Origin of the sequence: Streptosporangium sp. NPDC051023 (genome assembly GCF_040689595.1) — a bacterium.
GTDB lineage: Bacteria > Actinomycetota > Actinomycetes > Streptosporangiales > Streptosporangiaceae > Streptosporangium.
Window position 1 is genome coordinate 1 of the sequence record NZ_JBFBCE010000077.1, and the last position, 45,113, is coordinate 45,113.

Genomic DNA, 45,113 nt, shown 5'->3' on the forward strand with positions numbered 1-45,113 from the left:
GCGGATGCAGTACCGGCCGACGCTGCTGAACGGCTTCGTCGCCGAGACCGGCCTGACCTTCGAACTGTCGTAACCCCAGCTTTTCAAGATCAGTAACGGCTGTTCCGCCGCTCCTCAACCCGTACTCCGGCCCGCTCAATATCGAGGTGCGGCGAGCCCGCGATTTGGGCGAAGATGGCGCACCTGCTACAGGAGCCGACACCCCCGGAAGAGGAGTGTGCCATGAGCGCCACCGGATCCGCAGACCCGGAGGTCCGGGTGACCACAGGAAGGCTGCGCGGGCGGCTGCAGGATGGCGTGACCGTCTTTTACGGTGTGCCATTCGCACGCCCGCCGGTGGGCGCCCTGCGACTGGCCGCACCGGTACCGTCCGAGCCGTGGGACGGGGTACGCGAGGCTGGCGCGTTCGGTCCGCCACCGCCGCAGTCCAGAGTGCTGGGCGCGTCCAGTGCGGACGGCACGGACGGCAACTGGTTGACCGTCAATGTCTGGTCCCCCGACCTGGGTGCCGCCCGGCTGCCGGTGATGGTGTGGATCCATGGCGGGGGTTACATGTACGGGTGGTCCGGTGACCCGATCTTCGACGGCCGCATGCTCGCCCGGGACGGCGTCATCGTGGTCACCTTCAACTACCGGGTCTCCGCCGAGGGCTTCGGACACTTCCAGGGGGCATCGGCCAACCGCGGGTTACTGGACCAGGTAGCCGCCCTCCGTTGGGTGCACGACAACATCGCGGCTTTCGGCGGAGATCCAGACCGGGTCACCGTTTTCGGGGAGTCCGCCGGAGCCGGGAGCATCGCGGCGCTGATGGCGATGCCCAGAGCCGCCGGTCTGTTCCGCAGGGCGATTGCGCAGAGCGTGCCAGGCCTGTTCTTCTCCGCTGAACTGGCCGCCGACATCGCCGCCGCCCTAGCCGGTGAGCTGGGCCTGGCCCCGCTCGCGGGCGAACTCGCCCGCCTGTCTCCGGAGCGGCTGATCGACGCCGGGGACGCGGTGGCGAACAAGATGGGCGACTGCCCGCAGTGGGGCCAGGCCGCGTACGTCCAGACGCCGTTCGCGCCGGTCGTGGACGGCGAGGTGCTGCCCGCGGTGCCATGGCGGTCACTGGCGGACGGGGCCGCGCGCGATGTGGAACTGATCGTGGGGCACACCCGCGACGAGTATCGGCTGTTCATGGCCATCAGGGGCGACACCGGCCAGATCACCGCCGAGCAGGCGGCCGCCGCGCTGCGGGAGCTCGCCCCAGACCCGGAGGCCTACCGGGCCGCCTACCCCGGGGCCAACGAAGAGCGGCTGTACGAGCTGGTGCACTCCGACTGGATGTTCCGGATGCCTTCCGTCCGGCTGGCCGAGACCCACCAAAGGCACGGCCGGGCCCACCTGTACGAGCTGACCTGGCCGGCCCCCGGCATGGGCGGCGATGCCCTCGGCGCCTGCCACGGGCTCGGCCTGCCGCTGACGTTCGGCAACCTGACCGTTGGAGCGGCAGGACTGCTGCTCGGACAGGAGCCACCAGCAGCCGCGGCCGAGCTGTCGGCCCGGGTCCGCGCGGCATGGATCGCCTTCGCCACGACCGGGAATCCGGGCTGGCCGGCATATGAGCCGCAAAACAGGCATACCTGGGTCATCGACATCGAGCCGGACATAACGGCATATCCAGAGGAGACCTCCCGTGAGTTGTGGGCCGGACACGCCTTCGCCCCCCTCACGTTGCGGGCGCGACCGTAACCGGTCCAGCCCGCCACCACCAGTCGGAAGGAGAGTGATCGAGATAACGGGGTGTCGCTAAGACTCGTGCAACCAGATAAACGCGATTGCATTAGCCCAGGTCAGCGCACTGAACTAGCGGGACAGAATGGGTTCCAGCACGGACTTGAGGCTGGCCTGGACCCACCCGGTCGGTGACCATGGGAATCCCGAGCTTGTGGAGCTTCCCGCTCGCTTTCGGGATCATCACCTGCCGCACTTCGAGGCGGTCCCTTACCTCTGTTATGGATAAATAGCGTCTCGTGGCGCACATGTGTACGGGTCCTGCACACCTTCAACGCCGGCTGGAACCACCCCAACCCCTCACGCGACGAACTCTGACCTCGACCTCTTGGCCCCGCATTGACGGAGGTGTACCCGCTCCGCCATCGCGTAACGAGATCCCGTCACCCAGGACCGTTCTGCGGCCCCTCTCCGGAGGGGCCGCTAGCCGAGTCGCCAGCGGCCAGAGGATTCACTCGCGTCCATGACGCACCCAGGCCGGAGTGTGTCGATGGCCACGCCTGCCCTGAGCCACCGCCCGTCGATCCGGCCACGATAATCGCTGACGCGGCGGCGTTTCAGCGCTGAATCGCCCAGCCCGGCGCCCAGGTCCCGGCGGCGTCGTGGCTGGCCACCGTGGCGGCGAGGTGGGCGTGGAGGATGGCCAGCGCTGGGTGGGGGTTGTCGCGGCGCCACAGAAGTGAGTGCGGGTAAACGGGCGTCGGGTCGGTCACCGGGATACGGCGCAGGCCGTGGTCAGCGGGCCAGACCAGGCGGGTCTGCTCGCCCATGAAAGTGGCCAAGGCCGGGGTGTCGGCGATGGTGTCGAGGAGCGCGTCGGAGCCGAAGTTGGGGCCCGTCGCCTCAATGGTGAGGCCGAACTCGGCGACGAGATCGTCGTAGTAGGCGGCCCACTCGGTACCGGGGACGATGCCGGGCATCCAGATCCGGTGCCCGGCGAGCTGAGCGACGGTCACCGACCGGGCACCGGCCAGCGTGTGAGCGGGCCCGGTGAGGAGTTGGAGCGGCTCGTCGAGCACCCGAACGGACTCGATGTCCTCGGGAAGGGGCCGGCCAGGCACGGCGACGGCGCGGAAGGACGCGTCGATCGCACCGGACCGAATGGCTGACAGGGCCGTCTCAACGTCGAACAGCATCACCACATCGAGCTCGATCTCGGGGTGCACACGGTGGAAGCCGCGCATCAGGCCCGAGGCCGCGGTGCGTGAGGCAATCACGTCGACGCGCAGCGGACGACTGCCGGGGAGCACAGACGCGACCGCGCGCTCGGCGACGCGCAGCAGCTCGCGCGCGTGGGGCAGGAACGCCTGCCCGTCGATGGTGAGCCGGGCCCCGCGCGCAGTGCGGGTGAACAGCCGCACTGCGAGGTTCTTCTCCAGCCCGGCGATGCGCTTGGAGACGGCCTGCTGGGTGATCGACAGATCTGCGGCGGCGTCCTGGAACTGGCCGGTGTCTACGACGGCGACGAACGTGCGCACAGCATCGAGATCCACACCAGCCGACCTTAGTGCACAACTCACAGTTGTGTACCTTCGGTCAGCCGGTTGTTTGACTTGCCTATTAGCTGCGCGCTTTGATCTCTCAAATCAACGGGTGGTTGTTTCCTAGAGATAGCGGGGTGCGCGTTGGGAAGGTCGCTGGGGCGGCAGTTCAGATGGTTCTGGGCCGCATATGCGGTCAGCACGTTCGGCACATGGCTCGCGTTCGACGCGTTCGCCCTGATCGCGATTCTCGCTCTGGACGCAGGACCTACCGAGGTGTCGGTTCTGGCCGCCGCGGGGCTCGCTGTCGGGGCGGTGGTCGCGGTGCCGCTCGGGCCGTGGGTGGAGTTCCGGCGCAAACGGCCGGTGATGATCGCGATGGACCTGATCCGGTTCGCGGCGCTGATGAGCGTTCCCTCCGCCTACGTGCTCGGCTGGCTGAGCTTCGCTCAACTCCTGGTTGTGGCGGTCGTTGTCGGCGCGGCCGACATCGCCTTCACCGCTGCGAGCGGAGCATGTCTGAAGGCGCTCGTCCGGTCCGAGGATCTGCTCGTTGCGAACGGGCGGTTCGAGGCCACGACCTGGACCGCCACCGCGCTCGGGCCGCCGCTCGGTACCGCCGCGATCGGGCTGGTGGGCCCGGTGATGAGCGTGGCGGCTAACGCGGTCAGCTTCCTCCTCTCGGCCGCGGGGATTCGCGCCATCGGCGGGCAGGAGCCACGTCCCACGCGAACTGCCACATCGTCCCGGCCTGGAGCCGGCGACCTGCTGGAGGGATGGCGGTACATCCTCGCCAGCCCGACGCTGCGCCCATTGTTCTTCAACACTGTCCTGGTCAACGGCCTGATCATGGCAGCCTTGCCATTGCTCGCCGTCCTCATGCTCGGCGACCTCGGGTTCGCACCCTGGCAATACGGCCTCGCCTTCGGCCTCCCCTGCATCGGCGGCCTCATCGGCTCGCGACTGGCCCGCCCACTCCTCACACGGTTCGGACAGCACAAGGTCATGCTCGCCGCCGGGACGCTACGTGCGTGCTGGCCACTCGGATTGGCCTTCATCAGCCCCGGCCCCACCGGGCTCTTCCTCGTCATCGCCGTCGAACTCGGGCTGATCACCTGCATGAGCGTGTTCAACCCGGTATTCGCTACCTACCGGCTCGAACAGCTCCCGTCGGACCGGGTCGCCCGCACGCTGTCTGCCTGGTCGATCACCAGTAAAGCCACCATCGCGGCCATGACCGGCGTGTGGGGCCTGTTGGCCGGCCTCACCAGTCCCCGCACCGCGATCGCGATCGCCGGTCTCCTCCTCCTGACGACCTCGCTCCTCCTCCCTCGACACGACCGCACGCCCCAGCTCAAGAACGTCGACCAGGTACTATCGGAAAGGCAAACAATCGTATGAGCACCGCCCCCGCGCTCGATCCCGCACACACCGCCCTGCTCGTCATGGACTATCAGCCCGCGATCCTCGCGCTGCTACCTGAAAGCGACAGTGAAGCTCTGCTGGGACGTATGGAAAAGGTAATCGCCAACGTTCGCGCCAGGGGCGGTACCGTCGCCTATGTTCGGGTCGGCTTCACCGAGGCCGATTGGGCGGCAATCCCGCCCACCAACAGGTCTTTCGCACCGATCGCCCAGCACCGTCTCATGCACCACGCAGACCTTGACACCGCTATCCACGAACGTCTCGCTCCCCGGGACGGGGACATCATCGTGCGTAAGATCCGTTACGGAGGCCTATCCACCACTGACCTCGATCAGCGGCTGCGCGAACACGGCATCACCACTCTGATCATCGCGGGCATCAGTACCAGCGGCGTCGTCCTGTCCACCGTCCTCGACGCGGCCGACCGCGACTACCGGCTCTACGTCCTGGCCGACGGCATCGCCGACCCCAACCCCGAAGCGCACGAGGTCCTGCTCCATCAGGTCTTTCCCTCACGGGCTCACATTCTCGAAACCGCCGAGTTGCACACCCTCCTGCGGGCTGACTGACGCCAGCCGCGCCCGCTCGACGTGGCACGGCCCGCGACTCCCGAGGATTTCCCAGCCCCAAAACAGCGGGGCCGTACGCGCTGACCTGCTGTGATTCAGCGCGCACGGCGACGGGCGGCGTACACGGTGGTTGAGGTCACACGTCCTTGTTAGATGGGCGTACCGCTTTGGCTATTCCATGCCGGACCTAGCCTCCGTCGGGGTTGGAGTTTCGAAGGGAGACACGCGATGTGCCGCGCTATTGCGCCGTCGACGAGCGGTCGCAACACCGGCGATGACGGCGATTACCGTCACGGCCAATGACAGCTGCGTAGAGTGACGGGTTGACGGTGCCAGGGCAAGACCCACAAGGATGGCTGCCAGAGCGATGAGCACCAGCCAGGTCATGTAGGGGAACCCCCACATCCGCACGGGCAGTTCCGCCTCCCGTCCTTCTCTCTGCGCTCGCGTGCGTCCACGCAGTTGCGTGATCGCAATGGCGAAATAGACCACCAGCGCCAGTGCTCCGGTCGAGTCCAGCAAGAACGTGAACAAGATCTCGGATGGCAGGAAGAAGTTCGCTGCCACCGTGGCGAATCCTCCGACAGACGCCGCCAGCACGGCGGCCACTGGCACACCGCGGCGGTTGAGCCTGGTGAACGGCCTCGGGGCCTCGCCTCGACGCGCCAGAGCGAACACCATGCGCGAGGCGCTGTAGATGCCGGAGTTGAGGCAGGACAGCAGGGCGGTGAAGACGACAGCATCCATGATTTGCGGCGCCAGTGGGACACCCAAGTGATCCAGGACTGCGACGAACGGGCTGCGCGTGACCTCAGCGGAGTCGGAGGGAAGCAGCGTCACGATCAGCGCCATTGATCCGATGTAGAAGATCAGAATCCGCACCACCACGGTGCGCATGGCGAGGGCGACCGCTTGCCGCGGCGCCACGGCCTCGCCGACGGCGACCGTCACGACCTCGGTACCGAAGAATGAGAAAACCACCGCCAGCATGGCCAGCATCACGGCGCCGATGCCGTGGGGGAAGAACCCGCCGTTGCCGGTGAGATTGGCCAGTCCTGGAGCGTCATGGCCGGGGATCCATCCCAGCACCGCTGCCGTCCCGATGATGAGAAACAGCGTGATCGCCAGGACTTTTACCGATGCGAACCAGAACTCCATCCGGCCGAAGGCCCGTACCGTAGCGAGGTTTACGGCGGTGAAGACGATCACGAACGTCAGAGCGGCGGCCCATTCCGGCACCCCTGGTAGGGTGCGGTGTGCGATCGCCGCAGCCGCCACGGCTTCGAATCCCACCATGACAGCCCACATGTAGGCGTAGAGCCAGCCGATGGCGAGCCCGGCCCACGCGCCGATTTCTCGTGTGGCGTACGTCGAGAACGAACCGGAGTCCGGTGAGGCTACGGCCAGCTCGGCCAGCATGCGCATCATGAGGACGACCAGGCCACCAACGGCGAGGTAGCCGACGATGATTCCGGGCCCTGCGGAGTTGATGGCGCTGCCGCTACCGACGAACAATCCTGCGCCGATGACTCCGCCGATTGCGATCATGCCCATCTGCCGTTGGCTAAGGCTTGCGCGCAGGCTGTTGGCGGGATCTGTGGGGGATGCGGGTGTGTGGTTGTGTGAGGCATTCATGGTTGCCCTTCTGCGCACCTCAATGTCCGAGGTGCGGCTGGACCGTTGACTCCCCGGGTCTTGCATGGGTGATAGGGCACATGTATACATCATGTTCATGAGAAGTCGACAGTCCCCGAAAGATTCAGCGTCAGCGCAAGACGTGACCTACAACTGGATCAAAGAGCACATCGGCGGGATACCGCGAGACGAAGGGACGTTCCTGACCGAGGGAGCCATCGCCGAGGCCGCAGGCACATCACGCACACCGGCCCGAGAGGCGCTGCTCCGCCTTGAGGCAGAGGGGCTATTGCAGATCGTGCCGAAGAAGGGCGCTTTCGTTCCACCGATCTCCGACGCCGACATGCAGGCGGCGATGCAGGCACGTGAACTGGTTGAATCCTGGTGTATTCGTCAGGTGAGCCCGGCAAGTCCGGAACTCCTCGCTGTCCTGGAGCGCCTCCTGGACGCTCAGCGCCAACTTCTGGACGACCCGGGCGCGTTCATCGACTGCGACCGTGCCTTCCACCGCACGATCGTGCGTCATGCCGGAAATCCCCTGCTACAGGAGTTCTATGAGTCCCTGCGCGACCGGCAGGTACGCATGGGGCTCAGGGCCGTTGGTGCAAGCAAGGACCGTGCCGAGATGGTGATCGCCGAACACGGGGCCATTGTGGACGCGCTCCGGTCCGGGAATCCCCGGAACGCTGCCGATGCGTTGACTGACCACCTGTCCAGTACCCTCCGCGCGCTTGGTGCGGTGAGCAGCGCGGTCGACCTCTCGGAGTCGCCATGGTCGACCTAGCGCTGGTACGGGTGGCCAGCCCTGCCAACGAGCCTGCCGAGGCACGAAGGAATCGAGTGGGCAGGGCTGGCCACCCGGCCGCGGCGCGGACCTGGAAGCAGTTCTGCCGCGAACTATCCTCCGTCCTGGGGCAGCAGTTGGGGCATCGATTCGAAGGTGAGTCTGGTCCGCCTGATGTGCAGGGCGACCAGCGCTGATACGTCTTCGGGTGAGGACCGGCGGATCGCATCCAGGATCAACTGATGTTCAAGGTGAGACACTTCCAGCCGCTGCTCTCCTGGAAGCCAGGAGTAGACGTTGCGGTACTGCTGGCTGGTCTCCCACAGAGATTCGATCATCCGGACAAGCCTCGGCATGTCGCAGGCTTGGTAGATCAGATGGTGAAACTCTAGGTCAAGCTCATGAAAGCGTGCGTCGCCCGTGCGCATGGCAGTGAGGTCCTCGAGAACATGGGCGATCTTGGCGATGGCTTGCTCGTCCAATCGGGATACCGCTATTCCGGCTGCAAACGGTTCGAGTCGCTCACGCAGGAGGTAGACCTCTCGTAGATCGGCCAGGTTGAGCTCCGCCACGCGTGCGCCGGCGTTGGGCCGGATGATGACTCGCCCCTCGCTGGAAAGTTCCCGCAACGCTTCACGGACGGGAATGCGACTTGTGCCATGCCGCTTCGCGATGACGTCCTGACGAATGGGATCGCCTGGGCGCAGAACTCCGTTGCGGATGTCCGCTCTCAGTTCGGCGGCGATCGTGTCGACGACAGTGAGACTGTCGGTGGCGGCCGAAGGGTTGTTCCTGCGCATGGTGGGCCCCGATCTCCATCGTCTCATGAGCTCGGAATCACGATAGCGATCTCGTCGAGCCGCACAGCATCTCTGAACTACGTTTGTCGTCCTGGTCAGAGGCATGCCGCGGCTATCAAGGGGGTGGCTTCTTGCAGTGTCGTCACAGATGCCACTGTTGAGGCCAGCGTGCCGAACTGGGATGGGGGGTGGCCTGCGGCCTTGAGTCGATCAGCGCAAATATCAGAGAGCCGGCCCCACGTGAATGCGAACGTGTCGTCGGTGGGGACAAGTGTGTTGGACAGCGTGCGATCGTTGGCGAGGGTTACCTCAAGGCGGGCGGCGAGCGGGGGCAGTTTCGGATCGGCGATGATGCGCACGCGTTCACTGAGGTGTGCCGCCTGGGCATCGTTGTGAGGTTGGTGCAGGAGATCGAGGTCCAGCTCACCGTGCGTCAGCGTTGTTGCGACACAGTACGCGGCACTCATGAGTGCGCCGGAGAGGGTTTGCGGCCTGGCATTGCAAATCCCGGGGTAGGCCCAGTCTTCCGGGTTGAGGAAGCACCGGATCTCCTTGATCGAAGCGGGGTCCGCTGCCAGCTTCGGAACGAAGCCAACGGCAAGCGCGATCGGCGCCTGCAGGATGTTGCAGGCCGAGTACCACTTGTAGACGGTGTCGATGATGCGCCACTTGACGCACGAGTCCGGCTCCAATTCGTGGTCGAGCCGATGTGCCGCGGTGACGTGGTCACCTCGCCGAGCGTCGTCATGCCATAGAAGGGGGAGGGCATCGTCGTGGAAGGTGCCAGCGGCTCCTTGGAAACCGGCACGCACCAGTTGGACTGCGCGGACTCCCGCCTGTGCGGACAGCCCGAGTTGGATTGACCAGTCATCGGACCCGTCCACAAAAGTTCTGCTCAGGCCTGCTGAGAAGTTGACTGACAGCGCGATTGCATTCGCTATGCCTTGCGTATCCAGGCCTGCTGCCACAGCTGCGGAGGTAGCCGATCCAATCCCGCCGAACGCGGCTGAGGCACGCAGCCCTCTGGCCATGACGCCGGATACGAAGGCCTCTCCCACCAGAGCGGCTGTCTCCCAACCGGCGACGAGCGCCGACACAAGCGCGCTTCCCGTGATTCCACTCTCCTCGGCCGTGGCCAAGAGTGCCGGAAGAATGGCGCTTCCCAAATGGGCTTGTGATGGGTAATGCGTGGAGTCCAGCGCGAGGGCGTGAGTGCGTACCCCTCCCAAGAACGCCGCGTCACTCGGATCGTGCTTCGCCCGGGTGCCGAGCGGGGTGGCTGCGTTTCGTCTGCGGGTGCCGCTCATACTCACAAGGACCGTCGCCTTGTCGACCACTGGACCGCTTGCGAGCATTGCACAGGACAGATCGTTGAGCAGCACCGATGTGGCTGCGGTGAGGACTGGTTCGGGAAGTTCCATCTGCGCTATTCGTTGTGCTCGCTGGGCGAGCAGCCATAGGCGATGCCCTGTCTGGGGTGTCACCGGCGCGCTACCTGCCGCTCGCGACTTCAGCGGGCGGACCGTCGGGGAGGAGATATCCCGTGGCGATGTCCTCGACCGTGCGTCGCCGACGAATCACGTGTGTCGTGTGCCCGTCCACCATCACGGTGGGCGGCAGCGGCAGGGCGCAGTATTCCGTGGACACGGATTCGCAGTATGCGCCTTGGTCGAGCAGGGCGATCAAATCACCGTGAGTGAGCGTCGGCATCGCGACGGGAGGAGTTACCTCATCCGGCGCGCACGTGGCGCCGGCGATGTGTACGCGTTCGGTGCAGGGCTCCGTCATCTTGGTCGCGGCGACCGCGGGATGGTAGACGTCCACCATGAGACGTCTGACGAAGTGGTAGGCGGACGTGTCCTCGAGGAAAAGCCATTGCCGCTGCTCATCTCGGACGTAAGCCGATTTACGCACGCCCACGCGTGCGACGAACACCGCAGCGTTGGAGACGATGTAACCGCCGGGCTCGGCCCAGATCTCAACCTCGGGCAGACCGGCCTCGGCGAGCAGGCGTGCCGTGTAACCGGCCGTGGCGTCGGCTACCGCGTCGATCTCCGGCAGGCTGCGTACGGCTCCGGGGCCGTACCCGGTGTCTGTCTTGACGCGATACCCGCCGCCGTAGTTGAAGACCTCGAGGGTGATGCCCCGAGAGCGATGTAGCTCGGTCGCGATCGCAACGAGTTGCTCGACGACGCGCCTGCGGCGTCGGATGTCGAGCTCCGCGTTGTAGGCGGAGTCGTAGGCGGTGAAGCCCAGGTGATGATGAAGCCCGACTAGACGGATCCCAGAGGTCTGCGCGATCAGGTCGGCCGCGCGCAGCACGTCCGCGTCAGTCAGACCGAACTTCGTCTCAAGCTCCGATGTGAACATGCTCTGGTCGTCATGGTGGCGTTCCAGGTCGGTCGCCAGGCGCAAGGCGACCTTCACCTCGCCATCGGTCGGCCGCAAGAGGGAGATCAGCTGATCGAGCTCGTCCAGAGAGTCGACGTTCACCATGGCGACCTGCGCGTCGATCGCCCACCTCAGGTAGGCGGGCGACTTGCAGTTGCCGTTGGCGACGACGCGGTCGGGGGCCACACCTGCTCGCTCGGCGAGTACCGCGTGTCCGAGGCTGGCGACATCGACCATGGCGCCTTGTCGTACGAGCGTGGAGATGACAGCCGGAGCCGGGTTGGCCTTGCTGGCGTAGACGATTCTGTTGCGGGGATTGAGCTGCCGAAAGGCGCCAGTGATCGTCTCCAGATTATGACGAAGCGTACGCGCCGACATGATCCATAGCGGTGCACCGTACTGCTGTACCAGCTCGGCGACCGACTGGCCCTCCACGGTCAGTGTGCCGAGCTCGTCGGTGTCGAGCCCGACATCGTGCACGCGAAGCCTTGAAGTGGATGCGGTCGGAGTCTCATGTCCGCTTGCATGATGCGAGATTGTATGCATATTGGACAGAGTAGGGCGAGAAAGTGCACTGTCAAGGGGTGATTTATCTTGGATTGCATACGAAACGACGTTGAGCAGCCAGACCAGCCAGGGCGCCCTTCCGGAGGCGCACGAGAGGCGGGCGTCCGAATCTCGACCGCCCAAGCAACCCCGAACAGAGGAACGAAGCAAGATCACGACCCCAGAATTGCCGCTTGCCGATCTGCTGTACCACTTGTATACATGTTGCCTATGAGGAGTGAAGCGGGGATGAACTCGCGGGCCGGGGTCGGCGCAGGGCATGGCCTATCGGTGGCCGAAGCGATCGTGCGACACGCAGGCAATCCTGTGCCGGCCGGTGAGGCGGAACAGGTGGGGCAGGCGGTTGCAGCCCATCTGTCCAGCACACCGGCGGCTGTTCAGGTGCCCGACATGCCTGACCGGACCGGTGGACTGTCCGCGGAGGGACTCCTATGAAGATCGCGATGCTCCAGGTCGCCAGCCCGCGAGAGGAATCCCCGAGCGCGCGACGATCCCGGGTCGGCCGGATGCTCACCGCAGCGCGTGGAGCCGACCTGGTCGTGCTGCCCGAGCTGTGGGCTGTCGGCTACTTCGCGTTCGACACCTATGCCGAGCAGGCCGAGACACTGGATGGTCCCACCGTCACGGCCGCCCGGGGATGGGCCAGGGAGCTCGACGCCCACGTGCACCTCGGCAGCATCGTGGAGCGTGATCCGCACGGGCGCCTTTACAACACGGCCGTACTGATCGCTCCGGACGGGGAGATAGTGCACACCTATCGCAAGGTGCACGTCTTCGGTCACGCATCCCGCGAGAGGGAGCTCCTCACCCCAGGGGACGCCCTCGAAGCCGCCGACACCAGACTCGGTTCACTCGGCGTTACCACCTGCTACGACCTGCGCTTCCCGGAACTGTGGCGTTCCTTGGTGGATCTCGGCGCCAAGTCCGTCATCGTGCCGGCCGCCTGGCCGGCTGCCCGCCTCGAGCACTGGAGATTGTTCACGGCCTGCCGCGCCGTCGAGGAGCAGGTGCTGCTCATCGCGTGCAACGCGGTCGGCATTCAGGAGGGTGGCGTCGAACTGGGAGGTCACAGCCGCGTCGTGGATCCCTGGGGGACCGTCCTCGTCGAGGCCGGCGAAAAGGAGGGAATCACCTTCTGTGATGCGGATCCCGCCCTGGTCGACATCGTCCGGGCGGACTTTCCTGTGCTCGCAGATCGCCGCTGGGCGCCCCCCGCCCGCACCGATCACGTCCCGAGAGCGGGGCAGTGAGGAAATGACCATGACGGAAGCCTCGCCGCCCCTGATGGTGAAGGTCGCCGGCACCGGAGAGCAACTGGCGCTCCGCCCGGACCGGCTGGTCGTGGCCGGATACACGGCCAAGGATCAGATGGCTGTGGCCGAGCACATCGCTGAACTGGCCAGAATCGGTGTTGCTCCGCCACCGACCGTGCCCGCCTTCTATGACCTCGATCCGCGCCTGCTCACCACCGATCCGGTGATCGAGGTGATTGGGGCGTCGACGTCCGGCGAAGTGGAGCCGGTCGTGATCCGCCACGGCGACCGCCATTTCCTGGCGGTCGGCTCCGATCACACGGACAGAGACCTGGAACGCACCGACATCGCCGCGTCCAAGGCAGCCTGCCCCAAACCACTCGGCAACACGGTAATGGAGATCGGCGCTGATCTGTTGACGGTGGACTGGGACCGCCTCTCCGTCGATTCCACCGTGAACGACCAGCCCTATCAGGCAGGCAGTGTGGCCACACTGCGCCCCCCTGACGAGCTGATGCAGAGGATGACCGCCGTACTCGGTGACATCACCCAAGACGTGGTGCTGTTCTGCGGCACCTTACCGCTGCTCGGTGGAACGTTCGTACACGGCCGCTCCTGGCGTGTGCGCCTCCACCTTCCCGGGGGACAAACCATGACCCACACATACGAAACCAAGCAAAGGGGCGTCTGATGCGTACTGGATCCGACTACCTGGCCTCGCTCAAAGACTCACGGTGTATCTATGTGGACGGCGCTCCCGTGGAGGATGTCGCCCACCACCCGGCTTTCGCCCCGATCGCGAACACCATCGGCGCGCTGTTCGATCTGGCCGCCGACCCGGCGGCGAACATGACACGGATCGATCCGAACACCGGCACCGTGGTCAACCGTTTGTTCACCACACCGCGCACTCGGGAGGACCTGACCGCGTTCCGGATCGCCGCCACCACGTGGGCCAGACAGACACACGGCTGGGTGGGGCGCAGCCCCGATCACGTGGGCGCGTTCTTCGCCGCCTTCGCCGCCCACCCCGAGGCCTTCGACGGCGGTGAGCGCGACTTCGCCGCGAACGTCCTCGCTTACCAGAAGCGGATCATGGAGAGGGATCTCTATCTCTCCTACGCGATCATTCCACCACAGGTCTCCAGGGCCACCACGGCCCACGCCTGGAACGGTGAGCTGATCCAGGTTGGCGTAGCTGAGGAACGAGCAGATGGCATCGTCGTCCGCGGCGCCCAAATGCTCGCCACCGGCGGAGCGGTCGCCGACGAGATCTTCGTATCGTGCATCAAACCACTCAGTGCCGAGGACCGCGACTTCGCACTCAGCTTCGCCGTGCCAGTCGGAGCGCAAGGCCTCAAGCTGTACTGCCGCCGGCCGTACGCGCCCTCGGCGACCAGCGCCTACGACTACCCCTTGACCACCCGGTTCGACGAGACCGACGCCCTCCTGGTGTTCGACGACGTCTTCATCCCCTGGGAGCGGGTGTTCGTCTACCGCGACGTAACGGGCCTGCACCGGCAGTTCTTTCAGACCGGCGCACATGTGCTGGGCAACTGGCAGGCGCAGATCCGGCTTGCCGTGAAGCTCCAGTTCTTGGCCGGGCTCGCCCGCAAGGTCGCTGAGGTCAACGGCGTCGACAAATTCCCCGGCGTGGTGGAGAAGCTGGGCGAACTGGCCAGCGTGGCCTCGCTCGTGGAGTCCGCGGTGTTGGCCGCCGAATACACCGCTGCTCCCGACGAGCAGGGCCTGTGGCGCCCTGGCGCCCGAGCGGTGTACGGCGCGATGGGCCTGCAGGCCGAGTTCTATCCGCGCGTGCTCGCCATCCTGCGCGACTTGGTCGGTGGCGGTGTCCTTCAGGTGCCCTCCAGCGTCGCGGACATGATCACCCCGGAGTCGCGCGCTGACATCGACCGTTACATCCACAGCCCGAACGCTCCGGCCGAGGTGCGGGTGAAGCTATTCAAACTCGTCTGGGACGCGGTGGGCAGTGAGTTCGCCGGACGCCACCACCAGTACGAGATGTTCTACGCCGGCGCGCCTTTCGTGGTGAAGGGCTACGCATACCGCAACTACGCCTTTGACGGCCCGCTCGCCGACGTCGAGACGTTCCTGTCGAGCTACAGCATCGAAACGACGTCCGCCTGACCGATCACCTAGGAGCAGTTCACTGATGAGCAAACCCGAGCACGAGTTCTTCCCGGTCACCGAGATCGACTTCACCGTCTGCCCAGGCGGCGACCCCAAGATTACCGAGCGGATCCTCGCCAAGGACCCGGAGACCGGTGTCGCCACACGCATCCTGCGATATGCGCCCGGCGCGGACTCCAGTCCCATGGGGGTGCAGAAACACGACTTCTGGGAAGAGGTTTACATCCTGGAGGGCTCCTTCATCGACCTTACGCTCGGGGAAACCTTCAACGCCGGGATGTACGCCTGCCGGCCGCCGGGCATGCCCCACGGTCCCTGGCGTACCGATGAGGGCGTGGTGACCTTCGAGGTCCGCTACCGCGTCTGACTCTCCAGCACTGAATTGGAGTCCTTCCATGACCACCCCCTCCTCCGCGGCCACCGTCGTGGACTCCATGACGATGCGTCGCGCAATGGGCCGCTTCGCCACCGGAGTCGCAGTCATCACCACCAGCGCCGGTGGTGTTCCGCATGGCATGACCGTCAACTCGCTGACGTCTGTCTCTTTGGAGCCGCCGCTCCTTCTCGTATGCCTCACCACCGGCGCGCGCACCACCGACGCCGTGACCGCTACCGGGCGATTCGCGGTCAACATCCTTTCGGTCCGCCAAGAGCACCTCGCGCTGCGCTTCGCCAAACGCGGAGCCGATCATTTCGCCGGCCTGGACATCGTCTACGGCCGGCACCAGGTCCCCATCATCCCGGATGCCTTCGCGCACCTGCAGTGCACGATCGAACGGCATTTCGTGGCCGGTGACCACATTGTGGTCATCGGTGAAGTCCATGAGATCTGGGAACGCGATGGTCAACCGCTCGGCTACCTCGGAGGCACGTTCAGCAACGTCACCATCCGCGGCCACGAACCCATCCAATGGTTCTTCTGACCTGGCCACCCGGTCCGGCAGTCGACGACGGGTGGCACCGCTCTGCTCGCCAATAGCCTCGCAGCACGTGGGACAGGGCGGTTCGCCAGAGGGGACGTCCTGTGCTCCCTCGGGTGATGGCTGGACCGGATGTTTCGTCTCTCGATAAGAGGCCGTGACCGGAATCGAACCGGTGTGTACCGCTTTGCGGGCGGGTCCCTGGCCACTCGGGCACACGGCCACCGCGGAGGAGTCCGGCCGCCCACCTCTTGCATCTCTTACTCACTCAAGTTAAAAATTACCTATGCAAGTAAGAAGAGGGGATTCGGTTACGAGCTCCGCCAGACGGGCGCAGATCGTGACGGCCACCATCGAGACGATCGCCGAACTCGGCTACAACCAGGCGTCCTTCGCCCGTATAGCCGAGCGCACCGGGCTCAGCAGCACGCGCCTGATCTCCTACCACTTCGACAGCAAGGACGAGCTGATCGGTCAGGCGCTCGCCACGATCTACGACAGGCTCGCGGTGTTCATGACCGGCCGGGTCAGCGCCCACAGCACGCCGGGCGAGGCTCTTGAGGCCTACATCCGCTCGCTGGTGGAGTACATCCGGGATCACCGCGCCGAGATGCGCGCCGCCGTGGAGATCTTTCTGAACTTCCGGCCGGAAGGCGGCTCCGCGGCGCAGGACGCCGCGACCAACCTGTCCGCCCTCGCCCACATCGAGCGGCTGCTGGCCTGGGGCCAGGAGACCGGCGAGTTCCGCCCGTTCAGCACCAGGGTGATGGCGATGACCGTCCAGCGCGCGCTCGACGGCCTGCCCTTCCTCCTGGAGGCCGACCCGGACGCCGACCTGGCCGAGTACGCCGATGAGCTGGCCCAGCTCTTCGCCCGGGCCACCAGGGCCACGCCGTGAGCCCCCGTCTCAGGAGCCTGCTCACCGTGACGGTGGACATCGCCCTGCCGATCGCCCTGTACTACGTGCTGCGCGCCACCGGTGTCAGCGAGCACACCGCGCTGCTCGCCGGCTCGCTCCTGCCCGGCATGAGCCTCGCCTCCTCCCTCGTACGGCGACGCAGACCCGACGGCCTGGACCTGTTCATGACCGTGATGATGCTGGGCAGCGCAGCGGTCTCCCTGCTCATCCATGACGCCAGGTTCCTGCTGGCAAAGGACGGCTGGTTCATGGCGGCCGCGGGCGCCTGGTTCCTGATCACCGCCCGCGGCGACAGGCCGCTGGCCTTCGCTTTCTCCCGCTTCATACTGGAGGGGCGGATCGGCCCCAACCGCGAGTCGTGGGACCTGCTGTGGGAGCGGCTGCCTGCCTTCCGCAAGATCTGGCGAGTGGCGACAGTCATCTACGGCGCCGGGCTGCTGCTCGACGCCGCCGTGCGGATCGTCATGGCCTACACCCTGCCCGGGGACGTGGTCCCCGGACTCGGCGCCGCGCAGTACGGCGTCTTTCTGGTCCTGATGCAGGTCGTCTTAAACGCCTACCTGATTCCCACTGGCCTCTACAACCGCTATTCCAGGCTCTACAGGGAGGTGGGCGCATGAACAACTCCCCCGCCTGCCCGAACGTACTCGCCGCCGCCGCTCCGCGCTCCGGGCCGTCGCCGTACCACCGGCCGGAGCGGCGCTCACCGCACGATCGGCGAGGTCGCCACGGATGACCGGCGGCGGGAAGTCCCCCGCTGATAGCTTTAGCCGTAAGGAATTGGCTCGGTCAGGTGTGGTGCACGCCGGGAGGAGTTGCAGGTGGTCGTTTACGCCGGACAGGGCGATGCCCGCCGTTCGATGGCCTTGCTGTGGCGTACCGCGGGGACAGGAGAGATCCGTCCCGGCCCGAAACCCGGGCTGAGCGTCGACCTGATCGTGGACACGGCCATCACCGTCGCCGACACCGACGGAATGGCGGCGCTGTCCATGCGCGCGGTCGGCGAACGGCTCGGGCGCACCGGCATGGCCCTCTACACCTACGTCCCCAGTAAAAGCGAGCTGGTCGACCTCATGTACGACCGGGTCCTCGGCGAACTGCCATCCGACTACGAGCACGAAGCGGGCTGGCGAACCGCCCTGACGTCGTGGGCCCGCGACACCTGGGCGTTCTACCTGCGGCACCCGTGGGTGCTGCAGGTGTCACAGGCCAGGCCCGTACTGGGTCCCAACGAGTACGTCACCCTGGAGACAGTGGTGCGAATCCTGCGCGCGACCGGGCTGGGGGCCACGGTGCTGCGACGCGTCGTCGGGATGCTGTTCAACTTCGTGCGCGGCGCGGCGCAGACGGTCGCCGAGTCACGGCAGGCTCCGACGGCGACCGGGGTCTCCGACGACGAGTGGTGGCTCACCCGTTCGGCCACGCTGCTGGAGATCGCCCCCGATTTCGCCGACCGCTTCCCGATGGTGACCTGGCTCGAAAACATAACGGCCGAGCCGCCGCAGGACGACTCCCTGCCCTACCTGGAGCGAGAGGCCAGGAAGACCTTCGAGGTCAGTCTCACCGTCCTCCTGGACGGGATCGAGGCGACCGTGAACAGAACCCCCGCCTCGGTGAATCCCCTGCATGTTCAGCAAGCGTAAAACAGTTTGACGTTAAACTATAATGGGCCGAATAGGATGCACCGCATGAGCCAAGGCAGAAGCCGGGAGGCGGGCGACGGCAGGCACGGGGACGCCATAGACACCATCCTCGACCAGTGGCGGCACGAACGCCCTGACCTGGACCTCTCCGCGATGGGCATCTTCGGCAGGCTCACACGCCTCTCCCACATCATCGGCCCGGCAGTCGAAGAGGCATCCGCACGGCACGGCATGCGCCGCGGAGAGTTCGACGTGCTCGCCTCGCTCAGACGCTCAGGCCCGCCGTACACTCTGACGCCCTCAGAGCTGTCCGCGGCCCTCATGATGTCGCGAGCGGGCATGACCAACCGCCTCGACCGCCTCGAGAAGGCCGGGCTCGTGGAACGGAACCCCGCCCCGGACGACCGCAGGAGCTTCCAGGTCACCCTCACTCCCAAAGGCCGCGAGGCCGCGGACGCCGCGCTCACCGAGCACGCGGCCAGCCTCGGCCGGCTGCTGTCCGGACTCACCGGAGAAGAGCGAAGGATTCTCGACCGGACCATGCGCGTCCTGCTGCGAACCGTCGACAGGTCCGCCGCCCGCGGACAGACAGCGGGAAACAACGGGCAGGCCGGGCCGAGACCTCGCCCAAGAGGGTGAACCCTGCCACCAGGCCACGAACACCCCGCGAGAAGCTCGTCACCACCTTTCCAGAGCATCGGCGACACCAGCGCGAACAGCACCGAAGGCCCGCTTCGAGTAGGACCTGTGCCCATCGGAGGTGATCCGCGCCTACTCCCCCGCGCCCATCACCGCCCTGATTCTGAGTTGTCTTGAAATCGCCCACCGCCTTTACAAAGTAGATCAAAAAGGCGGATGTCTCACCATGCCATCGAGGCCAGGCATCGCGAGCGGCCTCGAAGGGCCCCGGCACCGCACTGCCGCCCAGCGGCCCCGGATCGCGCAGCCGCGTACGTCGAGCAGGAGCCGGAGGGCGTGGGCGGCGCCAGCAGCGGCCCAGACCAGGAGCGAGGCCCTGACTATTAATTTTTCACATCGTTGAGATATCTGAGCCTAGACCTTGAGATGTCAGTGCTTTAACTTTGCGATGACAAGCTGGCCATCGAGAGCAAGGGATTAGCGAGATGCGCCGAACTGTCTTCCTTCTGACCGTAGGGATCCTTGGGTTAACCGTGGCCACCGGCTGCGGCACCCCCGCTGATGACTCAGGAGCGCCGTCCGCGAAGGCGAAGGGGCCGATCATCATCGGGATGGCGGTCGCGCGCTCCGGGTTCGCCGCGCCCTACGACCTCGGGCCGTCCCGCGGCGCCGAGCTCGCCGTGGCGGACATCAACGCCCGCGGCGGCGTCCGGGGGCGCCCCCTCGAGCTCAAGTACGGCGATACGAAGTCCGACCGGGCGCTCGGCATCACCGTGGGCGTCGACCTGCTGTCGCAGGGGACGGAGGTCATGTTCGTCACGTGCGACTTCGACCTGGGAAGCCCCGCGGCCATTACGGCGACCAGCAAGAACGTCGTGGCGGTGTCGCCCTGTGCAGGCTCCTCGCAGTTCGACGTGCCCACGCTGGGACCGCTCGCGTACTCCATGGGCACCAAGAGCGCGGCCGGGGCGACGAACATCGCCCAGTTCGCCTATGACCAGGGCTACCGGAAGGCGTATCTCTGGCGGGACCCGAGCATCACGCATACGAAGGAGACCTGCGCCGCGTTCGAGTCGAAGTTCAGCACCCAGCCGCAGGCCAAGGTGATCGGGAGCGACACGATCCAACCGCAGCAGACGTCGTTCGCCGGTCAGATCGCGCGGCTGCGCGAGTCAGGCGCCGACGTGCTCGAGCTGTGCAGCTACAACCCGGGAGCGGTCACGGCCCTGCGTCAGCTCCGAGCCGCGGGCGTCGACATCCCGGTGATGTCGAACGTCGCCATGGACGGCGACTACTGGCTGAAGGGCGTCCCGAACCTGAAGAACTTCTACTACGACGCCTTCGGGTCGCTGTACGGCGATGATCCGCGCGCGGACGTGAACGACTTCTTCGCGCGATACAAGGCGAAGTTCGGCGAGCCTGCCGTCACCTCCTACGCGCTCACCGGCTATGCGACGATCCAGATAATCGCCAAGGCGATCGAGACGGCGCAAACCACCAGCGGCCCTGAGCTGGCGAAGGCGATCGACGGCCTGGGGTCGTACGAGACGATCGCCGGCCCCACGGGGTACAGCGCGAAGCAGCACATCGTGACCGACCGTCCCTCGGCGATCATGAGCGTCGAGGGAGGCCGGATCAGCCCGGTCGCCATGTACGCCGGCGGACGCAAGACCAAGGAAGGCTGAACCGGATGCGTCAGCTGCTCCGCACGAACCACGTCACCGTGCGCTTCGCAGGACTGTGCGCGCTGGACGACGTCGGGCTCGAGCTGGACCACGGCGAGATCCTCGGGCTGATCGGACCGAACGGGGCCGGGAAGACGACGCTGCTCAACGTGCTGTCGGGCTTCCAGCGCCCCACCACGGGCGAGGTCGAGCTTGACGGCCGCCAGATCACCGGCTGGGATCCTCCCCGTCGGGCGAGGGCGGGCATCAGCCGGACGTTCCAGGACGTCCGGCTCTTCCCGAACATGACCGTGCTCGAGAACTGCGAGGCGGCGGTGGTCGCCTGCGGGGGAACGTGGGCGACCGCGCGCGACCGCGCGAGTCAGGCGCTGGACTGGTTCGACCTGAATCAGAGCGCCGACGTCCTGGCCCGCGACCTGCCCTACGGAGTGGAGAGGCGGGTCGGCATGGCCCGGGCCCTCTGCGCTCGGCCACGAGTGCTCCTGCTCGATGAGCCGGCGGCAGGCCTCAACGATGAGGAGAGCGCCGCGATGGGACGGACCGTGCGGCAGATTCACGAGGAGATCGACTGCGGGATCATCGTGATCGAGCACGACGTGCGCATGATCCTCAGCCTGTGCGATCGCGTGCACGTCCTCGACCACGGCGTCACTCTCCGGGTCGGCAGCCCCGAAGAGATCCGGACGGATCCCGAGGTCGTGTCCGCATATCTGGGGGCGGAGGCAATGAAATGACGCTGCTCGAGGTCTCCGGCCTGCACGTCTCGTACGGGCCGATCGACGCCGTGAAGGGGGTTTCGCTCAGCGTCGAGCGAGGCGACGTGGTCGCGATCGTCGGTCCGAACGGAGCCGGCAAGTCCAGCACCATGCTGGCGATCCAAGGCCTGGTGCGGACGCGGAGCGGATCGGTCCGCTGGCGCGGCACGGACATCACGGGCTGGACGCCCGAGCGCAGGGCACGGGCGGGCATCTCATTCGTCCCGGAGTCACGCGGCGTGTTCCGCACGCTGTCAATCGGTGAGAACCTCCGTCTCGCCGGCTGCGCGCTGGCCACGGGCGCCGACGTCTCCGAACGGGTGCAACTGGCCCTGCGGCACTTTCCCGCGCTTGCGGATCGCCTCTCCGAGCGGGCCGCGGTGCTGTCCGGCGGCGAGTGCCAGCAGCTCGCGATCGGCCGGGCGCTGGTGGCCGCGCCCGAGTTGCTGGTCCTCGACGAACCTTCGCTCGGGCTCGCTCCGGTGGTGCTCGACGAGCTGTTCGCCGCCCTCGCCGCGTTGCGCGACGAGGGCCTGACGATCCTGCTCGTCGAGCAGAACGTCGCGCGCGCGGTGAAGCTCGCCGACCATCTGTTCTCGCTGCGAGGAGGCGTGATCGAGCGCGTGGACGAACCCGACGAGCTGCTGCGGAACCCCTCGTACCGGGCCAAACACCTGGGCATGGGGTGAGCGCGGTGGCTCAGAACCTCGTCAACGCGCTCAGCCTCGGCAGCCTCTATGCCTTGATCGCCCTCGGCATCGCACTGCTGTTCAGCATCATGGGACTGATCAACTTCGCGCACGGCGAGCTGATCATGATCGGGGGGTACGCGCTGCTGTGGTTCGCCGCGCTGCCGTTCGCCTTGGCGGCGGTGCTCGCCGTGGCCGTCGTCATCGGGTGCGGGCTTGCAATGGAACGGCTCGCCTTCCGCTCCGTGCGAGGGGCGAGCGGGGAGACACTGCTAATGACCTCCTTCGCCCTCAGCCTGTTCATCCAGGGCGGTGTGCTGCTGTTCGAGGGCGCCAACCCGAAGAGCGCCGACGTGCTCGGGAGCCTCGGCGCGAGTGTGGAGGTGGCTGGATTGTCCATCGGCAAGCTCGACATCACGATCATCGGTGTCACCGCGGTGCTGCTGCTGGGGCTCGCGTGGTTCCTGCGCAGGACGTCGCTCGGCGTCCAGATGCGCGCCGCGGCCGAGGACTTCAGGATGGCCCGCGCGCTCGGGGTGCGCGCCAACCTCGTCGTCGCCACCGCGTTCGGGGTGAGCGGCGCGTTCGCCGCGATCGCGGCGATCTTCCTGGTGGCGAGCACGGGCACGCTGACGCCGAGCATGGGCTTGAGCCCGGTGCTCGTCGGCTTCGTCGCGATCATGCTCGGTGGGCTCGGCCGGCTGTGGGCGGCGGCTCTCGGCGCGTACGTGCTCGCCCTGCTCTCCGTGATGCTTCAGGCGTATCTGCCCGATGGGGTAGCTCCATACCGGGATGCTCTGGTGTATCTCGGGATCGTGGTAATCCTCGTGTTCCGTCCGCACGGCATCGCGGGCCGCCCCGGGGCGGTGCGCGTATGACGAGCTCGCGTACCTCCGTGCTTGCGCGCAGCGCCCCCGCCGTCATCTGCACGCTGCTGGTGCTCGCGGTCAGCGGCCTGGCCCTGCTCGGTGCGGAGACGACCCAGCGGACAGCCACGCAGATGCTCGTGATGGGTGTCATCACCGTCGGCACGTACATCTTCGTCGGCAACTCGGGCGTGCTGTCCTTCGGTCACGTCGTCTTCGTCGCCGTGGGGGCGTATGCCACGGCGCTGATGACCATTCCCCACAGCCTGAAACAGGCGCTGCTACCCGCGCTTCCAGGTTGGCTCATGGAGCTCGAGCTCGGCCTACCCGAGGCACTGCTCATCTCCGGTCTGCTCTCCGTCCTGGTCGCAGTCGTCTTCTCACTGTTGACCCTGCGCTTGGAGGGGATGGCGGCCGGCATCGCGAGCCTGGCGCTGCTCATCAGCGTCAACGTGGTGATCAACAACTGGGACGCGGTCACGCACGGCTCGCAGGGGATCGTGGGGATCCCGGCCGATCTCACCATCGGCGCCACAGTTCCCTGGCTCATCGGCGCGATCGCCGTCGCCATGGCATACCAGCTGAGCCGATCCGGCTTCCGGCTGCGTGCCTCCCGCGAGGATTCCGTCGCCGCCGCCGCGTTGGGGATCCGCATCCGTCGCGACCGCTCGATCGCGCTCGTCATCAGCGCGTTCGTGTGCGGCGTCGGCGGTGGCCTGTACGCTCACTTCCTCGGAGCGCTGACCCCGGGTGACGTCTACCTCCAGCTCACGCTGCTCACGCTGCTCATGCTGATAGTCGGCGGAATACGAAGCCTGAGCGGGGCCGTCATCGGGACCATCTTCATCTCCGTGCTGGCCGAGCTGCTGCGAAGGATCGAGGCCGGAGGCGCCGTGGGCCCGATCGAGCTCCCCCCGCACCCTGGTATTCAGCAGCTGATCCTCGCCCTTACGCTGCTGCTGACCTTGCTCCTGCGTCCCGGCGGGATCACCTCCGGTCGCGAACTCGGCTTCTCGCCGCCCGGCTGGATCGGCGGCCGCCGAAAGGGCTCGCACACCGGGCCGACGGCGGACGAACCGGCCACGCGCTCGAGCGCGGCCTCGCCGCGCGCTGAGCATGGCGTCCCAACGGCGAAACAAGGTCATCCCTCATGAAGGTTGTCAGGGAACTCGTTGGTCGTAGGCCAGTACTGAGCGGGTACGCACGCCGGCGGCGTCCGCATCGGGCGCGCAGTTGCAGTCTCGGGGGCTGAGGAGCATAGGAATCGAGACTGGCACGTAGCCCTTCGTCCGGCTTGCGGTGTTTGGACGTGGTGTTACTTGCCTGCCAGAACCTCCAGCAGTCGTGTTGATCAACTGCTGGAGGTTTCCTCATACCCGTGAAGTTCCTGTCCGATGAGCAGACGAGTCACCTCCACCACGCAGGCGGTCCGGCCCGGCGGCCGGGCCCATCCTGCCGGCCACTCCCGGAACCGTGACACCCACACTCAAATTACCTATATAACCAATAGGAAAAGTGGACTACTATGGTGGCGTGTCAGGCTCCTCAGTAATCGCCGTCGTGGGAGGCGGAGCCAGCGGGGCGCTGGCGACGATCCACCTACTCAATCGAGCCCGGGCGCGCGAGACGCCGCTCGAGGTGGTGCTGATCGACCAGCACGGGCGCCACGCGCTGGGACAGGCGTACGCGACGACCGATCCGCACCATCTCCTCAACGCGACCGCCGACAAGATGAGCGCGCTGCATGACGACCCCGGCCATCTGCTGAGATGGGCCCGCCGGAGCGGACTGCACGTGGACGGCTCCGATTTCCTGCCCCGGCACGTCTACGGGCGCTACCTGCGCCACGCCTTGGACGCCGCCGAGCATCGGGCTCTGCCCGGCGGGCGGGTGACCCGGGTGACCGCCACGGTGTGCGCCGTCACCCCGCGGGGATCCGGCCAACCGGCGCGGGTGCGCCTGTCGGACGGGACGGAGATCGACGCCGATGCCGTCGTGCTGGCCATCGGCAGCCCCGCCGCGGCGGTGAGACCCCGCTGGGCACAGCGGGCCCGGGCCCGCTATGTCGCCGACCCCTGGGCGCCGGGCGCCCTGGCCGGAATCGGCGGCGCAGACGCGGTCCTCGTGGCGGGCACCGGCCTGACCATGGTGGACGTGGCGCTCACCGTGACGCAGGCGGACCCGCGGACGGTGGTGTACGCGGTCTCACGACACGGGCTGCTGCCCCGCGGACATCGCCACCCCTCCGCGCCCCCGGTCCAGACACCGGTGCCCGACGGCCCCCTGCGACTCGCGGGCCTGCTGCGTGCCGTACGCGTCGCCGTCGAGGACAACGACGGCGACTGGCGCGGTGTGGTCGACGGCCTGCGCACGCACATCCCCGGGCTGTGGGCCCGGCTCTCCCCCGACGACCAGCGGCGCTTCCTGAACCTGGCGGCCCGTTACTGGGAGGTCCACCGGCATCGGGTTCCTCCCGCGACGGCCGCACGCATCTCCGGCCTGCGGGCCGCGGGCCGCCTGCGCGTACTCCGCGGCCACGTGCTGGGCGCCACCCCGGAACCCGGCGGGCTGACCGTTCGGGTGGATCATGACGGCGCCCCCGGCGAACTTCACGTCGGCTGGCTGGTGAACGCCACCGGCCCCGCCTCCGACATCGCCCAGGACCCCTTCCTTTCCCGGCTGTTCGCCGCCGGCCTGGCCCGGCCCGACCCACTGCGGCTCGGCCTGGACGCCGACTCCCGCGGCAGGGTCCTGGACGCTACGGGGCGGCCGAACCACCGGATCTTCACACTGGGACCGCCCCTTCGCGGACAGCACTACGAGACCACTGCGATCCCGGAGATCCGCGCACAGGCCGCGGCCCTGGCCCCTCATCTGATCGAGGCAATCACCAGCAGGGAGACCCTCGGGGCCAGATGATCTTGTACATCCCTCACCCCGACGCCCCCTGCGGCCCGTCACGGCGCCGGGCTCGCTCACGAACGCGATGAACCACCGGCGTATCGGGCCCTTCTCCACCGGCCTGGTGCGCCACATGAGCGACCGCTCGCAAACCGGCGGGAAGGGCGTTCGAGCCGCCGCTATTCGGCGCGGTCGCGCTTGTTGAGCCTGGCCAGGTAGTCGTTGTACGCGTCGAGCCGCACGTCGCCGCTGCCGCCGGTGCGGGCCGCGAGGGCATCGGCCCTGCGGTCGGCCCTGCGGGCCTTGCGGTCGTCGTCGCGCCACCACTGGAAGGCCAGCGCGAGCAGCACGATCAGCGTCGGGATCTCGCCGAAGCCCCAGGCGATGGCGCCGCCGGTCTGCTGGTCCCCGATCGCGGAGGCCCCCCAGGAACGGCCGAGCTGGTCGTACCACTCGGAGGCGAGCACGGTCCCCATGCTCATCAGCGCGATGCCGAAGAACGCGTGGAACGGCATCGTGACGAACAGGATGATCAGCCGGGCCACGTGGGGCAGCTTGTGGGGGGAGGGGTCGACCCCGATGATCACCCAGAAGAACAGGCAGCCGCTGAGCAGGAAGTGCACCGTCATGGCGATGTGGCCGAGGTGCTCCTCCATCGCGGAGGTGAACAGCGGGGTGAAGTACAGCGCGTAGGTCGAGACCACGAAGATCGCGGTGGCGATCGCCGGGTGGGTGACGAACCGGACGAACCTACTGTGCAGGACCGTGGTCAGCCACTCGCGCGGCCCGCGGTCACCCCTGCGGACCGCGGGTTTGAGCGCGCGGAGCGCCAGCGTGACGGGGGCGCCGAGCACCAGGAAGATCGGCACCAGCATGGACAGCGTCATGTGCTCGGCCATGTGCGCGCTGAACAGCACCTTGGCGTAGCGGGCGACGCCGGTCTGGGTGGCGACGAGCAGGATCAGCAGGCCGGTGAACCACGCGGCGGTACGGCCGACCGGCCAGGAGTCGCCGCGCCTGGTCAGCCGCAGGACCCCGGCGAGGTAGACCCCGCCGAGCAGCGCGATCAGCGTGCCGGAGAACAGGTCGAACCACCACAGGGAGACCAGGTTCGCCAGCGAGATCTCCGGCGGCATGGGGTAGCCGAGCAGCTCGAAGACCGGGTCGGTCGGGAGGGCGGGCGGGGTCTGGGTGCGCGACAGCACCACCGCCAGGCCCATGGTGGCGGCCATGAGCACCACCTCGCCCGCCGCCAGCCGGATGAAGGCCTTGGGCACGCCCGCCCGCAGTGCGGAGAGCGTGCGTTGCCTGTGCCACCAGCCCGCGTAGCCGAGCAGGATGAAAGCGACGATCTTGGCTACCACGAGCACGCCGTACGGCGAGGTCCACAGATCCGAGAGGTTGGCCAGACGGGCCGCCACGCTGAAGACTCCCGAGAGGCCCACGCTGATGTAACACCACAGCGCCATCCGGGAGAAGCGGTCGGCGGCCACCTCGATCTGAGGCTTGCGGCGCAGCGCGTGCCAGGTCACCACGATCAGGCCGCCGACCCACAACGCCAATGTGATCATGTGTATCGCCAGGCCGGAGGTGGCGAGGTCATGGTTGGGCGAGGAGCTGCTGTGACCGGTCAGCGTGGGAGGGAGCAGTACGGCCAGCGCCAGCACGAGCAGGCCGAACGTCGCTCCTGCCGTGATCGCGCCACGGGAGAACAGCGCTATGGCCAGGGCGAGCAGGACCACGAGGGTAAGCCCGACCCCCTGGGAGGTTTGCGAGGCGAAGCTGGTCAACCCGTCGCTGATGAGCACCTGCTGCACGGGGACGAGCAGCCAGTCGGCCATGGTGAAGACCATCAGCGCGGCGGCGCCGCCCGCCCAGGTCAGCGCGGTCCATGAGGCGACCTTGACGTAGCCGAGCGCGCTCTCGCCGAGCATGCCCTTGTCACTGGGGAAGAAGCCGACCGCGGCGACCAGCAGTCCCACGGTGAGCACGCCGGAGGCGTCCATGATCAGCTTGGACAGCGGCAGGCCCCAGCGGGTGACCAGGTCGGCGGGAGGAAGACCGGCGATGACTCTCGGAAACGCGGCCCCGCCCGCGACCATCGCGACGACGAGCGCGACGACCGCGGCGGCCGACGCCGCGAAAGCCAGACGGACGGGCTTGTACACGGCCGGCCTCACCTGGGGGTCCGCGATGTCTTGACCACGGCGCCCCTGATCTCCGGGGCACTCATTTCGCCGCCGGTGAGCTCACGTCCGCCGAGGAGAACCCGCGGAGCCTGCCCCACCTTGACGATCTTGGTCGCATACTTCGTCATCGCCTCGACCTAAGCCTTCTTGTCCTGTCCGGTAACGCGTCGCTCAACTCCCTGGCCGACCACGCCGGCGTCCTCGCCCCGGCTCACCAGATCCTTGGTTGCGCAGCCCGGAGTATCTTCGACCGGCTGAACCTCGAACAGGGCGTCATGACAGGAGAGCCACTTGCCGGCGGGGGCCGTTTCGCTGGTGGAGCACAGTATCTGTCCGGCATTGTAATGGTTCACAGTCAGATACACGGAGGTTCCGAGACCCCTGGGAGGCAGCGTCCAGCCCGTGACCGCCCGGCAGACGGGACGCCTCGAAACGACGTTCCTAGCCCGCGTCTGCACCTGCCGAACCACCCTGATCTTCTCAAAGCACGTTTCTGAACCATACCCGCCCCATGCGATGGGGCTGACCGCGCTCATGAGGGCGCGAGAGTGGTCACCCGGGAAACACGGGCGCGTGCAGCACGATACAGGGGCGGACCCGCGGGGTCTGATCGGCATGGCCTTGCCAGGTGCCTGACCGGTCCGAACCGCCGCCACCGTCCCGTCTGTCTGACCTCCGGCACCGGAAAGCCCTCATTCCCGTGAGGCGAGAATCCGTCACGGACCGGCCCCTTCGTCCTTGGTGCCTGCCCGGTCCGCCCCGAGACAGGGACAGGCCGGTGGGTCGGCCCAGTGCAGGGCGACGAACGGCTCGGTGTGGGAAGGATGGTGCACCCTTTCCGAGGTGACACGGTAATGGGCCTCGGGGTCGCCGGGCCGGCGGTACGGGACGGGCACGGCGACGAGGCCGATGTCCTGGTCGATGTGGACGAGCATGCCGTGGCAGGGGCCGCCGAGACAGATCGCGTTGGGAGCAGGGCGTGTCATGTCCGGGCACCTCACGCGGGGTAGGCGTGCGTCTCGGTGGCCTTGACCGACGCCCAGATCCGCTGTCCCGGGGTCAGGTCGAGGTCCGCGACCGCGGCGGGGGTGACGTCGGCCGAGGCCGCGATCGGCCCCTCCAGGTGGACGCGGACGTTGTCGCCGTGCCGTTCCATGCCCTCGATCGTGGCCTGCCACAGGTTGCGGGGAGTGCCGTCGGGACGGGTGCGGTACAGGGCGACCGCGGAGGGGGCGAACGCGACGAACGCGGGCCCGTCGAGAGGCTCGGCGATACTGAGGCGCAGTTCCCCGACGGTGACGTGCGGGCCGGTCGCGGCACCGCGATAGAGGTTGAGACCGACCAGGCGGGCGACGTAGTCGGTACGCGGGCGCCGGGCCACCTCCGCAGGGGTGCCCCGCTGCACCACGGAGCCGTTCTCGATGACGACCAGCAGGTCGGCGAGCACCATGGCGTCCAGTGGGTCGTGGGTGACCAGGACGGTCGCACCGTCGAAGTCGGCCAGGTGGCGGCGCAGCCGGGAGCGGATCTCCAGGCGGGTGTGCGCGTCCAGCGCCGCGAGAGGCTCGTCGAGCAGCAGCAGGCGGGGCGCCGCGGCCAGGGCGCGGGCCAGGGCGACGCGCTGGGCCTGGCCGCCGGACAGCTGCCGGGGCTTGGCGGAGGCGTGCTCGGCCAGGCCGACGCGCCGCAGCCACGCGGCGGCCGTACGGCGTGCCTCGGCTTTCTGGGCGCCGTGGCAGCGAGGGCCGAAGGCGACGTTGTCCAGGGCGGACAGGTGCGGGAACAGCAGATAGTCCTGGAAAACCATGCCGATCGGGCGGTGTTCGGCCGCGAGGGTGTGCAGCGGGCGGCCGTCCAGGGTGATGTGGCCGTCGTCCAGGGCGGTCAGCCCGGCCAGGGCGCGCAGCGCGGTGGTCTTGCCCGCGCCATTGGGGCCGAGCAGCGCGACGACCTGGCCGGGAACGACGGTGAGATCGACGTCAAGGCGAAAGCGGGGCCGGGTGACGACGAGACGGGCCCGCAGGGTCATGGGCGTGGCCGCCCACTCGTCGCGTGGGCTCCCGGGGCGTCCGCCCGTCCGCCGGATGGGTTTCACGAGGTGCTCGTCCACTTGTCGCGCAGGCTTGCCAGGATGACGACGGAGACGGTCAGCAGGACGAGGCTGAGCACGATGGCCGCCTCGGGGTCGGTCTCGAGCGCCAGGTAGACCGCCAGCGGCATGGTCTGGGTCTGTCCGGGGAAGTTTCCGGCGAAGGTGATGGTCGCCCCGAACTCCCCCAGCGCGCGGGCCCAGCACAGCACGGCCCCGGCCATGATGCCGGGGGCGACCAGCGGCAGGGTGACCCGGCGGAAGACGGTCCAGCGGGAGGCGCCCAGGGTCGCGGCGGCCTCCTCAAGGCGCGTGTCGGCGGCGCGCAGCGCGCCCTCAACGCTGATGACCAGAAACGGCATGGCCACGAACGCCTCGGCGACCACTACTCCGGCGGTGGTGAAGGGCAGGGTGACGCCGAAGGCGGCGTCCAGCCACTGGCCGACCAGGCCGCGCCGCCCCAGCACCAGCAGCAACGCGACTCCGCCGACCACGGGAGGCAGCACCAGGGGGACGGTGATCAGGGCGCGCAGCAGGCGCCGTCCCGGGAAAACCGCGCGGGCCAGCAGCCAGGCCAGCGGCACGCCAAGCAGCAGGCAGATGAACGTGGCCAGGGTCGCGGTCACCAGGGAGAGCCGCAGTGCCTGCAGCACCTGCGGCTCGGCCAGCCGTACGGCCATGGTGGACCAGGGGGCACGCACCAGCAGCCCGGCCAGCGGCAGCACCAGGAACGCCGCTCCGGCCACGGCGGGCAGCACCAGCACCCAGGGCGGGCGGCCCACCACACCGCCCGTCCGGCCGGAGCGGCTCTTGGCGCCGTCCCGGCCGGTTTCCGCCGTAGGAGGCGTCATCGGTCAGGGGGCCTCGAAGCCGGCCTTGGTCAGCACGTCCTTGCCCTGGGGCGACAGCACCAGGTCAACGAACTTCTTGGCGGCCTCGGGGGCGGGCGCCTTGGACAGCGCGGCGATCGGGTAGTCGTTGATCGCCTTGTCGGCCTCGGGGAAGTCGATGCCCTTCACCTTGCCTGCCGAGGCAAGCACGTCGGTCCGGTAGACCAGGGCGGCGTCGACCTCGCCAAGCTCGACCTTGGTCAAAGTGGCCTTGACATCCTGTTCCAGGGTGACGGGGGTGACCTTCAGTCCTGCGGCCTCCAGTGCCTTGGCCGCCGCAGCGCCGCAGGGCACCTGGGCGGCGCACAGGGCGACCTTCACCTTGGGATCGGCGAGATCTTTGAGGTCGTCGACCTTGGCCGGATTGTCGGCGGGCACGGCGATCTGCAGCTTGTTGCGCACGAACGTGGTCGGGGCCGCGGCCAGGGAGGCGTCGGTGACGGTCTTCATCGTGGCCGGGCTGGCGGCCGCGAACACGTCTGCGGGCGCACCCTGGACGATCTGCTGGGCCAGTGTGGCGCTGGAGCCGAAGTTGAACTTCACCGACGTGCCGGGGTTGGCGGCTTCGAAGGTCTTGCCCAGCTCGGTGAACGTGCCGGTCAGTGACGCCGCGGCGAACACCGTCACCGTGGTGGCCCCGCCGGAAGAGGAGGAAGGGGCAGCCGAGGTGGTGGCCGGAGTGCTTGAGCCGCAGCCTGACAAGGCCGCGGCCAGTGTGAAAGCGAGAGGAGCCGTGACGGCCCACCGGGAAAGACGCCTGAACACCAAGGGGCTCCTTACTGACTCACCGCGCGAGCGGGGTCGGCGATCTCCACGACGACGTTGGTGGACTTGATCACGGCGACCGCCACCACCCCAACCTCCAGGCCCAGCTCGTCGGCAGCCTGGCGGCTCATCAGCGAAACCACCCGGTACGGCCCCGCGGCGATCTCCACCTGGGCCATCACCGCATCCTTGATCACCTCGGTCACGATCCCGCGGAAGCGGTTACGCGCGGAGGAGTGCCCGGAGCCGTTGTCGGTCTCGATCTGAGCGCGCGCGAACGCGGCCAGATCCGTTCCCTGGACCGTCCGGTGACCGTTCTCGTCACGGCGGGCGGCGAGCCTGCCCCCGTCGACCCACCGGCGGACGGTGTCAGGGCTGACCCCGAGCAACGCGGCGGCCTCGCTGATCCGAAACATCGTCACGAACAATCACCCTACCTTCGCACATTCAGGCCTCACAGCCCGGGTTCCATGGCAATCGTGAATCGATCTGCCACTTGCCCATCGCACCTGAGAGGCCGGGAGCGGATGGGCGCCCACAAACAACGGGCACCTGACTCACATCTCCGTGTCACGCACCAGAACCAGGGTGGTGTCAAACATGTAAAGAGATCTTGTCGAGCCCCCCGAACTCATCGAGATTGCGGATGGTTCCGTAGTTTCCCTGGAGGATCCCCCGTGCCACAGTTACGAGCAGTCCTCACCACCCTGGCGATGATCGCGATGGGGGTCACCCCTGCCCACGCGGACACCGTCCCCTCGATCACCGTCGAAAGCGGAAGGACCCAGCCGGTCTTCTCCTACGCCGACGCCGTCCGCGAGCACGTCTACGTCGAATCGAGCACCGACAGCGACTCCGACGGAAAACCCGACCGGGTCCGTGTCGACATCATCAGGCCCAAGGAGTCGGGACCGGCGCTCAAAGTGCCGGTGATCATTGACGAGAGCCCCTACTACGACAACGCGGGCCGTGGTAACGAGGCAGAACGAAAGGTTTACGACTCCGCGGGAAACGCGGTGAAGTTCCCGCTCTTCTACGACAACTACTTCGTGCCGCGCGGCTACGCCGTCCTCAACGTCGACATGAACGGCACCACCAAGTCCGACGGCTGCCCCGACGGCGGCGGCAGGGCCGACGTGCTGGGCGGCAAAGCCGTCGTTGACTGGCTGAACGGCCGCGCCACCGCCCGCCGCTCCGACGGCACACCCGTGACGGCCGACTGGACCACCGGCAGGACCGCGATGATCGGCAAGTCCTACGACGGCACACTCGCCAACGCCGTCGCCGCCACCGGCGTCGAAGGACTCGAGACCATCGTCCCGATCTCCGCCATCAGCTCCTGGTACAAATACCAGCGCTCCAATGGCGTGATCTACAACTACGACTACATGTCGTGGCTCACCAACTTCGTCGACACCGACCCCGACTCCAAGTGCGCCGCTGTACGGGCGGGCATGGACGCCGGTGACGGCGACGACACCGGCGACTACAACCCCTTCTGGGCCGAACGCGACTACGCCGACGGCCCGCTCACCGACGTCTCCAACGTCCACGCCAGCGTCTTCGCCGTCCACACCGTCAACGACCTCAACGTCAAGCCCGACAACTTCTCCAAGTGGTGGCAGGCGCTCGCGAAGAGGGGCGTCCCCCGCAAGATCTGGGTCGGGCAGTACCAGCACGTCGACCCCTTCGACTTCGAAGGACGCCGTGACCTCTGGGTCGACACCCTCCACCTGTGGTTCGACCACTGGCTGCTCGGCGTGAACAACAACGTCATGCGCCAGCCCCGTGCGGACGTGCAGACCAGCGCCAACCGCTGGATCACCCAGCGAGACTGGCCCTCCCCCCTCACCCTGCAGGTCCCCCTCCACCCCGCCTCCGACGGCTCCCTCGGCCTCACCCCCGCGGGAAGAGGACAGACGGCGGCCTTCACCGACACCCGCCAGAGCGAAGAGGCCATGGTGGCCGACGTCGGCACGGCCGATCCGGCAAGAGCGGCGTTCACCACCGGCCCGCTTCCCCTCGACCTGCGCCTGTCCGGCACACCTGTGGTCGACCTGCGCCTCGCGCTCGACAAGCCAACCTCGAACCTGACTGCCCTCCTCGTCGACTTCGGGGAGGACACCCGCATCGACTGGCGGCGCGGCCAGGGCATCACCACAACCAGCGAGGAGAGCTGTCACGGCGAGAGCACCGCCGACGACGACGCCTGCTACCGGAAGGTCGTCACCAACGTCGCCTCCCGTCCCCTGGAGATCGTCGCCCGCGGCTGGATCGACGTGCAGAACCGCAACTCCCTCAGCCACCCCTCCCCACTCCCCCAGGGCTCCTACGGGAGGGTCCGCTGGGAAACGCTGCCCCAGGACTACATCTTCAAGAAGGGGCACAGGCTGTCCCTCGTCATCGCCGGCACCGACTCCACCTACAGCGGCGAAGCGGCCACCGGCGCGCACGTCACCGTTGACCTCGCCAGGAGCTCGGTACTGCTCCCCCTGGTGCTCACCGGCATCAACGGCGCCGACGTGCCGCATGACATCGCCAGATGGCAAGGGCCGGGGCAACTGGTCCTGCCCGCGCCGGAGAACGTCTTCTTCTGATCCGCCCGCCGGTCCGCACGGGACCACGGGGGGCCGAGGTGCCGGCCCCCCGTGGTCCCGCAGCCGCTGGATCCCTCAGGCCGGCCGCGCGGACCGGCCGCCGTCCGAGCGGAAGTCGGTGAGCAGCCGCTGGGCGTAGTAGGACTCCCAGTCCTCCTCGGCCACCTTGGCGGTGTACTCCTTGTGCAACCCCACCAGCTCGTAGACGAGTTCGCTGCGCACCGGCGTCGTCCCCAGCAGGTTCGGCAGCTCGGAGAGGTTGATCAGCCAGTCGGCGTACCAGGAGGCCCAGTCGTCGTCGGCGCCGTCGACGATCCGGTAGACCTCGTGGTGGGTCTCGGCCGCTTCGTGCAGGACGTCACGAACCTGCTCAACACGCTTGTCCATGCGGCCCCCTCCTTCGGCTTCTCCAGCGCGATACGCGTCACGAGTGGGTGCTCTACGGACGTTCCCAGTGTAACGAAGGGGTTCTGACCAGGCGCGACGCCGTACGGATCGTACGACGTTCCGTGCGGCGGCGGCCGATCCCGCCGCCGCCGGTCAGCGGTGCGTCAGCAGACGCCGAGGTCCGCCCAGACCCACCAGGCGCCGCTGGGGTCCTCCAGGCGGGTCCACCAGCGTGCCTGGTACACGTGCCCGTTGCGGGACACCCTGTCGCCCTGGAGGTAACTGTCGCGTCCGCGCCAGGCGGGCGCCGTGCAGGCCGGAGGGTACGGACCGCCGGTCGTCGCGGGCAGCTCGAAGCCCCAGCCCGCCTGCTGCCACTGCGGGATCAGCTGCTGGTAGGCGGCCAGGGTCGGCGAGCGGTCGCCGCCCCCGTCGTGGGACAGCGCCACGGCCGTCGGGTAGATCTGCGCGTTCAGGCGCTGGATGAGTGTTTCGGCGGGCGAGCCGTCCCAGTCGCTGGGGTCCATCGTCCAGGCCAGAGCCGACATGCCGAGAGACGCCGCGACCTGAGGGGACGCCCCCCAGGCCCCGTACGGCGCACGGAAGTACCTGATGGGCAGCTTGGGGTCGCCCGCCGCGGCGCGGATCGCGTCGTTGGTCGCGGTCAGGTCGGCACGGATCTCCCCGGGCGTCCAACCGGCGAGCGAGTCGTGCTTGAAGGTGTGGTTGCACACAGCGTGGCCGTCGGCGACGATGCGGCGCACCAGTTCGGGATGTGCCTGGACCTGGCCGCCGAGCAGGCAGAAGGTGGCGCGGACCTGCTGACGGCGCAGCAGTTCGAGGACCTTGGGGGTCCAGTCGGGCGAGGGCCCGTCGTCGAAGGTGAGGGCGACGACTTTGCCGCCGTTCCGGGTGGCGTAGACGATGTCGCCGGTCGGCCCGTCCGCACGGGCGGGGCCGCCTGTGGCCACTACGGCCGCTAAAGCAACGATCATGCTCAGGACACGCGAACGCAGTCGCATAGCGGAGCCTTTCGATGGGGGGAGGTCGAGGCACCTTATTGGAAACCTTCTTTACCATAAGAGTGATCAAGACAACAGGCCCAGAATCTCCGCGACAGCCCTCAGCGCCGCCACTTTCCCCACATCATCGGAGACCGGACATGGCGGACGGCCGCCGGAAAACGTGCCTGACGGTGACGCGTTCAGCCTTCTCGCACACCGTCGGCGAGCCAGCGGCGGACCACGGCGTACGCGAGCGCAGGCGGAACGGTGCCCGCCCCCAAGCCCACCTCGACCAGCAGGTCGAACACCTCCTGACGCTGGGCGGCGGTGCTGATCGCGGCATCGATGAACCGGGGGGACTGGGCGGCGCGAGCGAGCACGTCGGTGGTGCGCAGGTGCCGCCCCAGAGCCCTGCCCAGCCCGCGGCGGTAGGAGGACAGCGGATCGCCGGGAGCCTGGACCGCGGCCTCGCCGGCGAGCCTTCCGGACAGCAGGGCGTAGTAGATGCCCTCGCCGGTGAGCGGGTTGATGAGCCCGGCGGCGTCGCCTGCGAGCATCACCCTCCCCGCGCCCGGCCTCGGCCTGCCCGGGGACAAGGGCAGGTGATGGGCGCGCAGGTCACGGGCCGGCAGGTGGGGCAGTAGCTCCGCGAGCCTGCCGTGGAGGACCTCACGCCCCGGCAGGCCGGTTGCGCGCAGCCGGGGCAGCAGCATCCCGAAGCCGACGTTGGCGCTGCCGTCCCCGACCGGGAACGACCACGCGTACGCGGGCCACCCCTGTCTCTGCATGGCGATGAACTGGACGTCGTCCTCCACGGGTACGTCGGCGTAGCCGCGGACGGCGATCGCGGTGTGCCGATCGGGAAAGGCGGGCACGCCGATAAGGCGCCGCACTACGGAGTTGGCCCCGTCGGCGCCGATGACGGCACGGGCGGCGACCGCGCCGTCGACGACGACGTGGCCGTTCCCGGCGGCGAGCGCGCGGACGCGATGGCGGCGGACCTCGACGCCACGGGCCCTGGCGGCGTCGACGAGGCGGGCGTCGAAGACCACGCGGGGGACGACGTGGTTCGGCCTGGCGACGGTGGCCCGGACGTGGGATCCCCCCGGCGAGACGATCGACAGGCTCCGGGTCGGCCGGTAGTCGGCGATCAGGTCCGGGAGACCGAGCAGGGCGAGCTCGTCGCGGCCGTGGGCGGCGATGCCATCACCACAGGCCTTGTCACGGGGGAAATCGGCCTTGTCGAGCAGCAACACCCGCATGTCGGGGCGGAGCTGCTTGGCGCGCAGGGCCGCTGCCGAGCCCGCGGGACCGCCTCCGACGACCACCAGATCCCACACCTCATCCACACCGGTGAGCCTTCCACGGTACGGCCCGGCGAAACAGGGGCCAGGCCTCGCGCGCCACGTGCCCTCACGTCATGAGGGCGCCCCCTCGGACCCGGCCCTCGGCACCTGGCCGGGAGCGAGCAGGCGGCCGATGGCGCGGCGTGCGCGGGAAGGGGCCGCGGGGTCGTGGTGGAGCTGGATGGCCTGATCGGCGGCCAGGGCGACGCCGTTCAACTCGAAGGCGAGCTGGTCGATGTCCGTCTCCCCGGGCAGGTCGCCGGCCTCGACGGCCGCTCGTATCTCTCCCTCAACGTAGGCGGACCAGCCGGACAGCGCCGCGAGCACGGCGTCGCGAACAGGGCCTGGGCGCCCGTCGAACTCGCTGGCGACCGAGGTGATGAAGCAGCCCCCCGGCGCATCGCCGTCCAGCATGTAGTCGATCCACTCCCCGAACAGGAGTGCCAGCCGCTCGGCACCGGGCCTGGCGCCCACAACCCTGGCCGGGACCCGCAGGCGGAACGCCTGGACTGCGGCGTCGAGCGCGGCCAGTTGCAACGCCTCCTTCGTACCGAAGTGGCCGATCACTCCTGCCTTGCTCATTCCCAGGTCGGCCGCGAGACGGCCGATCGTGACCCCTTCGAGGCCATCGGTCGAGGCCAGCGCGAGGGCGCGCTCGATGATCCTCGTGCGGGTTGCGGCTGTCTCGGATGCGGACTTGCGCGGACTCATGCCATCAGCTTAACCTACCGACCGTTCGCCAATTGCATCCGAACGTTCGTTATCTAAAGGAGGTGCCTCGTGCGAATCCACCACCTCAACTGCGGCTCGATGCGCCAGATCGATCCGGCCGAGGGCAGCCCTCTCGCACCCGCCCGCGCCGTCTGCCACTGCCTGCTCATCGAAACGGACCGGGACGGGCTCGTTCTGGTCGAGACAGGACTGGGCACACCCGACGTCGCACGGCCGAACGAGACTCTCAGCCAGGAGTTTCTCGGCCGGGCCCAGCCGGTCCTCGACATACAGGAGACCGCGGTGCGTCAGGTGACCAGCCTCGGCTTCCAGCCGCAGGACGTGCGACACATCGTGCTGAGCCACCTCGACCTCGACCATGCGGGCGGCCTGCCGGACTTCCCCTGGGCAAGCGTCCACCTGCGCGAGGCCGAACACGGCGCCGCGATGGCCTCCCCAGGCCACCATCCCGAGGACCCGATCCGCTACCGGCCCGCCCACTGGGCCCACCAGCCGCGCTGGGTGACCTACCCCGACCAACGAGGCGAGTCATGGTTCGGCTTCGACGCGGTTCGTCCGCTCAAGGATCTGGACGCGGACATCCTGCTCGTGCCGCTCGGCGGCCACACCCTCGGCCACAGCGCGATCGCCGTACCCGATGGCGACCGCTGGCTGCTGCACTGCGGCGACGCCTACTACTACCACGGCGAGATCGACCCCGACAGCCCGCACGGTCACCCGGGCATGGACATTCTGCAGCAGATCACCGAGGTGGACCGGGCGCTACGGCTGGGCAACCACGCCCGCCTGCGCGAGCTGGCCCGCCTGCACAGTGACGAGGTGAGCGTCTTCAGCGCCCACGACCCGTGGGAGCTCAAGCGGCACACGGCCCCCGCCGCCCCGCACCTCACCTCACCTGACGACGGCGCGTGCGGCGGAGCCCGGCCGGTCCACGACCGGCGGCCGCCCGCTTCGGACACCGATCACCCGGGCATCGCCGTTCCGTACGCCATGGCGATCAGCACTCCGGTGGTGGCGTTGTAGACCAGATCGACACGGACCACCGAGACGAGATGGCCTCCGGCCACGGCCGACCGGTTCAGTGACTCCAGCGCCGCCTCCGCGGCCTGCCTCGTTTTCTCCGCGCTGAGAGGCACGGCGTTCACGGCGAACAGCAGGTCACCGGTATCGCGACCACCGGTCATAAGATTTGAGTAGTTCATCCCAGCTTTTCCTTCTATCCCCACATATGAACTCAGGGATATCCCTGCACCTCCCCGCGTGGAACTCGGGATCGGAAACGACCGTGACCGGCCGTCGCCTTCGGCGACGAGGACACCTCGTTTCGCCGAAGGCGACGGCCTGCATCTCTCCCATCCGTTCTCGTCGGGCCGGTACGGCCTGGCGGACGGGGAGACGGTCATGGGCACGACGACCGGCGTCTCCCAGGATGGATCTCGCACGGGCGGCCTTCCTGTCCGAGAATGACTCGGCGGCCTTGGCGGAGGCCTGCTTCCCGATGGCTCCCGATGCGATTCACCACGGAGGGCGGCCGGAGCGCGGTTCTGGCGACCGCGTTCTCCCGTCCCCCGGCTGAGGACCGTACGATCCTCAGCCGGTCAGGAGAACGTCCTGGCTGCTCAGCGGGTTTCGGTCGGCTCAGCCGCCGCCACCGCCACCGCCACCGCCACCGCCGCCACCGCCACCGCCACCGCCGCCACCGCCGCCGCCTCCGCCGCCACCTCCGCCGCCACCGCCGCCACCGGGGATGCGGTTGTTGTTGGCACCGCCGCCGCCACCGCCACCGCCACCGCCACCACCGCCACCGCCACCGCCACCTCCGCCGCCACCGTGGCGGCGCCGACGGCAGTTACCGTTGTTGCAGGGAGCCGCGAGCACCACGGAGGACGTGGACGCGGACGTGACGGTCTGGGGTCCGGTCGAGGCGTTGGCGAATTCGGCCGGCATCGTCACAGGGACGATGAGGGCGGAGGCCACCATTGCGCCGGCAGCGAGAATCTGCTTGATCATGAGTGATCAACTCCATGTCGTGATGGATGCGCCCTGGCGGTGCCCAGGTCGCTGGAGCACCGGATAGGCATCTCGGAAAGACGCCGACACGGCGTGGACTTAAAGTCCACGCTAATGAGAAAGACCTTGAAAGGGTCACCCCAGATAGGCAAAGGCATCCATTCCGTCCGATTACCTCTCAGTCAGGCAATAACTGAAAGTGATTAAATGATTACTCTCAGATATTTCCGCTGGTGAAGGCCTTCGTAAATCCCCTTTGGGCGGGTGCCGTTTCGACGGCACACAGAGAGACAATCACCACCGGGCAAAAAAAGGTTCACACGGGCAGTCAGACGCCGGAATGCCCGTTACGCTTCCTCTCATTCAAGACTCAGGCCGTCGCCAGATTCGACGCGAAATACAGCACAGGCAAAGTCCCGCCGAAAATGAATTTCATACCGGATTGAGATCGCCGCCGCCCCTGAGCGGGCGGCCGCGCCGTAAGACGGAAAGCATGGACGGCGGATTCACGGGACGACGATCGTGATCTCATACCGGCGCCGGTCCGGTGGGTTCGGTTGCGACGCGCGGCGCCTCACAGTCGGATGACTCAAGCGACCCACCGCCCCCGCGCCACGCCCTGAACTCTCCGGCGTCATCCATGAAGGCGCGACGGAAGCCGCGTATCCCTGGGCACACGACCACCCCTTCCTCAGGCATCACCCTCTCCGTTTCGTGCGGGGACGGCGCCTGCCCAGCAGCCTTCCGGGAACTTCCCCGCCTTCCTTGAGAAAATTAACCCCCAGGGGGTATGTTACGGTCTCACCCGATACCCCACCGGGGTACAAAGAGAGGAGACCTCCATGTGCACGGCATGCGCGTGCGGCACCGAAGACAGGTCCCCGGCCCAGGCCGCGGCCGGTGACGCGACCGTCTACACGGTCAGTGGGATGACCTGCGGCCACTGCGTCTCGTCCGTCTCCGCGGAGATCGGCAAGGTCGAGGGCGTGACCGGCGTCTCGGTCGACCTGGCCACCGGCGCGGTCACCGTCAGCGGGCCGGGAGTGTCCGGCGACGAGATCCGCGCGGCGGTCGGCCGGGCCGGTTACGCGCTGACCGAGACCTCACCGGCGGCGTCCTGAAACAGCCCGGGGAAGTCCCGGCAAACGGGCGGTGGGCGTGCATTGGCGTGCACGCCCACCAGGGGCCCGGCTCGACTCGAATCACACCCAGTCCCATCCCGCATCCTGCCACCCCGGCACGGACGCGAAGAATCAGGAGTACGGCATGAACGCCGTCGATCCGCGGAGATGGTGGGCGCTCGTCGTGCTCGCCGCCGCGCAGTTCATGGTCATCATGGACACCTCCATCATCGGTGTCGCGCTGCCCGACATGCAGCGTGACCTCGGTTTCTCCCAAGGCGACCTACAGTGGGTCTTCAACGCCTACGTCATCGCCTTCGGTGGGCTGCTGCTGCTCGGCGGCAGACTGTCCGACCTGCTCGGCGCCCGCAGGGTCTTCACCGCAGGCTGGATCATCCTGATCGCCGGTTCGATCGTCGCGGCGGCGGCGGGCACCGCCTGGATCGAGATCGCGGGCCGGGCCGTGCAGGGCCTGGGCGGGGCGCTCATCGCCCCCGCCTCCATGACCCTGCTCATGACACTCTTCGGGCACGCCCCTCGCGAACTGGGCAAGGCCATGGCCCTGTACGGCGCGGCGGCGCCCGCGGGCGGCACAGCCGGGGTGTTCCTCGGCGGCGTCATCACCGAGTGGCTGAGCTGGCCGTGGGTCTTCATCGTCTACGTTCCGATCGGCCTGGCCACCGTGGCCGCCGTCCCCGCCCTGCTCCCCCGCGCGGAGGGCCGCCGCGGCTCGGTCGACCTGCTCGGCGCCGCGGCCGTCACCGCGGGGGTCGCACTCGCGGTCTACGCCATCGTGCGCGCCCCAGAACAGGGATGGGGTTCGGCCGCCACGCTCCTGGAACTGGCCGGGGCGGCTGCTCTGCTTGCGCTGTTCCTGGTGATTCAGCGCACCGTCCGCGAGCCCCTCATGCCACTCGCCGTCTGGCGCACCCCCGGCCTGGCCGCCGCCAACCTGGCGATGGCGCTGCTGGGCGGGGCGTGGATCCCCATGTGGTACTTCCTCAACCTCTACCTCCAGCAGGTTCTCGGCTACGGCGCCTTCCCCAGCGGCGCCGCACTGCTGCCGATGACCGTCGCGATCATGATCTTCATGATCGGGGTCACCGCGCGGTTGCTCGGCCGGTTCGGCGCCAAACCACTCATCGTCATCGGGCTCGCCGTCCTGGCGGCGGGTGTCGCCGGGCTCTCCCTGGCCAGGCCGGACGGTTCCTTCGCCGTCGACGTCCTGCCCGCCTCGCTGGTCGCGGCGATCGGCATGTCGCTGGCCTACATCCCGGCGATGATGTCGGCCATGTCCGGGGTCCGCCCCGAGGAGAGCGGGCTGGCCTCCGGCATCGTCAACACCACCTACCAGGTCGGCTCCGCGATCGGCCTGGCGGTCATGACCGCGGTCGCCACCTCCCGCGGCGCCGCCGAACCGGGTGACCTGCCCGGGCTCACCGGCGGTTTCCAGGCCGCCTTCGCCGGGGCTGGAGCGGTCGCCGCCCTCGGGGCCCTGCTCACCCTGCTGCTCATGCGGAGGCCCGCGCGAAGCACCCGGGCGGACGAGCAGCAGGAAACGGTCTCCTCAAGCCGCGCGTAGCCCCGGTCGCCTGGGGTGTGCCCCGGAACCCCCCAGGCGACCGGCCACATCAGGACGGAATACCATAGGGGGGTACCGTGTTGTGGAAGGTGAAGCGCACACGAGAGAAGGCGGGGAGATGGCCGGCTACCTCGAAACCAGACAGGACCACCTCCGGCGGCTACGCAGGATCGAGGGCCAGGTCCGCGGTCTGCAGCGGATGGTCGAGGAGGACAAGTACTGCATCGACATCCTCACGCAGGTTTCGGCGGCCAACCACGCGCTGCAGTCCTTCGCCCTCTGCCTGCTGGAGGAGCACATGGCGCACTGCGTCGCCGACGCGGCCGCCAAGGGCGGGGCGGAGGCCGAAGCCAAGATCAAGGAAGCCTCGGACGCCATCGCGCGCCTGGTCCGTTCCTGACCGGCGTCACCGCGCGGCCCGGTACGGGGAAACAGAACGAAGCACGGAAAGAGAGATCACAATGAGCACCACCACATACACCGTCCAGGGCATGACCTGCGGCCACTGCGTCAGCTCCGTCAAGGAGGAGATCGGAGAGGTTCCCGGGATCACCGGGGTAGACGTCGACCTGGCCACCGGCCTGGTGACGGTGAGCGGCGAAGGCCCGATCAGCGACGACGCGATCAGGGCCGCCGTCGAGACCGCCGGATACGAAGTGGTCGATCCGGCATGAACGCCCAGGCCAAGCTGGGGGCCTATCTCCTCGGCATCGTGGTGATCTTCGGCGGGGCTCTCGGCGCGGGCCGGGCGGCCGGTGCCGCCGGACTGACCCCCGAGGCCGCAGACGGCCACGGCACCCACACGACCACGACTCCGGCCCCCGCCCCGGCCGGGGCACCCGTCCCGGGAGGACTCCAGGTGTCACAGGACGGCTACACCCTGACCCCGCAGACCACGACCGTCGAACCAGGCAGAAGTACGGACTTCCGCTTCACCGTGACCGGCCCCGACGGCAGGCCGGTCACCGGCTACCGGGTACAGCACGACAGGAAACTGCACTTCATCGTGGTCTCACGTGACCTCGGCAGCTTCCAGCACCTGCACCCGCGGGAGGCGGGAGGCGGCGTGTGGTCGGTACCGCTGACGCTGCCCGAGGCGGGTTCGTACCGGGCGTTCGCCGACTTCGCCCCGGAGGGGGGCAACGGAATGACCCTGGGCACGGACCTACAGGCCGCGGGTGTCTACGCGCCGAAGGCGCTCCCCGAGGCGAGCCGTACCTCGACCGTGGACGGCTACACCGTCACCCTCGACGGCGATCTGGTTCCCGGCAGGTCGAGCAAGATCACCCTGAGCGTCACCAAGGACGGCAGGCCCGTCACCGACCTGCAGCCCTACCTCGGCGCCTACGGCCACCTGGTCGCGCTGCGCGGAGGGGACCTGGCCTACCTGCACGTACACCCGGACGGGGAACCGGGCGACGGTAGGACCGCCCCCGGTCCGGGGATCACCTTCCACACCGAGGTGCCCAGCCGTGGCGACTACCGGCTCTTCCTCGACTTCCAGCACGGAGGAGTTGTGCGCACCGCCGACTTCACCGTGCACGCGGGCCAGGCCGCGCCAGACGCCACGCCCCCGACCCCGACCCCCGAAGCCGGCCAGCACGGCGAGCACGCGCACTGACGCCGGTACGACGCGAGAAAGGAGAGGTGATGTCCTCCCTCACCGATGACAGAACGCAGGCTGCGGGCGGCGAAATCGAACTCTCGATCGGCGGCATGACCTGCGCGTCCTGCGCCAACCGCATCGAGCGCAAGCTGAACAAGCTCGACGGCGTGACCGCGACGGTCAACTACGCCACCGAGAAGGCGAAGGTCTTCTTCCCCGAGGGCGTCGACCCGCAGGACCTGGTCACCGAGGTGGAGAAGGCGGGCTACAGCGCGACGCTCCCCGCCCCGCCGAGCCAGGAGGGGGCACAGGCCGCGCCCGGTGAGGAGCAGCGGGACGAACTCGCCCCGCTCAGGAGCCGTCTCGTCACCTCCCTCGTCCTCGGCGTCCCGGTCGTCGCGATGGCGATGGTCCCGGCGTTGCAGTTCCCCAACTGGCAGTGGCTGTCGCTCACCCTCGCTGCGCCGGTCGTCGCCTACGCGGGCTGGCCCTTCCACCGGGCGGCCTGGACCAACCTGCGCCACGGCGCCGCCACCATGGACACCCTGGTTTCCATCGGTACCCTGGCGGCCCTCGGCTGGTCGCTCTGGGCGCTGTTCTTCGGTAGCGCGGGCACCCCGGGCATGACCCACCCGTTCACACTCACCATCGAGCGCGCCGACGGGTCGGGCAACATCTACCTGGAGGCCGCCGCGGGGGTGACGGCGTTCATCCTGGCGGGCCGCTACTTCGAGGCCCGGTCAAAGCGCAGGGCCGGCGCGGCGCTGCGGGCCCTGCTCGAGCTCGGTGCCAAGGACGTCGCCGTGCTGCGCGACGGCCACGAGACCCGGATCCCGTCCGACCAGCTCGCCGTGGGCGACCTGTTCGTGGTGCGGCCGGGTGAGAAGATCGCGACCGACGGAGTGGTCGAGGAGGGCTCCTCGGCCGTGGACGCCTCGATGCTGACCGGCGA

46 protein-coding genes and 1 tRNA gene are annotated in these 45,113 nt (G+C 68.1%); 27 read left to right on the plus strand and 20 right to left on the minus strand.

What is annotated here, in order from left to right; genetic code table 11:
- The first annotated feature begins 222 nt into the window (after positions 1-222).
- A complete protein-coding gene (locus AB0395_RS36335; RefSeq protein ID WP_366288883.1) occupies positions 223-1,728 on the plus strand; it encodes a carboxylesterase family protein in 1,506 nt (501 codons plus the stop codon).
- A 599-nt stretch (positions 1,729-2,327) separates the two neighbouring features.
- Here the strand turns inward: AB0395_RS36335 and AB0395_RS36340 are convergent.
- Positions 2,328-3,263 carry a LysR family transcriptional regulator gene (locus AB0395_RS36340; RefSeq protein ID WP_366288885.1) on the minus strand — a complete coding sequence of 312 codons (936 nt, stop codon included), beginning with the start codon at positions 3,261-3,263 and terminating at the stop codon, positions 2,328-2,330.
- A 132-nt stretch (positions 3,264-3,395) separates the two neighbouring features.
- Here AB0395_RS36340 and AB0395_RS36345 point away from each other — a divergent pair, with 132 nt between their 5' ends.
- Together AB0395_RS36345 and AB0395_RS36350 are read left to right on the plus strand one after the other, a co-directional pair.
- Positions 3,396-4,652, plus strand: coding sequence for an MFS transporter (locus AB0395_RS36345; protein WP_366288887.1), 1,257 nt, complete (start codon positions 3,396-3,398; stop codon positions 4,650-4,652).
- On the plus strand, positions 4,649-5,245 hold the full coding sequence (locus AB0395_RS36350) for a cysteine hydrolase (RefSeq protein WP_366288889.1): 597 nt from the start codon (positions 4,649-4,651) through the stop codon (positions 5,243-5,245). Before AB0395_RS36345 ends, AB0395_RS36350 begins: the two co-directional genes overlap by 4 nt.
- A 171-nt stretch (positions 5,246-5,416) precedes the next feature.
- Here the strand turns inward: AB0395_RS36350 and AB0395_RS36355 are convergent, their stop codons facing one another.
- On the minus strand, positions 5,417-6,979 hold the full coding sequence (locus AB0395_RS36355; protein WP_366288891.1) for an amino acid permease: 1,563 nt from the start codon (positions 6,977-6,979) through the stop codon (positions 5,417-5,419).
- A 43-nt stretch (positions 6,980-7,022) separates the two neighbouring features.
- Between AB0395_RS36355 and AB0395_RS36360 the strand changes: the two genes are divergently transcribed.
- Complete coding sequence (locus AB0395_RS36360) at positions 7,023-7,664, plus strand: GntR family transcriptional regulator (RefSeq protein WP_366288894.1); 642 nt, start codon at positions 7,023-7,025, stop codon at positions 7,662-7,664.
- A gap of 113 nt (positions 7,665-7,777) precedes the next feature.
- Here AB0395_RS36360 and AB0395_RS36365 read toward each other — a convergent pair whose 3' ends face one another.
- From AB0395_RS36365 to AB0395_RS36375, 3 genes are all read right to left on the minus strand, one after another.
- Positions 7,778-8,464, minus strand: coding sequence for a GntR family transcriptional regulator (locus AB0395_RS36365; RefSeq protein WP_366288896.1), 687 nt, complete (start codon positions 8,462-8,464; stop codon positions 7,778-7,780).
- Positions 8,465-8,559: 95 nt separating this feature from the next.
- Positions 8,560-9,948: an MmgE/PrpD family protein gene (locus AB0395_RS36370; RefSeq protein WP_366288898.1), complete on the minus strand. Its 1,389-nt coding sequence runs from the start codon at positions 9,946-9,948 to the stop codon at positions 8,560-8,562.
- Between the two features lie 7 nt (positions 9,949-9,955).
- Positions 9,956-11,335, minus strand: coding sequence for an alanine racemase (locus tag AB0395_RS36375; RefSeq protein WP_366288901.1), 1,380 nt, complete (start codon positions 11,333-11,335; stop codon positions 9,956-9,958).
- A gap of 518 nt (positions 11,336-11,853) precedes the next feature.
- Between AB0395_RS36375 and AB0395_RS36380 the strand changes: the two genes are divergently transcribed.
- The 5 genes from AB0395_RS36380 to AB0395_RS36400 are packed head-to-tail and all read left to right on the plus strand — an operon-like array spanning position 11,854 to position 15,749.
- Positions 11,854-12,672 carry a carbon-nitrogen family hydrolase gene (locus tag AB0395_RS36380; protein ID WP_366288904.1) on the plus strand — a complete coding sequence of 273 codons (819 nt, stop codon included), beginning with the start codon at positions 11,854-11,856 and terminating at the stop codon, positions 12,670-12,672.
- Positions 12,673-12,682: 10 nt separating this feature from the next.
- Positions 12,683-13,366: a DUF2848 family protein gene (locus AB0395_RS36385; RefSeq protein WP_366288906.1), complete on the plus strand. Its 684-nt coding sequence runs from the start codon at positions 12,683-12,685 to the stop codon at positions 13,364-13,366.
- Entirely contained in the window at positions 13,366-14,823 is a 1,458-nt protein-coding gene (locus tag AB0395_RS36390; RefSeq protein WP_366288909.1) for a 4-hydroxyphenylacetate 3-hydroxylase N-terminal domain-containing protein, read from the plus strand. Before AB0395_RS36385 ends, AB0395_RS36390 begins: the two co-directional genes overlap by 1 nt.
- Positions 14,824-14,848: 25 nt before the next feature.
- Positions 14,849-15,193 (plus strand): cupin domain-containing protein, encoded by a 345-nt coding sequence (locus AB0395_RS36395; protein WP_366288911.1) that lies wholly within the window; start codon positions 14,849-14,851, stop codon positions 15,191-15,193.
- A 28-nt stretch (positions 15,194-15,221) separates the two neighbouring features.
- The gene (locus AB0395_RS36400; protein WP_366288913.1) at positions 15,222-15,749 is read left to right on the plus strand and encodes a flavin reductase family protein; all 528 of its coding nucleotides are present in this window, start codon (positions 15,222-15,224) and stop codon (positions 15,747-15,749) included.
- 149 nt (positions 15,750-15,898) lie between these two features.
- Here the strand turns inward: AB0395_RS36400 and AB0395_RS36405 are convergent.
- Positions 15,899-15,969: transfer RNA gene (locus AB0395_RS36405), tRNA-Cys, on the minus strand.
- 117 nt (positions 15,970-16,086) lie between these two features.
- On the opposite strand from AB0395_RS36405, the gene AB0395_RS36410 reads away from it, so the two are divergent.
- The 10 genes from AB0395_RS36410 (at position 16,087) to AB0395_RS36455 (ending at position 25,861) form a co-directional block, all read left to right on the plus strand.
- Positions 16,087-16,644, plus strand: coding sequence for a TetR/AcrR family transcriptional regulator (locus tag AB0395_RS36410; protein ID WP_366288916.1), 558 nt, complete (start codon positions 16,087-16,089; stop codon positions 16,642-16,644).
- Positions 16,641-17,285, plus strand: coding sequence for a VC0807 family protein (locus tag AB0395_RS36415; protein WP_366288919.1), 645 nt, complete (start codon positions 16,641-16,643; stop codon positions 17,283-17,285). The genes AB0395_RS36410 and AB0395_RS36415 overlap by 4 nt, the downstream gene beginning before the upstream one ends.
- Before the next feature lie 201 nt (positions 17,286-17,486).
- On the plus strand, positions 17,487-18,308 hold the full coding sequence (locus tag AB0395_RS36420) for a TetR/AcrR family transcriptional regulator (RefSeq protein ID WP_366288922.1): 822 nt from the start codon (positions 17,487-17,489) through the stop codon (positions 18,306-18,308).
- 45 nt (positions 18,309-18,353) lie between these two features.
- Complete coding sequence (locus AB0395_RS36425; protein ID WP_366288924.1) at positions 18,354-18,947, plus strand: MarR family transcriptional regulator; 594 nt, start codon at positions 18,354-18,356, stop codon at positions 18,945-18,947.
- Between the two features lie 485 nt (positions 18,948-19,432).
- Positions 19,433-20,632 (plus strand): ABC transporter substrate-binding protein, encoded by a 1,200-nt coding sequence (locus AB0395_RS36430; protein WP_366288926.1) that lies wholly within the window; start codon positions 19,433-19,435, stop codon positions 20,630-20,632.
- 5 nt (positions 20,633-20,637) lie between these two features.
- Entirely contained in the window at positions 20,638-21,366 is a 729-nt protein-coding gene (locus AB0395_RS36435; RefSeq protein ID WP_366288928.1) for an ABC transporter ATP-binding protein, read from the plus strand.
- Complete coding sequence (locus tag AB0395_RS36440; protein WP_366288931.1) at positions 21,363-22,076, plus strand: ABC transporter ATP-binding protein; 714 nt, start codon at positions 21,363-21,365, stop codon at positions 22,074-22,076. Before AB0395_RS36435 ends, AB0395_RS36440 begins: the two co-directional genes overlap by 4 nt.
- A 5-nt stretch (positions 22,077-22,081) precedes the next feature.
- Positions 22,082-22,954 carry a branched-chain amino acid ABC transporter permease gene (locus AB0395_RS36445; protein ID WP_366288934.1) on the plus strand — a complete coding sequence of 291 codons (873 nt, stop codon included), beginning with the start codon at positions 22,082-22,084 and terminating at the stop codon, positions 22,952-22,954.
- A complete protein-coding gene (locus tag AB0395_RS36450) occupies positions 22,951-24,096 on the plus strand; it encodes a branched-chain amino acid ABC transporter permease (protein ID WP_366288937.1) in 1,146 nt (381 codons plus the stop codon). Before AB0395_RS36445 ends, AB0395_RS36450 begins: the two co-directional genes overlap by 4 nt.
- 379 nt (positions 24,097-24,475) lie before the next feature.
- Positions 24,476-25,861, plus strand: coding sequence for an FAD/NAD(P)-binding protein (locus tag AB0395_RS36455; RefSeq protein WP_366288940.1), 1,386 nt, complete (start codon positions 24,476-24,478; stop codon positions 25,859-25,861).
- Between the two features lie 161 nt (positions 25,862-26,022).
- Here the strand turns inward: AB0395_RS36455 and AB0395_RS36460 are convergent, their stop codons facing one another.
- From AB0395_RS36460 to AB0395_RS36495, 8 genes are all read right to left on the minus strand, one after another.
- Positions 26,023-28,011 (minus strand): cytochrome c oxidase assembly protein, encoded by a 1,989-nt coding sequence (locus tag AB0395_RS36460; RefSeq protein WP_366288942.1) that lies wholly within the window; start codon positions 28,009-28,011, stop codon positions 26,023-26,025.
- Between the two features lie 8 nt (positions 28,012-28,019).
- Positions 28,020-28,160 (minus strand): hypothetical protein, encoded by a 141-nt coding sequence (locus AB0395_RS36465; protein WP_366288945.1) that lies wholly within the window; start codon positions 28,158-28,160, stop codon positions 28,020-28,022.
- Positions 28,161-28,169: 9 nt separating this feature from the next.
- Positions 28,170-28,397, minus strand: coding sequence for a hypothetical protein (locus AB0395_RS36470; protein ID WP_366288948.1), 228 nt, complete (start codon positions 28,395-28,397; stop codon positions 28,170-28,172).
- 351 nt (positions 28,398-28,748) lie between these two features.
- On the minus strand, positions 28,749-29,018 hold the full coding sequence (locus AB0395_RS36475) for a hypothetical protein (RefSeq protein ID WP_366288950.1): 270 nt from the start codon (positions 29,016-29,018) through the stop codon (positions 28,749-28,751).
- 11 nt (positions 29,019-29,029) lie between these two features.
- Positions 29,030-30,061, minus strand: a complete 1,032-nt coding sequence (locus AB0395_RS36480) for an ABC transporter ATP-binding protein (protein WP_366289002.1) — start codon at positions 30,059-30,061, stop codon at positions 29,030-29,032.
- A 62-nt stretch (positions 30,062-30,123) separates the two neighbouring features.
- The gene (locus AB0395_RS36485; protein ID WP_366288953.1) at positions 30,124-30,972 is read right to left on the minus strand and encodes an ABC transporter permease; all 849 of its coding nucleotides are present in this window, start codon (positions 30,970-30,972) and stop codon (positions 30,124-30,126) included.
- 3 nt (positions 30,973-30,975) lie between these two features.
- Positions 30,976-31,776: a molybdate ABC transporter substrate-binding protein gene (gene modA / locus AB0395_RS36490; protein WP_366288956.1), complete on the minus strand. Its 801-nt coding sequence runs from the start codon at positions 31,774-31,776 to the stop codon at positions 30,976-30,978.
- 11 nt (positions 31,777-31,787) lie between these two features.
- Positions 31,788-32,198 carry a helix-turn-helix transcriptional regulator gene (locus tag AB0395_RS36495; RefSeq protein WP_366288959.1) on the minus strand — a complete coding sequence of 137 codons (411 nt, stop codon included), beginning with the start codon at positions 32,196-32,198 and terminating at the stop codon, positions 31,788-31,790.
- A 255-nt stretch (positions 32,199-32,453) separates the two neighbouring features.
- Between AB0395_RS36495 and AB0395_RS36500 the strand changes: the two genes are divergently transcribed.
- Positions 32,454-34,373, plus strand: coding sequence for a Xaa-Pro dipeptidyl-peptidase (locus tag AB0395_RS36500; protein WP_366288962.1), 1,920 nt, complete (start codon positions 32,454-32,456; stop codon positions 34,371-34,373).
- 75 nt (positions 34,374-34,448) lie between these two features.
- Here the strand turns inward: AB0395_RS36500 and AB0395_RS36505 are convergent, their stop codons facing one another.
- The 4 genes from AB0395_RS36505 to AB0395_RS36520 form a co-directional block, all read right to left on the minus strand.
- Positions 34,449-34,760 (minus strand): hypothetical protein, encoded by a 312-nt coding sequence (locus tag AB0395_RS36505; RefSeq protein WP_366288965.1) that lies wholly within the window; start codon positions 34,758-34,760, stop codon positions 34,449-34,451.
- 164 nt (positions 34,761-34,924) lie between these two features.
- Complete coding sequence (locus tag AB0395_RS36510; RefSeq protein WP_366288968.1) at positions 34,925-35,782, minus strand: polysaccharide deacetylase family protein; 858 nt, start codon at positions 35,780-35,782, stop codon at positions 34,925-34,927.
- A 182-nt stretch (positions 35,783-35,964) separates the two neighbouring features.
- Positions 35,965-37,113 (minus strand): NAD(P)/FAD-dependent oxidoreductase, encoded by a 1,149-nt coding sequence (locus AB0395_RS36515; RefSeq protein WP_366288971.1) that lies wholly within the window; start codon positions 37,111-37,113, stop codon positions 35,965-35,967.
- A 69-nt stretch (positions 37,114-37,182) separates the two neighbouring features.
- The gene (locus AB0395_RS36520; protein WP_366288974.1) at positions 37,183-37,821 is read right to left on the minus strand and encodes a TetR/AcrR family transcriptional regulator; all 639 of its coding nucleotides are present in this window, start codon (positions 37,819-37,821) and stop codon (positions 37,183-37,185) included.
- Positions 37,822-37,890: 69 nt separating this feature from the next.
- Between AB0395_RS36520 and AB0395_RS36525 the strand changes: the two genes are divergently transcribed.
- On the plus strand, positions 37,891-38,865 hold the full coding sequence (locus tag AB0395_RS36525; RefSeq protein WP_366288977.1) for an MBL fold metallo-hydrolase: 975 nt from the start codon (positions 37,891-37,893) through the stop codon (positions 38,863-38,865).
- Here AB0395_RS36525 and AB0395_RS36530 read toward each other — a convergent pair.
- Positions 38,805-39,044: a hypothetical protein gene (locus AB0395_RS36530; protein WP_366288980.1), complete on the minus strand. Its 240-nt coding sequence runs from the start codon at positions 39,042-39,044 to the stop codon at positions 38,805-38,807. The two genes, AB0395_RS36525 and AB0395_RS36530, sit on opposite strands and share 61 nt — an antisense overlap.
- Positions 39,045-39,461: 417 nt before the next feature.
- A complete protein-coding gene (locus AB0395_RS36535) occupies positions 39,462-39,653 on the minus strand; it encodes a hypothetical protein (protein WP_366288983.1) in 192 nt (63 codons plus the stop codon).
- Positions 39,654-40,694: 1,041 nt separating this feature from the next.
- On the opposite strand from AB0395_RS36535, the gene AB0395_RS36540 reads away from it, so the two are divergent.
- The 6 genes from AB0395_RS36540 to AB0395_RS36565 all read left to right on the plus strand — a co-directional run.
- A complete protein-coding gene (locus AB0395_RS36540; protein ID WP_366288986.1) occupies positions 40,695-40,973 on the plus strand; it encodes a heavy-metal-associated domain-containing protein in 279 nt (92 codons plus the stop codon).
- A 145-nt stretch (positions 40,974-41,118) separates the two neighbouring features.
- Positions 41,119-42,555 (plus strand): MFS transporter, encoded by a 1,437-nt coding sequence (locus tag AB0395_RS36545; protein ID WP_366288989.1) that lies wholly within the window; start codon positions 41,119-41,121, stop codon positions 42,553-42,555.
- A 118-nt stretch (positions 42,556-42,673) separates the two neighbouring features.
- Positions 42,674-42,955 carry a metal-sensitive transcriptional regulator gene (locus AB0395_RS36550; RefSeq protein ID WP_366288992.1) on the plus strand — a complete coding sequence of 94 codons (282 nt, stop codon included), beginning with the start codon at positions 42,674-42,676 and terminating at the stop codon, positions 42,953-42,955.
- A gap of 61 nt (positions 42,956-43,016) precedes the next feature.
- The gene (locus tag AB0395_RS36555) at positions 43,017-43,229 is read left to right on the plus strand and encodes a heavy-metal-associated domain-containing protein (protein ID WP_366288994.1); all 213 of its coding nucleotides are present in this window, start codon (positions 43,017-43,019) and stop codon (positions 43,227-43,229) included.
- Positions 43,226-44,176, plus strand: coding sequence for a hypothetical protein (locus AB0395_RS36560; protein WP_366288997.1), 951 nt, complete (start codon positions 43,226-43,228; stop codon positions 44,174-44,176). The genes AB0395_RS36555 and AB0395_RS36560 overlap by 4 nt, the downstream gene beginning before the upstream one ends.
- Before the next feature lie 29 nt (positions 44,177-44,205).
- Positions 44,206-45,113: cation transporter (locus tag AB0395_RS36565; RefSeq protein ID WP_366288999.1), on the plus strand; the 908-nt coding region annotated here is incomplete at its 3' end.

Coding starts and splice junctions, on each gene's coding strand:
- AB0395_RS36425 (WP_366288924.1), top strand. CDS start 18,354: ATGAGCCAAGGCAGAAGCCGGGAGGCGGGCGACGGCAGGCACGGGGAC.
- AB0395_RS36545 (WP_366288989.1), top strand. CDS start 41,119: ATGAACGCCGTCGATCCGCGGAGATGGTGGGCGCTCGTCGTGCTCGCC.
- AB0395_RS36350 (WP_366288889.1), top strand. CDS start 4,649: ATGAGCACCGCCCCCGCGCTCGATCCCGCACACACCGCCCTGCTCGTC.
- AB0395_RS36520 (WP_366288974.1), bottom strand. CDS start 37,821: ATGAGTCCGCGCAAGTCCGCATCCGAGACAGCCGCAACCCGCACGAGG.
- AB0395_RS36390 (WP_366288909.1), top strand. CDS start 13,366: ATGCGTACTGGATCCGACTACCTGGCCTCGCTCAAAGACTCACGGTGT.
- AB0395_RS36365 (WP_366288896.1), bottom strand. CDS start 8,464: ATGCGCAGGAACAACCCTTCGGCCGCCACCGACAGTCTCACTGTCGTC.
- AB0395_RS36355 (WP_366288891.1), bottom strand. CDS start 6,979: ATGAACATGATGTATACATGTGCCCTATCACCCATGCAAGACCCGGGG.
- AB0395_RS36560 (WP_366288997.1), top strand. CDS start 43,226: ATGAACGCCCAGGCCAAGCTGGGGGCCTATCTCCTCGGCATCGTGGTG.
- AB0395_RS36510 (WP_366288968.1), bottom strand. CDS start 35,782: ATGCGACTGCGTTCGCGTGTCCTGAGCATGATCGTTGCTTTAGCGGCC.
- AB0395_RS36505 (WP_366288965.1), bottom strand. CDS start 34,760: ATGGACAAGCGTGTTGAGCAGGTTCGTGACGTCCTGCACGAAGCGGCC.
- AB0395_RS36435 (WP_366288928.1), top strand. CDS start 20,638: ATGCGTCAGCTGCTCCGCACGAACCACGTCACCGTGCGCTTCGCAGGA.
- AB0395_RS36475 (WP_366288950.1), bottom strand. CDS start 29,018: ATGACACGCCCTGCTCCCAACGCGATCTGTCTCGGCGGCCCCTGCCAC.
- AB0395_RS36530 (WP_366288980.1), bottom strand. CDS start 39,044: ATGAACTACTCAAATCTTATGACCGGTGGTCGCGATACCGGTGACCTG.
- AB0395_RS36485 (WP_366288953.1), bottom strand. CDS start 30,972: ATGACGCCTCCTACGGCGGAAACCGGCCGGGACGGCGCCAAGAGCCGC.
- AB0395_RS36385 (WP_366288906.1), top strand. CDS start 12,683: ATGACGGAAGCCTCGCCGCCCCTGATGGTGAAGGTCGCCGGCACCGGA.
- AB0395_RS36400 (WP_366288913.1), top strand. CDS start 15,222: ATGACCACCCCCTCCTCCGCGGCCACCGTCGTGGACTCCATGACGATG.
- AB0395_RS36480 (WP_366289002.1), bottom strand. CDS start 30,061: ATGACCCTGCGGGCCCGTCTCGTCGTCACCCGGCCCCGCTTTCGCCTT.
- AB0395_RS36555 (WP_366288994.1), top strand. CDS start 43,017: ATGAGCACCACCACATACACCGTCCAGGGCATGACCTGCGGCCACTGC.
- AB0395_RS36395 (WP_366288911.1), top strand. CDS start 14,849: ATGAGCAAACCCGAGCACGAGTTCTTCCCGGTCACCGAGATCGACTTC.
- AB0395_RS36430 (WP_366288926.1), top strand. CDS start 19,433: ATGCGCCGAACTGTCTTCCTTCTGACCGTAGGGATCCTTGGGTTAACC.
- AB0395_RS36335 (WP_366288883.1), top strand. CDS start 223: ATGAGCGCCACCGGATCCGCAGACCCGGAGGTCCGGGTGACCACAGGA.
- AB0395_RS36450 (WP_366288937.1), top strand. CDS start 22,951: ATGACGAGCTCGCGTACCTCCGTGCTTGCGCGCAGCGCCCCCGCCGTC.
- AB0395_RS36550 (WP_366288992.1), top strand. CDS start 42,674: ATGGCCGGCTACCTCGAAACCAGACAGGACCACCTCCGGCGGCTACGC.
- AB0395_RS36540 (WP_366288986.1), top strand. CDS start 40,695: ATGTGCACGGCATGCGCGTGCGGCACCGAAGACAGGTCCCCGGCCCAG.
- AB0395_RS36380 (WP_366288904.1), top strand. CDS start 11,854: ATGAAGATCGCGATGCTCCAGGTCGCCAGCCCGCGAGAGGAATCCCCG.
- AB0395_RS36440 (WP_366288931.1), top strand. CDS start 21,363: ATGACGCTGCTCGAGGTCTCCGGCCTGCACGTCTCGTACGGGCCGATC.
- AB0395_RS36465 (WP_366288945.1), bottom strand. CDS start 28,160: ATGACGAAGTATGCGACCAAGATCGTCAAGGTGGGGCAGGCTCCGCGG.